Origin of the sequence: Streptomyces sp. NPDC005803 (assembly GCF_040630435.1) — a bacterium.
In the GTDB taxonomy this organism is placed as follows: Bacteria; Actinomycetota; Actinomycetes; order Streptomycetales; family Streptomycetaceae; genus Streptomyces.
Genome location: NZ_JBEXXO010000044.1, coordinates 1 through 41,214, shown reverse-complemented (window position 1 = coordinate 41,214; position 41,214 = coordinate 1). Strand labels below are relative to the sequence as shown.

At 67.9% G+C, this 41,214-nt stretch carries 31 protein-coding genes and 12 pseudogenes; 23 read left to right on the top strand and 20 right to left on the bottom strand.

Going from position 1 to position 41,214, the window contains the following annotated elements; all coding sequences use genetic code 11:
* Positions 1-99: 99 nt before the first annotated feature.
* From ABZ454_RS36880 to ABZ454_RS36870, 3 genes are all read left to right on the top strand, one after another.
* Entirely contained in the window at positions 100-1,194 is a 1,095-nt protein-coding gene (locus ABZ454_RS36880; RefSeq protein WP_359543859.1) for a hypothetical protein, read from the top strand.
* A 618-nt stretch (positions 1,195-1,812) separates the two neighbouring features.
* Positions 1,813-3,249: a glycosyltransferase gene (locus tag ABZ454_RS36875; RefSeq protein ID WP_359543862.1), complete on the top strand. Its 1,437-nt coding sequence runs from the start codon at positions 1,813-1,815 to the stop codon at positions 3,247-3,249.
* Between the two features lie 66 nt (positions 3,250-3,315).
* Entirely contained in the window at positions 3,316-3,762 is a 447-nt protein-coding gene (locus ABZ454_RS36870; RefSeq protein ID WP_359543858.1) for a hypothetical protein, read from the top strand.
* Here ABZ454_RS36870 and ABZ454_RS36865 read toward each other — a convergent pair.
* Positions 3,727-5,112 carry a ricin-type beta-trefoil lectin domain protein gene (locus tag ABZ454_RS36865; protein WP_359543857.1) on the bottom strand — a complete coding sequence of 462 codons (1,386 nt, stop codon included), beginning with the start codon at positions 5,110-5,112 and terminating at the stop codon, positions 3,727-3,729. The genes ABZ454_RS36870 and ABZ454_RS36865 overlap by 36 nt on opposite strands.
* A 279-nt stretch (positions 5,113-5,391) precedes the next feature.
* Between ABZ454_RS36865 and ABZ454_RS36860 the strand changes: the two genes are divergently transcribed.
* The gene (locus ABZ454_RS36860) at positions 5,392-6,846 is read left to right on the top strand and encodes a DUF6056 family protein (protein ID WP_359543856.1); all 1,455 of its coding nucleotides are present in this window, start codon (positions 5,392-5,394) and stop codon (positions 6,844-6,846) included.
* Positions 6,847-7,040: 194 nt separating this feature from the next.
* Here ABZ454_RS36860 and ABZ454_RS36855 read toward each other — a convergent pair whose 3' ends face one another.
* The 5 genes from ABZ454_RS36855 to ABZ454_RS36835 all read right to left on the bottom strand — a co-directional run bounded on the left by ABZ454_RS36855 (position 7,041) and on the right by ABZ454_RS36835 (position 12,582).
* Positions 7,041-7,796 carry a response regulator transcription factor gene (locus ABZ454_RS36855; protein ID WP_359543855.1) on the bottom strand — a complete coding sequence of 252 codons (756 nt, stop codon included), beginning with the start codon at positions 7,794-7,796 and terminating at the stop codon, positions 7,041-7,043.
* 124 nt (positions 7,797-7,920) lie between these two features.
* Positions 7,921-10,578, bottom strand: coding sequence for an FtsX-like permease family protein (locus ABZ454_RS36850; RefSeq protein ID WP_359543854.1), 2,658 nt, complete (start codon positions 10,576-10,578; stop codon positions 7,921-7,923).
* Complete coding sequence (locus tag ABZ454_RS36845; RefSeq protein ID WP_359543853.1) at positions 10,575-11,288, bottom strand: ATP-binding cassette domain-containing protein; 714 nt, start codon at positions 11,286-11,288, stop codon at positions 10,575-10,577. The genes ABZ454_RS36850 and ABZ454_RS36845 overlap by 4 nt, the downstream gene beginning before the upstream one ends.
* The gene (locus ABZ454_RS36840; RefSeq protein WP_359543852.1) at positions 11,285-11,983 is read right to left on the bottom strand and encodes an ABC transporter ATP-binding protein; all 699 of its coding nucleotides are present in this window, start codon (positions 11,981-11,983) and stop codon (positions 11,285-11,287) included. Before ABZ454_RS36840 ends, ABZ454_RS36845 begins: the two co-directional genes overlap by 4 nt.
* Positions 11,983-12,582 carry a hypothetical protein gene (locus ABZ454_RS36835; RefSeq protein WP_359543851.1) on the bottom strand — a complete coding sequence of 200 codons (600 nt, stop codon included), beginning with the start codon at positions 12,580-12,582 and terminating at the stop codon, positions 11,983-11,985. The genes ABZ454_RS36840 and ABZ454_RS36835 overlap by 1 nt, the downstream gene beginning before the upstream one ends.
* 159 nt (positions 12,583-12,741) lie before the next feature.
* Between ABZ454_RS36835 and ABZ454_RS36830 the strand changes: the two genes are divergently transcribed.
* Positions 12,742-13,449 (top strand): HAMP domain-containing protein, encoded by a 708-nt coding sequence (locus ABZ454_RS36830; protein ID WP_359543850.1) that lies wholly within the window; start codon positions 12,742-12,744, stop codon positions 13,447-13,449.
* On the opposite strand, the gene ABZ454_RS36825 is transcribed toward ABZ454_RS36830, so the two are convergent.
* Complete coding sequence (locus ABZ454_RS36825) at positions 13,431-13,778, bottom strand: hypothetical protein (RefSeq protein ID WP_359543849.1); 348 nt, start codon at positions 13,776-13,778, stop codon at positions 13,431-13,433. The two genes, ABZ454_RS36830 and ABZ454_RS36825, sit on opposite strands and share 19 nt — an antisense overlap.
* 24 nt (positions 13,779-13,802) lie before the next feature.
* Here ABZ454_RS36825 and ABZ454_RS36820 point away from each other — a divergent pair, with 24 nt between their 5' ends.
* Entirely contained in the window at positions 13,803-14,033 is a 231-nt protein-coding gene (locus ABZ454_RS36820) for a hypothetical protein (protein WP_359543848.1), read from the top strand.
* Here ABZ454_RS36820 and ABZ454_RS36815 read toward each other — a convergent pair.
* Positions 13,999-15,059: pseudogene (locus tag ABZ454_RS36815) on the bottom strand (sodium-dependent transporter). The gene ABZ454_RS36820 and the pseudogene ABZ454_RS36815 overlap by 35 nt on opposite strands.
* A 105-nt stretch (positions 15,060-15,164) precedes the next feature.
* Between ABZ454_RS36815 and ABZ454_RS36810 the strand changes: the two are divergent.
* On the top strand, positions 15,165-15,983 hold the full coding sequence (locus ABZ454_RS36810; protein ID WP_359543847.1) for a hypothetical protein: 819 nt from the start codon (positions 15,165-15,167) through the stop codon (positions 15,981-15,983).
* Here ABZ454_RS36810 and ABZ454_RS36805 read toward each other — a convergent pair.
* Both ABZ454_RS36805 and ABZ454_RS36800 read right to left on the bottom strand, forming a co-directional pair.
* Positions 15,964-16,596 carry a HAMP domain-containing sensor histidine kinase gene (locus tag ABZ454_RS36805; protein WP_359543861.1) on the bottom strand — a complete coding sequence of 211 codons (633 nt, stop codon included), beginning with the start codon at positions 16,594-16,596 and terminating at the stop codon, positions 15,964-15,966. The genes ABZ454_RS36810 and ABZ454_RS36805 overlap by 20 nt on opposite strands.
* Positions 16,597-16,640: 44 nt before the next feature.
* A pseudogene (locus tag ABZ454_RS36800) lies at positions 16,641-17,155 on the bottom strand (IS5 family transposase); the annotation flags it as partial.
* Between the two features lie 7 nt (positions 17,156-17,162).
* Between ABZ454_RS36800 and ABZ454_RS36795 the strand changes: the two are divergent.
* Positions 17,163-17,579 (top strand): hypothetical protein, encoded by a 417-nt coding sequence (locus tag ABZ454_RS36795; protein WP_359543846.1) that lies wholly within the window; start codon positions 17,163-17,165, stop codon positions 17,577-17,579.
* Here ABZ454_RS36795 and ABZ454_RS36790 read toward each other — a convergent pair.
* Together ABZ454_RS36790 and ABZ454_RS36785 are read right to left on the bottom strand one after the other, a co-directional pair.
* Positions 17,545-17,712: pseudogene (locus ABZ454_RS36790) on the bottom strand (IS5/IS1182 family transposase); the annotation flags it as partial. The gene ABZ454_RS36795 and the pseudogene ABZ454_RS36790 overlap by 35 nt on opposite strands.
* Before the next feature lie 401 nt (positions 17,713-18,113).
* Entirely contained in the window at positions 18,114-18,749 is a 636-nt protein-coding gene (locus tag ABZ454_RS36785; protein WP_359543845.1) for a ScbR family autoregulator-binding transcription factor, read from the bottom strand.
* A gap of 569 nt (positions 18,750-19,318) precedes the next feature.
* On the opposite strand from ABZ454_RS36785, the pseudogene ABZ454_RS36780 reads away from it, so the two are divergent.
* Positions 19,319-19,979 (top strand): annotated as a pseudogene (locus tag ABZ454_RS36780) (HAD family phosphatase).
* 45 nt (positions 19,980-20,024) lie between these two features.
* Here ABZ454_RS36780 and dhaL read toward each other — a convergent pair.
* Positions 20,025-20,679, bottom strand: a pseudogene (gene dhaL / locus ABZ454_RS36775) (dihydroxyacetone kinase subunit DhaL); the annotation flags it as partial.
* A 32-nt stretch (positions 20,680-20,711) separates the two neighbouring features.
* Positions 20,712-21,708: pseudogene (locus ABZ454_RS36770) on the bottom strand (dihydroxyacetone kinase subunit DhaK).
* 317 nt (positions 21,709-22,025) lie between these two features.
* Here ABZ454_RS36770 and ABZ454_RS36765 point away from each other — a divergent pair.
* A pseudogene (locus ABZ454_RS36765) lies at positions 22,026-22,234 on the top strand (FAD-dependent oxidoreductase); the annotation flags it as partial.
* On the opposite strand, the pseudogene ABZ454_RS36760 reads toward ABZ454_RS36765, so the two are convergent.
* A pseudogene (locus ABZ454_RS36760) lies at positions 22,204-23,408 on the bottom strand (APC family permease). The pseudogenes ABZ454_RS36765 and ABZ454_RS36760 sit on opposite strands and share 31 nt — an antisense overlap.
* 375 nt (positions 23,409-23,783) lie before the next feature.
* On the opposite strand from ABZ454_RS36760, the gene ABZ454_RS36755 reads away from it, so the two are divergent.
* Positions 23,784-24,218: an NfeD family protein gene (locus tag ABZ454_RS36755; protein ID WP_359543844.1), complete on the top strand. Its 435-nt coding sequence runs from the start codon at positions 23,784-23,786 to the stop codon at positions 24,216-24,218.
* A 3-nt stretch (positions 24,219-24,221) separates the two neighbouring features.
* A pseudogene (locus tag ABZ454_RS36750) lies at positions 24,222-25,284 on the top strand (SPFH domain-containing protein).
* 172 nt (positions 25,285-25,456) lie between these two features.
* Here the strand turns inward: ABZ454_RS36750 and ABZ454_RS36745 are convergent.
* A pseudogene (locus ABZ454_RS36745) lies at positions 25,457-25,732 on the bottom strand (sensor histidine kinase); the annotation flags it as partial.
* On the opposite strand from ABZ454_RS36745, the gene ABZ454_RS36740 reads away from it, so the two are divergent.
* From ABZ454_RS36740 to ABZ454_RS36730, 3 genes and pseudogenes are all read left to right on the top strand, one after another.
* The gene (locus tag ABZ454_RS36740) at positions 25,699-26,160 is read left to right on the top strand and encodes an SDR family oxidoreductase (RefSeq protein ID WP_359543843.1); all 462 of its coding nucleotides are present in this window, start codon (positions 25,699-25,701) and stop codon (positions 26,158-26,160) included. The pseudogene ABZ454_RS36745 and the gene ABZ454_RS36740 overlap by 34 nt on opposite strands.
* On the top strand, positions 26,145-26,246 hold the full coding sequence (locus ABZ454_RS36735) for an SDR family oxidoreductase (RefSeq protein ID WP_359543860.1): 102 nt from the start codon (positions 26,145-26,147) through the stop codon (positions 26,244-26,246). The genes ABZ454_RS36740 and ABZ454_RS36735 overlap by 16 nt, the downstream gene beginning before the upstream one ends.
* A 40-nt stretch (positions 26,247-26,286) precedes the next feature.
* Positions 26,287-26,562 (top strand): annotated as a pseudogene (locus tag ABZ454_RS36730) (hypothetical protein); the annotation flags it as partial.
* Between the two features lie 43 nt (positions 26,563-26,605).
* Here ABZ454_RS36730 and ABZ454_RS36725 read toward each other — a convergent pair.
* Positions 26,606-28,162: a N,N-dimethylformamidase beta subunit family domain-containing protein gene (locus ABZ454_RS36725; protein ID WP_359543842.1), complete on the bottom strand. Its 1,557-nt coding sequence runs from the start codon at positions 28,160-28,162 to the stop codon at positions 26,606-26,608.
* Between the two features lie 813 nt (positions 28,163-28,975).
* Here ABZ454_RS36725 and ABZ454_RS36720 point away from each other — a divergent pair.
* From ABZ454_RS36720 to ABZ454_RS36685, 8 genes and pseudogenes are all read left to right on the top strand, one after another.
* A pseudogene (locus tag ABZ454_RS36720) lies at positions 28,976-29,969 on the top strand (IS30 family transposase); the annotation flags it as partial.
* Between the two features lie 811 nt (positions 29,970-30,780).
* Entirely contained in the window at positions 30,781-32,148 is a 1,368-nt protein-coding gene (locus ABZ454_RS36715; RefSeq protein ID WP_359543841.1) for a PASTA domain-containing protein, read from the top strand.
* The gene (locus ABZ454_RS36710; RefSeq protein WP_359543840.1) at positions 32,145-33,578 is read left to right on the top strand and encodes a hypothetical protein; all 1,434 of its coding nucleotides are present in this window, start codon (positions 32,145-32,147) and stop codon (positions 33,576-33,578) included. The genes ABZ454_RS36715 and ABZ454_RS36710 overlap by 4 nt, the downstream gene beginning before the upstream one ends.
* A 495-nt stretch (positions 33,579-34,073) precedes the next feature.
* The gene (locus tag ABZ454_RS36705) at positions 34,074-34,808 is read left to right on the top strand and encodes a hypothetical protein (RefSeq protein WP_359543839.1); all 735 of its coding nucleotides are present in this window, start codon (positions 34,074-34,076) and stop codon (positions 34,806-34,808) included.
* 112 nt (positions 34,809-34,920) lie between these two features.
* The gene (locus ABZ454_RS36700; RefSeq protein WP_359543838.1) at positions 34,921-35,274 is read left to right on the top strand and encodes a phage holin family protein; all 354 of its coding nucleotides are present in this window, start codon (positions 34,921-34,923) and stop codon (positions 35,272-35,274) included.
* Positions 35,250-35,936 (top strand): DUF3618 domain-containing protein, encoded by a 687-nt coding sequence (locus ABZ454_RS36695; RefSeq protein WP_359543837.1) that lies wholly within the window; start codon positions 35,250-35,252, stop codon positions 35,934-35,936. The genes ABZ454_RS36700 and ABZ454_RS36695 overlap by 25 nt, the downstream gene beginning before the upstream one ends.
* A gap of 85 nt (positions 35,937-36,021) precedes the next feature.
* Positions 36,022-37,038 (top strand): YihY/virulence factor BrkB family protein, encoded by a 1,017-nt coding sequence (locus tag ABZ454_RS36690; RefSeq protein ID WP_359543836.1) that lies wholly within the window; start codon positions 36,022-36,024, stop codon positions 37,036-37,038.
* A 115-nt stretch (positions 37,039-37,153) separates the two neighbouring features.
* Positions 37,154-37,429 (top strand): hypothetical protein, encoded by a 276-nt coding sequence (locus tag ABZ454_RS36685; RefSeq protein WP_359543835.1) that lies wholly within the window; start codon positions 37,154-37,156, stop codon positions 37,427-37,429.
* 1,273 nt (positions 37,430-38,702) lie between these two features.
* On the opposite strand, the gene ABZ454_RS36680 is transcribed toward ABZ454_RS36685, so the two are convergent.
* The 3 genes from ABZ454_RS36680 to ABZ454_RS36670 form a co-directional block, all read right to left on the bottom strand.
* Positions 38,703-39,560, bottom strand: coding sequence for a hypothetical protein (locus tag ABZ454_RS36680; protein ID WP_359543834.1), 858 nt, complete (start codon positions 39,558-39,560; stop codon positions 38,703-38,705).
* Positions 39,547-39,903 carry a hypothetical protein gene (locus ABZ454_RS36675; protein ID WP_359543833.1) on the bottom strand — a complete coding sequence of 119 codons (357 nt, stop codon included), beginning with the start codon at positions 39,901-39,903 and terminating at the stop codon, positions 39,547-39,549. Before ABZ454_RS36675 ends, ABZ454_RS36680 begins: the two co-directional genes overlap by 14 nt.
* A 68-nt stretch (positions 39,904-39,971) precedes the next feature.
* The gene (locus ABZ454_RS36670; protein ID WP_359543832.1) at positions 39,972-40,982 is read right to left on the bottom strand and encodes an NAD(P)H-dependent glycerol-3-phosphate dehydrogenase; all 1,011 of its coding nucleotides are present in this window, start codon (positions 40,980-40,982) and stop codon (positions 39,972-39,974) included.
* Positions 40,983-41,214: the final 232 nt, after the last annotated feature.

The following is a 41,214-nucleotide window of genomic DNA, read 5'->3' as shown; positions in this document are numbered from 1 at the left end:
GCTGGAACAACTCCCACAACTCGTCCGGCACCAGACGCTCAACGATCCCCACCATGACTCACAGAATACCGAGTCACCCAAATGAGATGACCTCTAAGCATGCTCGCGAGTCCGGTCGCCGGAGCCTTCCTCGTGGTTGCCGGCGCCGCGTATCTGCTGGATCGGCAGTGGATGAAGGCAGCCTCACTGATCGTTCCGCCTTTCCTGCTGGCCGGTGCGGTCATGTTGCTCTTCCCCTTCCGTGGCGAACAGCCCATGCCCCTGTACAAGGTGTGGATGCCGCTGGCCCTCTGCGCGGTACTGTGGTGGGCTGCCCCGCGGGGCTGGCAGCTGGTGCGGTACGCAGCGGCCGCCTACGCCGTGGGCGTTGTTGTGGCCTTTTCGGTCGCTTCGCCGATAGGGGCCAACGTCGACCGGCTGGCAGGCTTCGCGGGACCTCCGATCCTGCTTGCCGCACTACTGACTCGCCAGCCGATCCGCGCGCCGCGCCAGGCGTTGCCCCACTTGCTGCTCGCGGCCGCCCTGGCCTCATGCACCGGTTGGGTGGTCAGCAACACCCACGACGACTTGGTGACCTCGACCTCCGTGCAGTCCTGGGCCTGCCACACCGACGGTGTGTTCACCGCGCTCGACCGGCTGCGCGCGGACCGAACCCGCGTCGAAGTCGTTCCCGCCCGCGACCACCGCGAGGCGCACCTCCTCGCCCCGCACATCAACATGGCACGCGGCTGGAACCGTCAGCTAGACGTCGAGCGCGGCCGCCTCTTCTACGACGGAACCTTCTCCGCCGAGAAGTACCGTGCCTGGCTTAATCGTTGGGCGGTGGGCCTCGTTGTCCTGCCCGCCGGCCGACCCGACGGACCCGCAACCGCCGAGGCCGCCCTCGTCAGGAACCCGCCCGCCTGGCTCAAGCCCGTATGGCGGGACAACGGGTGGGCCATCTACCGGGTCCAGGACGCCATACCACTGGTATCCGCCCCCGCAACCGACCTGGGCGGCAACGACGCCGAGCTGATCGTGCGGATGCCCTCGGCCGGCACCGCCACCGTGCGGATCGCATACTCTCCCTGGCTCAGCGCACCGGGCGCATGCATCGAGCGCGCCGGTGACTGGACCCAGCTCACCGTCCACAAACGCGGCGACTACCGCCTCGGCTCGGACTACCACTTCCCGCGAACGAGTGGCTGTGCCTGAAGACACGCCACGCATCCGGACTGGATGAACCCGTACGTACGTAGCCGGGCAGGGCGGCCAGGAACATCGACTCCGGCTCGGTTCAGTCCCTCCACTGTGCCCTTCAGGTGCGGGGGTGTATGGGGGCAGGGCCTCGACTCGCGACGACGGGAGGGCTGCCACGTCAGGTAGGTCCGATTCTGGTGGCGCGCAATCAGGCTGACGCGGACCGGCAGTTCGGACGGCCAGGGGAGTGAGACACGCAGGATCGGCGAACCGATGCCTCCTGTGCCCATCCAGGCGAGGCAGAGTAGGCGTAGATGTCGCGGGCTCGTCCCCCAGTGCTGGCATCCGCCGTGGTCCCCGGGCTGGTGCCGTCACAGGACGCCTGGGGACCACGACCCGTAGACGAGGCCCCGGCCTGTACCCGACATCGGCGCAAGTAGCCGGTAAGGGCTCAGTGATGACGAAACCGACAGGTATTTTCCACTACCTACGTGGCCGCCACAAAGCGCCGACTCGACCGGAATGAACTCCGAACCGAGATTCGCCGCCATCTCCTGTAGGTCGGCTGCTTTGCGAGGCTGCAGGAATAGGGTTGCGTGGATTGCGCTCATGCTCGCTCCTGATGGGAAACGGATGAGAAACTGTCAACTATCGATCGTCGTGCCGTGTTATAACGAGGAGCAGGTCGTCGGGAGGTTTCACCGGACGCTGGTCGATGTCATCGAGCCGACGGGGGAGAGTTTCGAGGTCTGCTATGTGGATGATGGTAGCGATGACCTCACCAGAACCCAGCTGACCTACCTGGCGTCCACCGACGAACGGGTTCGCTACACGGCGTTCAGCCGCAACTTCGGAAAAGAAGCCGCCATGCTTGCCGGGCTGCGGATGTGCCGCGGCGATTGCGTGGTCCTCATGGACGCCGACCTCCAGCACCCACCCGAACTCGTGCCCCGCATACTGGAGCTGCACCGGCACGGCTACGACCAAGTCATCGCTCGCCGGGACCGCGAGGGTGAAGGGCTGCTGAGGTCATTCGTCAGCCGCTCCTATTACCGCACCATGGGCCACTTCATGGAGGTGTCCGTGGTCGACGGCGAAGGGGACTTCCGGCTGCTGTCACGGCGCGCGGTGGACAGCGTGCTCTCCCTCCCAGAGTCGAACCGCTTCTCCAAGGGCATCTTCTCCTGGATCGGCTTCGATACCGTCAGCTTCACTTATCACAACGCCGAGCGCGTGGCGGGGCGCTCCAAGTGGGGCGGCAGACGGCTACTCAACTACGGCATCGACGGGCTGATCTCCTTCAACAACCGCCCCCTGCGCCTCGCCATCTACGCTGGCCTGCTGCTTGCTCTGGCCGCGATGGGATACGCCCTGTGGATCATCGTGGGCGTGGCACGCCACGGGGTCGGGATTCCGGGATACACCAGTCTGCTGACGGCTGTAGTGGCACTCGGCGGGATTCAGCTGGTAACGCTCGGGATCGTCGGTGAGTACGTCGGGCGCATCTACTGCGAGACCAAGAACCGGCCGCACTACCTGGTCCGGGAATCGAGTGACCACCCGGGACCGCCCGCCCCGGAACCGCCGATACGTGCCGGTGGAGGCGCTTCGACCGCCTCCGGCTCCACGAGATCCCGCACCCTGCGCCAGTTTATCGTCTTCGCGATGATCGGTGTCGTCAATACCGCTGTCTATCTGGCGGTATACGCGACACTCAACAACTGGATCCCGTACCTGGCCTCGCACGTAATCGGATACTGCGTCAGCATTGTCGGATCATTCCTGCTCAACTCCTTCATCACCCTGCGGATCAGGCCGACATGGCGGTCCCTTCTCCGCTATCCACTGTCGAGCCTCGTCAACCTCGTACTCTCCGGCGCCCTTCTCTACATTGGGGTGAGCCATCTCGGCATCGAAAAGAACATTGCTGCACTGGCTGCGGGGATTCTCGCCACACCGTTCTCGTTCCTGGTCGCCCGGTGGGCGATCACCTCGGGTGCAGCCGCCTCCCTGCCACCGGAGCCCGAGCAGGTGCCAGCCGGCACCCGATCCGGACGGACCGGCGACTGAACTACCTCTTCGTGTACGCACTGCTGCTCGCAGGATCGGCGCCCTTGCTGGGCGGAGCTCTGCCCGATGCCCCCGCCCGGTTGCGCCGCTGCACTGACGGCTGCCGCGGCGCTGCTGTGCGCGGTGACCTGCGTGGGGCTCGCCCTTCCCCTGGCCGACCTCGAGCAGGGCAGGACCGACCGGGCGGCCCACGGGGACTGCCAGGACCGACTCCTGCGCGAGCAGGTACGGCAGGGGGACGAAGTCCTGTCGTACGTACCGGCGTCAGTGGGGCATATGCGCGACCCCTTCGGCAATCACGGCCGCACGCTGTGGCCCGCCGGCTGCGTGGCCGACTACTACCACCTGAAACGGGTCACCTACGTACGTGACGGGCTGACCCGGCTCGGCGCCCCGGCCCGTGTGGGACTCGAATTCCGCCGGCCCGTGAGCGCGACGTATAGCCGACAGACGAACGGGCTCGCACTGCCCACAGAGCTATCCCGCGGTGTGCCAGGTCAGCTCAGGTCGTAGAGGAGCACACGGGCGCAGGACCAATCGCGCATTTCTGGCTGCCAAGTCGTCCTGGAACAGACAGCGCCCGCCGGATTCGATCCGCCCGTACCTGTCCATCCGCCACTTCTGCTGAGGGCTGTGGGTGCACGTGGACATGGTGGCCCGTCGCACGGCAGCGGTCAGGCAGAGCCGACCGGACGTTGATTCGATGGTTCCGGCGTGCATACTCCAATACTGGTCGGATTTGCCGTCGCAGTCGGAGGTGCTCACCTCCACTCCTTTGGGGGAGCCCGGCGAACTCCCCGCCGAACTCAGGCAGCGTCCGTGGCGCCCCGCATGATTCGCCGGCCCCATCGCCGACACGATCTCGCCGGGCTGCGCCACCGGCGGCTTGAGAGAGTACTCGCGGCGCACCCATTGCTGGTACTTCCCGCTCATGTAGTGCCCGGCCGGGCACGGTCTGGATTCGCAGCCCGCGCCCCTGCGATAGGACTGGAAGATCGCGTCCTTCTGCCGGCCCCGGATCGGGCTGAGGTTTTCGGGAAGACGGGACATGTCGTAACCGAGGTAACCCCGGGCCTCCGTCGTGATATTGCCCGGCAAGCGAAACGCGACGCGTCGGAAGTACCGGCCGGCCACTCCATGGTCACTGTGGTCGGCGCCCTGCGTATACGTGTGTCCGAAGACCGCGTTGTCGTAGTCCAGGGTGAGGATCCGCTTGATGCCGTCCTGTTCGGCGAGAGCAGTGAGTGTGTCGATGAGTTGCTGCTCCGTGTAGCCCCGCGTGCCGTCCACGGGCTGCATGGAGCGGATTTTGCCGCGGAAGAGCTTCAGCAGGCTCTGGTGGGAGTACGTCGCGGTCCCACTGCCGTCCGGGGTGCCGTCGGGGAGCCGGAGGAAGGAGAGCCGTACGCCGGTCTTCCCTTTCAGTGTGTAGGAGGCGATGGTGCGGCCGCTCACATGGAGGTCACTCCTCGTCCAACGGTCCGGGACACCTGCCATTTCTGCGTACGCGGCTCGTACGCCTTCTTCCCTGCTCTGGACGTAATCGCCCCCGTCATACCGGCGGCCGGCATCCCCGGCGGTCAAGTAAACCGTGCTGAACGCGCACCGGGGGCCAACAGCTTGCTGGATCTCCGGATTGATGAACAGCAGATCGTCGTCTTCATGTGCCACGCCAACCATCGTGCCCTCACAGACGCGGGCGCTGCCCCGGCGCTCCGGGCCGTCGAGCAACGCTGAGGCGCGGTCATGGGACACCCCGGCCGGGCGGTAGAGCAGCGGAAGGAGCAGAAGGCTCGCCGCCAGGGATGGTGCGCCCCAGCGCAACAGACCCGAACCGCTCCAGACGCTCTTCGCACGTGGCACGCGCATTCCGGTCCTCCGCCGCTTTGCCCACCGGCAGTCCACAGCGAGCATACGCACCGCCACGTGTTCGATGATCCATACCGGTTCGCCTATCGATCAAGCGCCGGGCCGGGCCGTCACCCGCCTGCGTGGTAAGTGTGCCGTTCGCGTTGCTGCGCACACTGAGCTGAGCGTGTGCGAAGTACTCGATCCGAACTTTTGAGGTAGAGCGGACGCGAAGGCATCACGTGCTGCCGAGGACATCGGAACGCCGGTGACCGACCGAGGATGGATGGGGTAGTGAGAGAAGCAGAGCAACCGGCCCGCTCAAAGGCCCCCGGCTCCCGGACCGCGGCGTGGGCATACGTACTGTGTATCCTCCCGCTTGGCCTCCTGGGACTGGCCGCGTCATACGCTCGCTGGGTGCGGCCGAGCGGCGATGAATGGTGCTTCCTGCCAGTCATCCGCGAACACGGGCTTCCCGGCATGGCCAGCAGGTTCTACGTTCACGACAACGGCCGGGTCATGAACGGTGTGCTGGTCTGGCTCTACGGGAGATTCGGCGTAGCGGGGCACCAATGGTTCGCTCCCCTCAGCACCGTGTTCGTAGGGGGAATTCTGTGGGTTGTCATGGCGTTGGCCCTGCGCAGGGCAGCCATGACCGTTCCGCGCGGGGTCCCTCTTCTTGTGGCGTCCATGGTGACGGTGCTTTTCCTGCTGGGATCGCCCAACACGTACAAGACCCTCTACTGGCCCGCCGCGTCCGTCTCGCACACCCTGCCCCCGGTCCTCGCCTGCGGTGCGGTGATTCCATTCCTTCTCGCCCGGTCACGACGGGGCAGGGTTTTCGCCCTGACCGTCGGCCTGGTGATCGGACTCTGCATCGGCACGATGTCGGAGCAGACCACGGTCGTCGTGCTGGTGGTCCTGCTCGCCTGTCTCGCCCTGACCATCCGGACTCCCGACGATCCGGTGCGCCGCCGACTGCGCGTGTGGTTCGCCGTGGGCCTGGCCGGAACACTCGCCGGCGCGCTGATCCTGTTCACGTCGCCAGGCTCGCGACAGCGACGAGCTCGCTTCGGCGCCGGTGAGGGCACCTCGCTGATCTCCTCGGATTCGCTGTCCGGGGCCGCGCGCGCCTTCGCGCACATCATGATCGACACACTCTCCACATGGCAGTACCTGGGCGCGATCGCAGCCGGAATCCTGCTCGGCCTCGTGATGAGGGGCCCCGCCGGCGCCCCTCCGAACCCACCGCGGCACCCGGTCCTGCTGGTGTGCGCCGGCGTCGTCACATTCCTCATCAGCGGCTATCTCGCCACGCTAGTTGCCTACCCGGTCTTCCATGCAGGCGTGGTCGCCTCCACCCGGCTGTGGAACGACTTCCTGTTCCTGTACATCGTCCTGCTGACCGGCCTCGGGATGCTTCTTGGACAGTCCCTCCAAGGCATTTCTGCTCACCGTGCCGTCATGGGCTGGGCCGCCGTCGTGATGTGCGCCGTCACATGTATCGGCCTGACACCCTCCCTGGTCCACCTGGGGAACCAGATGCGCGTGCGGGCGCACGACTGGGAGCGGCAGGACGCGTGGATCCACGCCCAGGTGGCGCAGGGGGCGAGGGTCGTCCTTTACACGCCGACTCCGATCGCGGTGATGACCGAGCCGTTCGGTAACGGGAAGCGAAGCTGGGTGACGACGTGCGTGGCCCGTTACTACGACGTGAAGCGCGTGGACTACTCACCCGTGCTTCCCTGACCGGACGGTCTCTGGGGCCGTGAGGCGGCGTCTCTGGCGCGACGCGGTCGGTGGGCCGCCCGTTGTGGCTCCCATTGGGTCGGGAGCTCCAGGGGTGTTGCCGCAGGTTCCCGAGCTCGGTGTCGTGCGGTTTCGCTGCACTTCGAGATCTTTGCGTTGTGGAGTGACCAGCTGAACTGCGCCCCGAACGTCCGTCACCTGTCCGGGGCTGCCTGCCCGGGCGTGACCGTCTCGAGCCGGTATCCGTGGCCACGCAACGTGGTGATCGCCGGCAGGTTCAGGGGCCGGGGCGCGGCGTCGGCGGCCTCGCCCAGTCTGCGGCGCAGCGAGGCCAGGGTGACGTCGAGGGTTTTGGTGGGCCCGAACCAGTTCTCGTCCCAGACTTGTGCCATCAGGTCTTCGCGGGAGACGGCGGCGCCCGCGTGGCGGGCGAGTACGGCGAGAAGCTCGAATTCCTTGGGTCGCAGCGCGACCTCGTCGGCGGCCAGCGTGCAGCGACGCGCTGAGGTGTCAACGGTCAGGTCGCCTACGTGAATTGCCCCATCCTCGCGCGTTGCGTTGGGTGGGCGGCGGCGTAGGTGGGCACGGAGCCGGGCCAGCAGCACGGTCAGGGTGAACGGCTTGACGAGATAGTCATCGGCTCCGGCGTCGAGGCCCGCGATGACGTCGATCTCGTCGCTGCGGGCGGTGAGGATGACGATGAGCAGGTCGGGAAATTCAGCGCGCAGGGTGCGTGCGATGTCGATGCCGTCGACATCGGGGAGGCCGAGGTCGAGCAGCACAACATTCTGGGCGGTGGCACGGGCTTCGGCCAGTGCGTTCATGCCCGTACGGCACCAGGTCGTGTGGTAGCCGTGGCCGCGCAGTCCGGCATCCAGGTGCCGTCCGATGGTGTCGTCGTCCTCGACGATCAGGATGTGGGTTCCCTCTAAGGTTGCGGGCACTCGCATGTTCCGAAGCGTAGGGGCTGCTGCCGGCGGTGGGGGCGGGCGGCACGCCTGGTTGGGGACGGGAGAGACCGGGTCGGGCGTCTCCGGCGGACAGCCACGCCCGACCCGGCCGCTGCACTGGCTTTCACAGTTCGCGCAATTCCTCGACGGGTGGTCGGGAGGAGCCGCGGGCGGCATTCATAGCCGCAGCGGCGATCGCGACGATAGCGGCCCCGAGGGTGAGGGCGAGGTAGGCCCAGGGAACGGCGATTACTGAGGGAGGGGGGTCGAACACGCCGGTGAGCACCTTGATCAGCATCTGGGACAGGGCCCAGCCGATGAGAGCGCCGCCGAGTAGGCCGCCTGCTGTCATGACTGCCGCCTCGCTGAGGACCAGTCCGCGCAGCTGACGCCGGGTGGCTCCCAGGACAGTGGCGATGGCGAAGGTACGTCGGCGTTCGGCCAGGCCCAGGGCCAGGACGATGCCGCCGGAGGCGGCGGCCAGCAGAACGGCGAAGCCTAGCTCGATGCGGGTGAGTCCGGCCAGGTCGACCGAGGTGAGGCTGGAGCCGACCGTGGAGCGGGTCTGGGTGACATCGGTGACGGTCGCTGAGGTTCCCACCTGTTGGCGCAGTTGGTTGGCGACGCTCTTTTGATGGGTGCCGCCGGTGTCGACGAGGAACGCCCCCACCGCGTTGCTGCCGGTTGTCTTGGCGATGTAGCTGGCGTTGGCGACGAAGAAGCTGTCCTTGGGCGCCGTGGGGAATTCCTTGACGATGCCCGCGTAGTGGAAGGGCACGGTGCGCAATGCCTGGGTCCGGGTGTCCTGCAGGCGCAGGTTCACCGTGTCGCCCAGGGTGAGCTGGAAGTCCTTGACGGTCTCTTCGCTGACGAGGAGGGACTCGGGTCGGACTGCGAGCTTGTTCATGAGGCTCTTGGCGGTGCCGCCGGCGAAGTAGGCGTCCTGCAGCGAGGTGGCGGAGGTGATGGTGGACGGCTGGACCCCGTACAGGTCCTGCAGGTCGGCGCCGACGTAGGCGAAGCGGTGCTGGAGGGGTTCGACATGTCGCACGCCGGCCACCTTCAGGGCCGTCCCGGCGCCGGGGCCGACGCTGACGCCCGGGGACTGGGTGACGGTGACGTCGGCACCGTTGCTCAGCTTCGCGTCGACCTCGGCCTGCTGCCTGTAGGTGGCGTTGAAGGTGGCGGTGGAGGCGGCGAAGGAGAGGGCAAGCGCAAGGAGCACGATCGCGCGGGCCAGCGGACGGCGCTGGCGGGACATGCTCGCTGCCGTTGTGCCGGCGAGTGTCCCGGTCAGAGGGCGGGCAAGACGGGCCAGTGGCCTGCGTCCGTGGGCCAGGACCACGATGGCCAGGCGCCACAGCAGCAGGGCGGCCCCGATCCAGAGCAGGGCCGGGCCGAGGAAGGCCCAGTACGACACCGAGATACTCGCCACGCCCTCCGGAGCCAGCACGAGGGCGTACTGGTTGCCGCTGGAGGCCCGGAATACCAGGAGGGATGCGGCCAGCAGGATGAAGTCCAAGCCGAAGCGCATCCACCAGGGGGAGCGGGCGCGGCCGACGACCTTGCGGGCAGCAGAGACGGTGCCGGTGCGCAGGTCACGCAGCGCGGGTACCAGTACTGCTGCGGCGGCCACGGCCAGTCCCAGGATCAGGGCGAGGGCGAACCAGACCGCTGCTGAGCTGGTGCTCGCGCCGAACGAGGCTGTGCCGAACGCGGCTCGCCCGGCGAGGGCGGCGATGCCTACTCCGAGCAGGCCGCCGGCTACACCGACCACGCCCGCTTCCGCGCTGGCCGTGGTGGCGACCTGGCGGGGCCGCAGCCCGCGGGTGCGCAACAGGGCCTGCTCACGGCGCCGCCGGTCGGCGCCCGCGCCGGCCACAGCTGCGGTGAGCAGGGCGGCGAGGACTGCGCCGGGTACGCCCAGGAACAGGAACAGGATCTGCGCGTACAGGGCGTCCTTGCGGGCGGCGTCCAGTGCGGCGCCGAGGTTGTCGCCGACGACCGCCCCGCCGGAGGTGCGGGCCTCCAGGTTGCGTGCCTCGGCGGTGACGGAGGTGTAGGCGGCCGCAGGGTCGGCGGGCAGGGGGGCGTTGCGGGCGATGTGGATCTGGGTGGTGACGGCGGCCGGGTCGAGTTTCTTGACCGGCGCGGTCAGCGTGTTGAACATGGCCGCAGGCAGCAGGATGACGTTGTCCGGCGGTGCTGCCGGCTGGGACTGGGGCGGGGCGCCGACTTTTTGGAACAGCGAGTCGGCCTGCGGCAGGTCGACCACTCCGGCCACCTTTACCTTCGCCGGCTTCGTGCCTGGCAGAGAGACAGTGACTTTGTCACCGGCGGCGACGTGCAGGTTCGCCGCGGTCTGCTGGGCGAGCAGGACTCCTGAGGTGGCACCGGTCAGCTGACGGATCTCTCTAGGGAAGGTCGTCCGGTAGGTGTCGGGCAGGCCCAGGATGACACCGGGGCCGGTGCTCTGGGTGCTGCCCGCGCTGGTGGCCTGGAAGCCGGTGCTGCGGGCGAACCCGACGCTCTGGGCGCTCTGGACACCGGGCGCGGCTTCTACCGTGTTCTGGACCGTACCGGCGTCGGCGCCGGGCTGAATCTGGACCTGCCAGTCCACCGACACAGAGCTTACGGCGCGGGCGGTCATGGTGGCCTTCGACGCGGTCAGAAACGAGCCCAGGGACGCGACGAGGGCGACAGCGAGGGAGATGCCGAACGCGGTGGCGATCAGCCGCCCGGTGCGCCGGCGGAGCAGTCCGTTAATCCAGGTGATGATCACGACGGGTCTCCCTGGGATGCTGCTTCCGCCGGCGGCCCGGGTGGCTCGGTCGCGGGGTGCAGACGGCCCTCGTGCATAGCCCAGCGTTCCTTCAGGCGCTGGGCGACGGTGGGGTCGTGGGTGGTGACCACCAAGGCGGCGCCGATCTCGTCGGCGGTTGCCAGGAGCACGTCGATGATGTGCTGGCCCGTGGCGCGGTCCAGTTGCCCGGTGGGTTCGTCCGCCAGGACCAGGCGCGGCCGCAGGGCCAGCACGCGGGCGATAGCCACGCGCTGGGCCTGGCCCCCGGACAGTTCCTCGGGCAGCTTCCTGGATAGACCGTCAGCTGCGACCAGGGTCAGGGATTCCAGAGCCCGGCGCCGGGCTTGCTCCTGCGGGATGCCGGCCAAAACCAGGGGCAGTGCGGCGTTTTCCGCCACATCCAGCGCCGGGATCAGGCTGGGCCCCTGGAAGACGACACCTACCTGCCCCGCCACGGGACCTTCCGTCAGACCGGGCCAGGTCACCTCGCCGGCGGTGGGCTTTTCGAGAGCTGCCATCAGATGCAGCAGGGTGGACTTGCCCGAGCCGGAGGGCCCGGTGATCGCAATCCGGTCACCCACGCCGACCTGGCAGGTCGCACCGTGCACCGCGACGACCGCGGCAAGCCCCCGGCCGTAGGTGCGGGCGGCACCCTGACAGCGGACGAGCACCTCCGGGGGCGCGGTCATGACCCGATCCGTCCGTCACGCAAAGTAATGACCCGGTCGGCGATCCTGACGGCTTCGGGGCTGTGGGTGACGAGCAGCACCCCGCCGCCTGCCTGTGCACGATCGCGGAGCATGGCCAGGATGCGCTGCTCGGTCGTGCCGTCCAGTTCCCCGGTCGGCTCATCCGCGAGGAGGATGTCCGGGTCGTTCGCCAGCGCGACGGCCAACCCCGCGCGGGCGAGTTCCCCACCGGCCAGCTCCTGGGGCAGGGCGCGGGCCCGGTGCCCGAGCCCGACCTGCTCCAGCAGCTGTGCGACGGACTGCGTGCTTGCGCGGGGCGCAGCGGTGCGCGCGAGGCGGATGTTGGCGGCGATGTCGAGGTGGGCGATGAGGTTCCCGGTCTGCAGCAAGACGCCGATCCGGTGAGCTCGGATCCGGGCCCGCTCTGCCTCCGGCCGGTGGCTGATCCGCTCCCCGGCGACGTGGACGGTGCCGCCGTCGGGTTCGTCCAGCCCGGCCAGGCAGGCCAGCAAGGTGGATTTACCCGACCCGGACGGTCCGATGACCGCGACGCTCTCCCCACGCCGCACCTCAAGGGCGACGCCGCGCAGCGCCAGAGTTTCCTCCTCGCCCGCCCGGTAGAACCGGTACAGGTCCCGCGCCGTCAGCGCCTCCGCGTCCGTGGGGCGCTGGGTGTGTGTGCCGGAGGCGGTCATTACTGCCACTGGAAAGAGTCGGTGACGATGCGCCAGGGGTCCACGTTGTCGGCGCCCACCGGCCCGGACAGCGTCAGGTCGACCTGCCGGCCGGCCTTGAAGAAGGAATACCGCTCGAAGGCGTCGTGCGCGGCCTTGCCGGTCACCGGATCCGGGGTGCTGTCCCCCTGGTAAGTGAGCAGGACGGCCTGCCCGGCGGGACGAGAGACGACGGTGATCTTCCCCATCTGGAACTTGGGGACCTGCCGCTGCAGAACCGGCACCACGTCGGACTTGACCGACTGGGGCGTGGGCTTGGTGGCGGCTTTCCCGGAGGTGATCTCAATCCGGTTCAGCTTGTCCGTGAAAATGACCGTGCTGCCCTTGATAGTGCGGGCCCAGCCCTCCGGCACCTTGACAGTAAATCCGCCCCCGGCGGGTTGGTAGGCGACATACGCCTGATTATCGGGGATATCCCCGGCAGGATTGGACTCCGTCGGGGCCGCCTTGATGGTCGTGCTTACGCTGGACGGCGCGGAGCTGCTGTCGCTGCCGCATCCCGTCACCAACCCGCCGGTCAGGATAAGGGCGGCAAGGGAAAGAACGAGTGTGCGTCGCATGAGCGTGGTGCCCTTCACGTGTGAGCCGGACGGCCATACCGGCGACCCTAGGCAAGAACCGGTTAACGCCGGGTCCGAGCAGGGTTAGACGACGGCAAAAGCACACTTCCGAGATCCTCCGGACGCCTCCACAAGGCCCAACGCCCTCATGATGAGCGCATGAGACAGCGCGTGGTCCGTGTAGCCCTGGTGGCCGCCTCGGTGGCCCTTGTCCTGCTGGCCATTCCGCTCGCCGTAGTGATCCGGACCTCCTTCTTCGCCGACGAACGCGGTGAACTGGAGCGTGACGCCATGGCGACCGCGATCCGCGTGAGCCCCGACTTCACCGCCGGCGACCCCGTCGAACTGCCCCCGGGGCGATCTGAGGGACAGATCGGCCTCTACGACACGACGCTTCGCCTGCGTGCCGGAACCGGCCCGGGCACGGCCGATCCCGCAACCCGCCGTGCGCTTGCCGGCACCGTGGTACAGCAGAGCGCCGACAACGAACTCGTCTCTGCCGTTCCTGTCTCTCAAGACGAGCGCGTCATCGGCGTGGTCCGTGCAGCCGTCACCACGCGCAGCGTGTGGAACCGGACCCTGGCGGCCTGGGCTGCCCTACTGGCCACGGCCCTGATCGCACTAGGCGTCGCCATCCTCGTCGCCCGACGGCAGGCCCGCGCCCTCACCGCCCCTCTGGAAGCCCTCTCCCACACCTCCCAGGCCATCGCCGCCGGCGACCTGAGCGCCCGAGCAGCGTCCTGCGCCATCCCCGAGATCGACCAAGTAGCCACCGCACACAATCTGATGGTCCACCAGCTGACCCAGCTCCTTCAGCACGAGCGCGACTTCACCGCCAACGCCTCCCATCAGCTACGCACCCCCTGACCGGGCTGCAACTGGGACTGGACGCAGCCCTGACCACTCCCGGTACAGACCTGCGAGCCGCCGTCGAAGAAGCCCTCGATCACACGCGGCACCTGGACAACACCATCGACGAGGTACTCCAGCTCGCCCAAGCCGAACCGGTCAACGGCGCAGGTGCCTCCTTCCGGCCTGCCGGTGAAGTCCTGCAGCGCGCCGAGCGGCGCTGGCATGGACCACTCGCCAACGACGGCCGCCGCCTCACCCTCGTCTTCGACCCGGCGGCGGCCGCCCTGCCCGTCCCCGGACGCACAACCGACCAGATTCTTGACATCCTGCTCGACAACGCCCACCGGCACGGCAGCGGAACCGTCACGGTGAGCCTGCGCGACCTTGGTTCTGCGCTTGCCCTGGACGTCGCCGACGAGGGCAACCCCCCGCTCGAGGCTGCCGCAGTCTTCGCTCGCGGCGCGACCACGGGCCCCGGCTCGGGCATCGGCCTCGCCCTGGCACGGGAGCTGGCCGGGGTCGCCGGGGCCCGTATCGCCCTGAGCGGGACCGCGCCAACCCGGTTCACGCTGCTGCTCCCGCAGTCCGGGCACGCGTGAAACGGTTGGCCAAGAGCTTCTGCAGAAGGCTGTAGGCGAGAACGGGGAGCAGGATCTGCGGCCGGTCGGGCATCGCGGTGCTGATGAGGACGGCGCCGGCGCTGCTGTTGCTCATACCGCAGGCCAGGGTCACGGACGTACCGGCGCGGGCCTCCAGCCGCAGGATGCGGACCGCGAGGCGGCCCCAGGCGAAGGACAGACCACAGACCGCCGAAGCGGTGCCCGCACCCGCCACGAGCAGCAGAGGGCGGGGGTGGGTGAGGAACTGGCCGATGGCACCGCTGGCGTTGACATAGGTGAGGGCGAGGGAGGCGAGCAACACGCCGAGGGCAGCGGTGGGGAGCACGGCCCGCGACACGGGGCCCGGCAGGAGGAGGCGGCAGACGATGCCGGCGGCGCAGGGCAGCAGTACCCCGGTCAGGGCGAAGCCGTTTCCCACGTTCTGTACGGCAACGGCCAGGGTGTGTGCGTAGTCCGCGCTGAGCAGAGGGGCCAGGGTGCCGACGGTGGCGGGGACGGTAAGCGGGCTGATGAGGGTGGAGACGAGGACAAGGCCCAGCATCGTCGCCTCGTCCCCCGTCCCCCGTCGCTCCACACGGTGGCTCCGGCGGCCACCGGCATTGCTACGGTCAGGATCATTGCGGCAGTCATGCCGCTGCCGCCGTCGGAGTCGGGTGAACAGCGCAGCGCGAGCGAAAGGCCCGGGATGATCAGCAGCGGGGCTGTCAGGTGGAGCGCGAGACCGGCCAGCAGAATGCCCGGGCGGCGCAGTATCCGGGTCAGGTCGTGCGGGCAGGAGCGCAGACCGGCGGTGAAGAGGACGGCGGCGAGCAGGATCTGAGTGGTGTTGAGGCCGACGCTCAGGCCCGTTCCCACGGGGAGGCCGTGGGTGCGGCGAAGCCACAGGCCCGGCGCGGGGAAAACCGCTGCGGCGGCGTAGGCCGTGCAGGAGGCCCAGCCGAGCCGTCTACGCAGGAATTGCAGGGGCCAGGACGCCGGATGCACAGGCTCTGTCGCTGTCAGCATGGCGGGGACGCTATCGCCGCAGACGGACCCGCCGGGATAAATGAGTGCGCCGGGGGTGCACGTGCTCAGGATGTGTTCAGGTTGGGACTGGCAACGTCTGGCTGCATGACATCTGAGACGCAGCAACCCCCTGCCTCCGACAGCGGCACGGCCCGGGTGCGCTGGAACAAGGTCCCCGAGATCACCGCCTACTTCTGGGTGATCAAGGTGCTGTGCACCACGGTGGGCGAGACAGCGGCGGACTACCTCAACGGCCAGCTGGGCATGGGACTGACCGGCACCTCGCTGGTGATGAGCGCCCTCCTGGTCATGGCCCTCATCGCACAATTGCGCACCAATGCCTACCGGCCCGGGATCTACTGGCTCGTCGTCGTGCTGGTCAGCATCGTGGGCACGCTGATCACCGACAACCTCACAGACAACCTGGGTGTGCCGCTGCAGACCACGACCGCCGTGTTCGCGGTGGCGCTGGCGGCCGCGTTCCTCATCTGGTTCACGACCGAGGGGACTCTGTCCATCCGCCGCGTCGACTCGGTGCGCCGCGAGGCTTGCTACTGGGTGGCCGTGCTGCTCACCTTCGCTCTGGGCACAGCCGTCGGTGACTTGTTGGCGGAGCAACTGTCCCTGGGCTACTGGATCGCGGCGCTGCTCTTCGGCCTGGTGATCGCGGCAGTCGCCCTGGCGCGCTATGCCATGGGGCTGGGCGCGGTGCTGAGCTTCTGGACGGTCTACGTCCTCACCCGGCCGTTGGGCGCGTCGGTCGGCGACTACCTGTCGCAGCCGGCAGACGAAGGCGGTCTGGCTCTGGGCACGGTGATCACGAGTGTGCTGTTCCTGGCCGTGATCCTCGCGCTGGTGGTGTTCCTGGCCGTGTCGCGGCGCGACGTGACGGAGCGGGAGCAGGTCAGCCGGCCGGCAGCGTGACGACGAACCGGGCTCCGGGGCTGTGCTGTTCGTCGTGACGCACATCTCCGTCGGCGGAGCGGGCGAGGCGTTGCGCGAGCGGCAGTCCCAGGTCCGCTCCGAGGTGGCCGTCGGCGGGCTCGGCACGCCGTCCCGGACGGAAAAGATCCGGGGTGAAGGACTGGGGTACGCCCGGAACGTCCGCGGTCACTTCGATGAGAACGCTCCCCTCCTCTCCATGGGCCATGACCCGCACTCTGGAGTGGGCGTAGCGCAGCGCGTTGTCCAGCAGCGGGCCCACCGTACGTTCGAGCAAGGCGGCCGGCACGCCGGCCGTCAGGCCCTGGACCGCAACCGCAACCACGACCTCGATCTTCTGAGGAGCGGAGCAACGGTCGACGAGGCGGAGCAGGGCGGGCCGTATCTCGGCGGTGCCGGGCAGGGCAGTGGCGGCGCCACGGGCGTCGTCGAGCAGGGTGTCGCAGATCGTCCGCATCGCCTGTGCGGCGTCGGCGATCGCCGCGCAGGCGAGTTCCGTCTCGCCGGCGGAGCGGGGCCAGCTGCGCCACCAGTCGAGTTCGGCGATGATGCGGGCGAGCGGGTTGCGCAGTTCGTGGGACAGCTCCCTGAACAGCTGCTGTTCGTGACACAGCCCCGCCCGGATACGGTCCAGCAGTGGCGGATGGCGTCCATGACCTGCTCGAAGCGGGTGCAGTCGTTGACATTGCCGCCAGTAACGACGAATCCGAGGGGCCGGCCTTTGCCGTCGCAGGCGAGATGAACTTTCGTGGTCAGTCCATCACGGGATCGTCCGAGGGCGTGATCGTGTAATTCGTCCTCTCCGTCCGCCCCCTTTTTCGGGCGCCGGCGGCGTGCTGGTGTGCTCGCGCGATCGTGGAGTCGACCGACACCAGCCAGTCGATGTCCCCGCTCGCCTCCTTCTGTGTCTGCACTGCCCGCAGCATCCGCGTGAAGGTGCCATCCAGGGCCCACCTGCGAAAACGTGTGTACAGCGTCTGCCAGGACCCATACCGCTCAGGCACGTCCCGCCAAGCCGAACCGGTCCGGAGCTTCCAGACGATCCCGTTCAGAACCAGCCGGTCATCCTGCCGCGGCCGTCCCGTCACCGCTTTCGGCAGGAGACCGGACAGCATCTCCCACTCAGCATCCGAGAGCTCATGTCGACGCACCATGCCCGACATGATTGCTCATCAGCAACCTTTGAAGACACTCCCGGTAGGCCGGGTGCTGGGGTATCTGGGTGCGGGGTGGCTCGTCGACCGGTGCCTGTGCCGGGGCGGGTGCGGGGATGTTGTGGAGGGTCTTGCGGGTGATCTGCAGATTCTCGCTCTCGGTGTCGAATTCGTCGAGGCGGGCGGTGAGTTCGGCGATATGGTCCCGGAGCTGTCCGGTCTGCTCGGCGATGACCTTGCGGGCGGCGGCGAGCTCGGCCAGACGGGCTGCAGTCTCGGCGAGGGCGGTGGTGAGCCGCTCGATCTGCTCGCGCAGGTCGTCGGCGCGGCTGCGGACTCCTCGTGTTCGGTCTGCAGCAGCCGCAGCAGCCGCAGCAGTTCGCTGATGTTCACGCGGCCAGCTCCACGTTGTCCCGCCAGGTAGGGGTAGGGGTAGGGGTGGTGAGGCGGCGGAGCATGCCGGCGGTGGAGGCCCAGTAGACGCGAGAAGCCGCGTTGTCGGGCCGGTGGTCGTAGTCACGGGCGAGGCGCCAGTGCAGCGCGAGGGTGCCGTTGACCGGAACACGTGAAGGAGAGCGCGCCCCAGGAAGGGCACACGGAAAAGGGAGCCCAACTCCTCCAATGGGCTGCGGGCTGTCCGTCGTGGCCACGGCGCTGTGGTGGGCCTACCGGCGGGGGCGGCCTCTTCCGCCGCGGGCGCGAATGGCCAGATTGGTGGGAGCGGAAAGCCCGGTACGCCCTTGCGGATCACGGTCGTGGAGCTCTGGTTCGTCGTCGCTACCGTAGTGGGTGTGCAGGTCTGCCGCATCGGCGACTTGGGGGCCAACGCAACCTGGAAGGCCGTCGTGCCCACCCAGCCCGTCGGCCGAAACAGTAACGCTTGAAGTCGCGCAACTGGCCGTCCCGCGCTCAGCGGCCTCGGCCAAGAGCCCGGTCCGGCCTTGCCCGGCGTCCTGTCCTACGGCTGTACGGGGATCCGTACCCGGGCACGGGCGAGCAGACCGGCCGGGTCTGGTTTCGCCTGTAGGGACTTGAGCGTCAGCAGCCACCACTGGTCGAGCTGCTCCCCTCGGGGCCGCCCGCCCGGCAGGTCGTCGGTCAGCGTGCAGAGCCCGAAGAACGCGCACACGAGCGTCACAGCCGCGGCCGACGGCTTTACGTCGGCCGCGAGCTCACCCCGGCTGCGGGCCTGGGCGAGAAGCCGGGTGACAGCCTGGGCCCAAGCACCGAACGGTGTGGGCACGGCCGCCTCGATGCCCCGGCGCTCCGCCCACAGCCGGGCGCCGGCGCGCGCCACGGTGTCCTCGCTGAGAGCGCGCGCGACACTGAGGCTGAGGACGACCAGCTTCTCCAGCGGGGGGATTCCGGGCGCGGCGTAGGGGGCGGCGAGCTGCGGCCAGGTGGCGAACTGTTCCCGGGCCACCGCCAGGGCCAGCTTCTCCTTGCTCGAGTAATGAAAGTAGATCGCGCCGCTGGTTTTTCCAGAGTGATCGCTTATGTCATTGACACTTGTGCCCGCATATCCCCGTTCGGAAAATAGGTGTGCGGCTGATTCCAGCAATGCTTTGCGGGTTTCTCGGGCCCTGTCCTGCATTTACGTTCCACCTTCGCTCGAATGTTCTATCGCCGCGCGGCGAGATAATGCCACCCCCTCCACGGGGGGCTCAGTCGCATCGCGCGAAGATCTTATTATTCTTCGGTCTGGGTAGAGGCGTGTTCCCGCAATCTGTCGCCCGGCCAGGGGAAACGTTTCGCGTGAGTGTCCCGGCTACGCCCCGCGCGACATGGCGGGCTGCCGGAAGCAGCTCTCACCAGGCCCGTCGACGGCACCGCGGGCGCGGCGGCCTCTGCCTCTGGCCTGTTCCTGTGCCCCGTGAGATGGGGGCTGGGGGCATTTCCATGCACTCGAATTGGTGATTGCGGAACGCGGAGAGAGCAAAATAACGTAATGGCTACGATGTTTTTGGCTCACGCCGAAAGTGACGATTCACGTCCGCCATGACGCGCGCAGCAAAGTGCCCGCGGTCGCCGCGGCTGTGGCGGGTTGCGCGGTTCTCTCACTGCCGCACATTTCTCATCCACACCCCCGGCATCTCTCTTGTCACCCGTGGACCGTGCACCGAAACGGTTAGCGCAGTCATCGAGTTCGAGAAGGGCAGTTACATGACAGCTCGTAACATCCTTGCCTGGTCCCCGTCAGCCATCGTCTTCGACTGCGACGGGACCCTGATGGACACGGAACGACATTGGCAGGAGGCCAGGAACGTCACCTTCGGGGTCTTCGGTCTCAAGCCGCCTGCCGGATTCGCCGACCGTGCCAAAGGCGTGCACTACACCGAGTGCGGCGCGCTCATGGCCGAGGAGACCGGGAAGCCGGACCTCGCGGAGGACCTGGCAGCCGGCGCTGGTCGACGAGGATCCGGTCACCATGCCGGGCGCTGCCGCACTGGTCCGGCTGGCCGCTCGGCACCTCCCCCTCGCGGTGGCGAGCAACTGTCCTCGGGAGACAGTGGAAACGTGTCTTGAACGGGCCGGACTCCTTGCCTCCTTCAGCCACGTCGTTGTCGCCTGCGAGGGAGTCCGGCCGAAGCCGGAGCCCGATCTGTACAGCGTGGCCGTCCGTCTGTGCGGCGTACCGCCCGAGAAGGCTCTGGCCGTGGAGGACTCTCTCACGGGCATGGAATCCGCCCGCCGGGCGGGCCTCCGCGTCATCGGCCTCGGGCCCTGCCCGCCGGGTCCCGAGGCGGAGCGGGCCGACCTGTGGATCGAGAGCCTCGCCGACCGAGAGCTGGTGGGCTGGGCCCGCAGCCGAATCGGGGAGTAGAGCGTCCTGGTGTCCCTCGAAGCGGCCGCGGTCAGCCGGTGGGGGCAGATGAGGCCCCAGGGCGGGTACGACGCCGGTCGCGGAGGCGAAGAGCAGGGCGATGCCCACCGCTCCGGGATCGGGTATGCCCGTCGCCCGTTCACCGAGATAGCTGGCCCGGCCCCGTGCGCGCCGACAGGGACGCGGTGTCCCGTACCCCTCGCCAGGCGCCGTCCGCCGCCGTGACCAGGGCGGTCGCAGGCGGCGCAGTCCCTGTCGCCTGCAGTGCGGCCGCAGCCGGATCCAGTGCGTCGATCAGCGTCTTGTCGCCGGGAGCCGCATCGCCCACACGGCGGATGGCAGCGAGGCCTTGAACGGTGCCCTCGGCGAGTGCAGCCGTCGTCAGATGCGGACCGGAGTCCGCGGCTGTCCTGCTCAGTGCCTGGAAAAGCAGACCGAACAGGGGGCCGCTGGTCCCGCCGATCTCATCGAGGAAGGCGGTGCCCATGGCGCTGAAGATCCCCGCGGGGCCGGCCGACTCGTCCGTACGGTCGAGCCGTAGCCCGGCGGTCCGGACCCCGGTCGCGAGGTTGGTCCCGAAGTCGCCGTCCCCCGCCCGCTGGTCGAGCGCGGTCAGCTCGGCCTCGGTGGCGTACACCGAGTCGGCGAAGCGACGCATCCATTCACGAGTCTGTGTCGCGACGAAAGCGGCAGTCGTCATGGGGTTGTCCTCCTGCTCCTGTCACGGGCCGCCTACCAGCGCAACGCCGAGGTGCGGACCGGCGCATCGTAGAAGCCCAGGGTGTCGCGGTCGGCGGCCATGAGGGTCAGGGAGAAGCCCCGCATGTCGAGCGCGGTCACGTAGTCGCCGACGAGGTGCCGGACACCCCGCACGTGCCGGCGTCGAGGACTCGGCCCAGTTCACCGAAGATGCCGTACAACTCGAGCGAGGTGACCGACCCCAGACCGTTGACCAGGGCCACGACCGGTTCGTCGGGGCCGGGGCGCAGAGCGTCCAGCAGGACGTCGGTCATGTCTTCCACCAGTGGACCCATGTTGCCCTGTCTCCTGGTGCGGTCGGCGCGCTCACCGTGGATCCCAACGCCGTACTCCAGTTCCCCGGGCAGAAGCCCGAACGCCGGTTCGCCGGTGGTCGGTGAGTGGTGGGCGGCGGAGGCGGCGGCGAGCGTCCGGCAACGGCCCGCGAGGGCGGTGCCGAGTTCCGTCAGCCCTTCGAGCCTCATCCCGGTGTCCGCGGCGCCGCCCAGGACCTTCTCGACCAGCATCGTGGCACCCGTGCCACGGCGCCCTGCGGAGATTTTTCGGAGTCGGAGGCCAGGTCGTCGTCGACGAGGACCCGTGCGCACATGATGCCCTCGTCGGCGAGCCGTTCGGCCGCGATACCGAAGTTGATCCGGTCGCCGGTGTAGTTCTTGACGATGTGCAGCACGCCCTCCGGCCCCGCCACGGCGCGGGACGCCCGGAAGATCTGCCGGTTGTGTGGAGAGGCGAAGACGCTGCCGGGGCAGGCGCCGTCAAGCATGCCCGTGACGACGTATCCGACGTGCAGGGGTTCGTGCCCCGAGCCGCCACCCGACAAGAGCCCCACCCGGCGGGCGGGTGAGAGGGGCCGGGCGGTAAAGAACCCGTCGCGGGGGTCGTATGCCACGAGGTCCGCGTGTGCGCGGGCGAAGCCGGACAGCGCATCGGGGACGAGTTCGCTGGTTTCGTTCTCGAAGTACCTGGCCATATGCCGAACCCTTCTGCCCGCGGCCGGCCAGACGGACTGGCACCCGGACGAGATCTCCATGGTGAGGGTCACCGAGCGCGTGCGGCAACTCGCGGAACGTATCGGCGTCTGTCACGTGATTGGAGGTTGCCGGTCAAGCACATCTGGATCCGGAGGATCCGCGGGCAGGGCTGTTGCAGAATTCGACGCGATCTGCGGGGGTGCTGAGCGGGAGGAGATCGCGATAGTGGAGCGACGGACCGACAGCCTGGTGGTCGGCCGGTCGACATCAAGCCCTGCGAACAAGCTACTTCCAGGCCCTGGGCCTCGGTCCTGGGATGTCACGGCGTCTTGTCCTCGCTCATGACCTCTGCCGCCTCGCATCCGCTCCGGACCTCAGCCGTGCGGGTCGGCGTGTGCTTCTGTGGGAGGCGTCGGATTCCGTCGGCGGTCGCATGCGCACGGACCGGCGCGGGGATTCCTGCTGGACCGTGGCTTCCAGGTGTTCAATACGTCCTACCCGCAGGTAGTGCGGCGTCTCGCCATGGCTTTCCGCAGGCCGTAGACGGCAACGCCGAGCACGAGGACGGCGGTGCCGGAGATCACGGTGGCCACAGGCAGCGCGAACGCGAGAGCCGCGCAGCCCGCCAGGCCGAACACGGGCACAAGGCGGGGTGGTCGTCCTTCGAAAGGGGCCAGAGTCCATACCGCAGCGTTGGCGATGGCGTAGTAGGCCAGCACACCGAAGGAGGAGAAACCGATCGCCCCCGCACATCGACAGACGCAGCCAAGACGGTGACCACCGCACCGACGACCAGTTCGGCACGGTGGGGAATCCGGAAGCTGGACGGCGGCCAGGACGTGCGGCAGGTGACGGTCCCTTGCCCTGGCGAAGGTGGTACGCGAGACGCCGGGGGTCAGTGCGAGAAGCGACCCGAGCGCCGCAACGGCCGTGCCGACACACACGACGGGAGCCAGACCCGGGACACCGGCGGCGCGCACTGCGTCAGCGAGAGGCGCTGCACTCTGAGCAAGGCCGTCCGGCCCCAGCGTAGCGAGCACGCCCACGGCAACAGCCACATGCACTTACACATACACAACGAGGGTGGTGCACAGCGCGAGAGCAATCGCGCGGGGAACGGTGCGGCCGGGATCTCGAACCTCTTCACCAAGCGTCGCGGTGCGGGCGTAACCGGCGAAGGCGAAGAACAGCAACCTGGAGCGTCCCGCCGACGGTCATGGCGGTGCCCGTGTCCAGGCGCCCTATATCAGCGGTGCCGCTGTCAGGCAGGTAGTCATCACTGCGGCAAGAACCGCGATCACCACAGCGGCGACCGCAACAGCGTGGGCCTGACCCGGCCACGCGTAGAAGCCGACGGGCAGAGCCATCGCAGCGCAGGACGCGGTCCTGCCGACGGCGAACGCCCAGCGGGCCAGATATCCTCAGAAGTCACCCAGGCACTCACGGCCGCACACATAGGCCCCCCGGACTCGGGATAGCGAACGGCCAGCCGGGCCGACGACATCGCGTTGCAGAACGCCACGACCGCAGCCAGCACCAGGGTGACCGGGAGCCTGGAACCGGCGGCACCGGCCGCTGGGCCGAACGCGGCAAAGACCCCGGCCGCGATCATCGAGCCCAGGCCGACCGTTACCGTGCCGGACACTCCCAAGCGGCGCTTCAGGTCCCCCGGGCCCGCAGAGGCCCCCACCGTGGTCATCCCTGCTCCTCCAGCCCTTGATTCGGCGCACGAGAGCCAACGAAGGTGTCCAGCAGGGCGCCCCGGCCGACAGCAAGCGGAGCGGCCAACGCCATCCAGTGCCGCCTCTGCACAACCGACTCCGGGGCCCGCCTTGGGCCACTGACATTCCGGGGGCGACTGCTCACCGCCCGCGCCCGAAGGGGGCGCCTGATAGCGAGGACTTCACGCACGGGGACCAGGCTCACCCCAGCGCGCACTGGAAAGACAAATCGGTTTTCATGTTGCAAATAGGGGAATAGCATCAAACGGGATGCTTCTCTTAAACATGCGGCTCTGAACGAACGGGAGGCGTGGGCCACTTCCCGGTAACGGTGCGCAGCGAGAGGAGGCTCCGTGGATCCTTGGCTGTATTGGCTAGTCACCGCAGGCGTTCTGGGGGTCGTGGAGATCTTCACTCTGACCGCCGCGCTGGGAATCCTCGGGGTGGCTGCACTGGTCACCGCGGGGACTGCGGCGCTCGGGTTGTCGGTCCCCCTGCAATTCGTGGTGTTCACCGCCACTGCGACCGCCAGCCTGCTGTTCGTGCGCCCTTTCGTGGTGCGCCATGTGCTGGCCCCTCCCTCTGCCGCACGGTTCGGCGTCGAGGCGCTGGTGGGCCAAACCGCTCGCACCGTCTCGGAAGTGACAGCACTGGACGGCAGAGTGCGCATCGGCGGCGAGGAGTGGACCGCCCGCTCCTACGACGAGACGCAGACCATTCCACCCGGTACAGCCGTCGACGTCATGAAGATCAGTGGCGCCACCGCGTTCGTCTACCCCCGGGAGTGAGCCATGGAAGTCTCGGCGCTGCTCATAGCCGGCGTGATCGTCGCTCTGATAGCCGTCTTCACGGTGGTGCGGGCTGTTCGCATCGTGCCGCAGGCCCGCGCTCGCAATGTCGAGCGACTGGGCCGCTACCGCCGCACGCTGAAGCCCGGCCTCAACCTCGTCATCCCGTACGTCGACCGGGTCTATCCGCTGATCGACCTGCGCGAACAAGTCGTTTCGTTCAAACCACAGCCCGTCATCACCGAGGACAACCTGGTCGTCGAGATCGATACCGTTCTGTACTTCCAGGTCACCGATCCACGAGCGGCCGCTTACGAAATCGATGACTTCCTCCACGGCGTCGAGCAACTCACAGTGACCACGCTGCGCAACGTGGTGGGCTCCATGGACCTGGAAAAGACGCTCACCTCGCGCGACACCATCAACAACCAGCTCCGCGGTGTTCTGGACGAAGCCACCGGGAAATGGGGACTGAGGGTCAACCGGGTCGAGATCAAAGCCATCGACCCCCCGCAGTCCATCAAGGACGCGATGGAGAAGCAGATGCGGGCCGAGCGGGACAAGCGGGCCGCCATCCTCGGGGCCGAAGGGCAACGCCAGTCGCAGATCCTCACGGCCGAAGGCGACAAGCAGTCCGCCGTCCTGCGCGCAGAGGGCAACCGCACCGCCGAAATCCTCAAGGCAGAGGGCCAGGCCCGGGCCGTCGACGAGGTCTTCCAGGCCGTGCACCGCAACGATCCCGACCCCAAGCTGCTGGCCTATCAGTACATGCAAATGCTGCCCCAGCTCGCCCAGGGGGCGGGCAGCACGTTCTGGGTCATCCCCAGTGAGGTCACCTCGGCACTCGAAGGCGTGTCCCGGGCCTTCGACGAGAAGCTGCCCCCGTCACCGGCCACCCGCGAGAAGTCCTCGGACCACAGGGCAGGGGGGGGCCGCCGACGACGCTGCGCAGGCGGCCGAGGCTGCTGCACAGGCTCTTGCCGACGCGGCCGAGGCCGACACCGCCCCCCCAGGCCTCCCGTTCGGCTCACCCACCGACGGCAGTCACGAATCCGAGGGCCAGTGATCTCAACGAGATGACACGCCTCGTCGTTGTCACCGGCGTCGGCGAACCGCGCAGTGACAGCAGCAGAACCGGTCTGGTGAAAGTCCTGCGAGGGCTCGAGGAGGTCGTTGGCCTTGTCCCCCGGAGTCTCTGTACCGCCTGTGGCACGGCCGGACGGTGTCAGCCGGAGGGTGGTCTGCCCGGGCCTGCTGGTTACAGTGGCGCTGCCATCGTGGGCGGTGATGACCGCATGGACGATGGCCAGGCCGAGACCCGTGCTCCCGGTGCTGCGGGAGCGTGCCTGATCAGCTCGGACGAAGCGTCCGAACACCTCCGGTTGCAACTTTGCTGGGATACCTGGCCCGTTGTCACGCACACTCACGCAGACGCCGGTGGTGGCGGTGGTGGCGGCAGCTGTTACTTCAGTGCCGGGGGGTGTGTGGGTGCGCGCCTTGGCGAGGAGGTTACCCATCAGAACGGGCGGCTGCTCCAGGACTGCTTTTCCTCAACGCGGGCATCTCCCGCCCCGGCTCGATCGAATCAACCGACGAAGGCGCCTTCGACGCTCTGTTCGACATCAACGTCAAGGGCAACTTCTTCACCCTGCAAAAAGCGCTGCCACTCCTTAACGACGGCGCCTCGGTCGTGTTCACCGTGGGCGCCGCCGATGGGCTCGGAGCTGCCATGACAGCGGCCAAGGGCGCTCTGCTGCCCCTCATGCGATCCCTCGCGCTCGAACTCGCCCCGCGCCGCATCCGCGTCAACGCCGTCAGCCCAGGACTGATAAACACCCCCGCCTACCGCAAAATGGGTGTCTCCCAGGAAATGATCGACTCCCGGGCGGGACGTTCCCGCTCGGCCGCGTCGGCGCTCCCGCCGACATCGCCGAAGCCGTAGCCTTCCTCGCCTCGGACGCCGCCGGCTACATCACCGGCGACAACCTCACCGTCTCCGGCGGTATCGGTGTTCACTCCCACGCCTGACGAGTAATCCGGCTCTGCCCTGGAAGGTTCACCGGGTCCGATGCTCAGGCTGTGGCCCTGGCGAGCCAACGCCCCGTGTGGGAAGTCGGGCCTCGCCACTTCGTTCTCCGCCACGGATGGATGGGCCGCCCTCCCTCCATGCCTGTGTGCTCCGCCGTGCCCTTGGATCTGGCCGCTGCCGAGGGCTACCGGCTCGAGAAGATGGCCTACGGCCACAAGACCCCGCACCAGGCGTGCCAGCGGGGCGACGATCGCGCTCCTGTCAGCACGAGGTCGCAGCAACGCTCAGATTGCCGCCGAGACTCACCTGCACGTGGACACCGTGCGCCGCTGGCGCGGTCGATTCGCGGCTGGACGCCTCATGGCAGGCCGTAGACCTCCCGCACGTTGTCCTTGGGCGCAGGACTCGTCTTCGCAGCCGGCCTCTCTGCGAAAGCACGGAGCAGGTTTTCCGTTGTCCGGGTCACAAAGGCCCCGGTACGAGCGTCCATGCCGTGATTCCTCCCGTTGTCCCCGGTGCCGGCCATCAGCGCCTCGACCCATCGCATCGTCCCCGACGCGAAGACACCGGCACCACTGGGCACGGTGTAATACGCCGAGTCGGAGTGGCTGTTTTGGCCTTTGCACACGAGAGGCGAGTGGGCGACGATCTCGATCGGCGCTCGCGGGAGCGCTCCGGGAACGACTCGGTCATACTCCACGCCGACCAGGTGAGGGAAGGAGTCGCCCCGTTTCACGCCGGTACCCGCGAAGAGCCAGTGTTCTGCGCTGTGGACGACGTAGGGGGCATCCGTGGGATAGCCCTCGTAGAGGACCCCGGTCAGAAGGGATTCAGGCGTGGCGGCGGGGGCGCTGCGGAAATCGGTGGTCACCTGGGCGGGTTGATCCGGGTAGAGCGGATCGGACCGGTAGTCGGACTTGTAACAGACCACGGTGCGCCCCTCCCCTCCGGGCCCGCCCTCCAGTCTGATGCGGCGGAAGCAGGTGTTGGCACCGAGGAAGGCCAGGTTTGTCCCGGCGTCGCGGGCTCGGAACAGGTGCTGCCGCTGCTCCGGCGTCCAGTACTCGTCGTGGCCGAGAGACACGGCCGCCGTAGCACCCTCCATCACCGAGGGCGCGAAGTGGATGTCGACGCCGGTCGTGTATGCCAGGGGGATGCCCAACCGTTCAGCCAGGACCACTGCGGCTCGTTCGTACACCAGGAACTTCTCGGCGCCGTCACCGTCGTAGGGCCGGTCGAAGGAGACAGCGAGCGCACGCGTCCGGTACTGGCCGTCGGCACCCTCGTAGAGGTTGTAACCGCCCCAGAGGTTGTACGCCTGCCAGGTGGCGGGCGCATGGATTAGCAAGGTTTTGCCCGCGGCGCTCCGGGATCGGACGATCAGGGGAACATACCGCTGGGGTCCGCTCGAAGCATCCAGCCGCAGCAGGTAGGCGCCCTCCGGCCAGCCATCGGTACGCACCTCGGCCGTCCGCTCCCATCCGGCCCGCACCGTACGCGTGGCGGAGATCAGATGCGGCGCACTCTGAATCCTGCCGTCCATCATTTCGGAGCGCCAGACCAGCCTGGCCTGTGCGCCGCCGTACCAGCCGACCCGATACGCCGAAACACGGAAACCGGGGGAGGTCGTCGAGACGTACAGCCCGAACCCTTCGCCGGGCAGAACACTCGACTTGTCGGTGTAGCCGACGACATCCTCGGGCCGCCCCCTCGTGCGAAGACGCCAGTGGGGGTCGCCTTGCCGGGAATGCTCGGGCGGCCCGGTCGAAGCCCCGGCACCCCCGCTCGCCGGTGCGTCGCAGCCGCTCAGCGCCGTACCGGCGGCGCAGACACCTGCCACGGTAACGGCCCCCAAAAAGTGTCTGCGACTCAGCGCGGTTCCGGGACTGCCAGCTACGCCTTCGAAATGCTCCATGTTTCCGTCCATCCCATCGATCGCGTCCGTTGAACCGTCCAAAGAGACGTGCACGGACCCGGCCTACGCGCGTGGGGGGTGTGCTCTCGCCGCCATCGTGGACGAATTCACGGTCTCCGGCATTTCCACGGCCCGAAGCCGGTCCAACCGTCTTGCCTCCAGGCGCCCGCTGGTTCCCCGGCCGGGCTGCGTTCCCTGCCCCCGGCGCACCAGTGATGGCCGCCGGATTCGGGCGTTAGATCTGTGTGACCACGACGACGCCGCGGCCCGAGCGGCCACCGCGCCGCGCCGGCCGCCCCGCCAGATGAGCCGATCTTCTCGGCGCTTTCCGCGCACTGGGTAGCGGCGGGGCGTATCGGGTCTGGAAAGGGCGACCGGACTGGGCCATGCTGGCAGGCAGCTGCCCGTGGCCCCGGCGATGAAGACCAGCGTGGTGAGGTGGTCACCCCCACGGCACCCACCCATATGAACCGGCCGGCTGCCTCGAAGCCTGCCCGGCCACCGCGGCTGGCGGACCCGCCGGTCTGGTCGGGCCCCCTTCCCGCCTGGCAGTCTCTATCGCTTGTGAAATCGCCGGAACCCTCCTCACCGTGGTGTCGTTGACCGTGCGTGGGTGGGTACACCTGTGCGCTCCCCGACGATGAACGGGTGGACCGGCGGCCCAGCTCGTGACGGAAGCCGGGCCGGCGGCCCAGCGCCGCATCGTCGGGGCCGTGCCCAGGAGGAACGGAACGGTGTTGCTTTCAGCGGTTTGACAGGGCATCGGCGGATTCAATCGGTCGTCGCGACACCTTCGTGAGCTGGGGGTTTGTGATGGGTGTGGGGGATCGGCAGCGGGCTGTGCGGGAGTGTCGCGGGCAGATGCCCTCGCCAGGGCGGCCGAGCGTTGCCTGGCGTGAGGACCGGGTGAGGTTCTGGAAGGCGATCGCGCGGGGGCTGAGTTCGGTGGACGCCGCAGCCGTCGTCGAGGTCTCGCCTGCGGTGGGGTCGCGGTGGTTTCGTCATGCTGGCGGGGTGAATCCGTGTCTCGCCCCGACTGTCTCCGGCCGTTACCTCTCGTTCGCCGAGCGGGAGGAGATCGCTCTGCTGCGTGCGCGGGACTTCGGGGTCCGTGCGATCGCGCGGTGTCTGGGGCGTTCGCCGTCCACGATCTCGCGGGAGCTGCGGCGCAACGCCTCTACGCGGAGTTACCACCTGGAGTACCGGGCCTCGCTGGCGCAATGGCATGCCGAGCGGCGGGCTCAGCGGCGGAAGCCGGCGAAGCTGGTGGCCGATGAGCGACTGCGCGAGTACGTGCAGGACCGGCTGGCCGGGAACGTCGTCCACGCCCTGGACGGCCGGGTCGTCGAGGGTCCCCAGGTGCCGCCTTGGCAGGGAAGGAACAAGCCCCGCCGTCAGGACCGCCGCTGGGCGACCTCCTGGAGCCCGGAACAGATATCACAGCGGCTCACGGTGGACTTCCCCGGAGATGAGTCCATGCGCATCTCCCCGGAAGCGATCTACCAGGCCCTTTACGTCCAGGGACGCGGGGCCCTCAAGCGTGAGCTCGTCGCCTGCCTGCGCACCGGACGGTCACTGCGTGTCCCGCGGGCGCGCACCAGGCAGAGCGTCCGCGGCCACGTGACCGCTGACGTGCTGATCAGCGAGCGGCCGGCCGAGGCCGAGGACCGTGCCGTTGCAGGCCACTGGGAAGGTGACCTCATCATCGGCACCGGCCGGTCCGCGATCGGCACGCTGGTCGAGCGCAGTACACGATTTCACCATGCTGCTGCACCTGCCCCGGATGGAAGGCTTCGGCACCGAACCACGCACTGAGGGATTCAGCGACCTGGACGTGCAGTGCACGCTCGGAGGAATACTCCGAACGATGCTCTGTCACCAGCCGTACGGCCTGGCTACGAAGGGCTGCGTCAATCTTCTTGGGCACGAGACCCATCCTCTCTGATGGCTCACGACGGAGCGGCAGAGAAGTCGGAACGGTTCAGTTCACCCTGACAGTGCGGTGCGATCTGGGGCTGGCACCTAGCACGCAGGGCATGGTGAGACCCCGGCCCAACTCGCCCGACTCGTCCGCGACCACTGGACGATCGAGGCCCTCCACCACGTCCGCGACACTACCTTCGCCGAGGACGCCTCCCAGCTGCGGACCGGCAACGGCCCCCGCGCGATGGCCACCTGGCGCAACCTCGCCGTCGGATCCCTCCGGACAGCCGGAGTGAAGAACATCGCTGCCGGCCTCCGCAACAACGCCCGCGACCCCGGTCGCCCCCTCGCACTCCTCGGCCTCGGATGAGCACAAACCCGGCGTCACGCAACTACGCCGAAGCCCTGCCCCTACGAGCCCTCGGTTTCACATGGCGAACCCGGGCAAAACTCGGAGTGCAATGGCCCTGATCGCGGTTGCCAAGTGGCGAAATATTCTCGCCAGGTGTGCAATGGAAGTACGGATGTCATGAACCGATCCAACATCTTTCCATGAGCTGGGCACTTTCGCCTCAGGCGCCACGAGCCCTTGTTGATCAGCAGAAACGTGTTTGCAGCGCCAGCCAGCGCGCCCGCTATAGGTGAGCGGCCACGGACACTGATCAGCGCTCGCGCCTTCAAGCTGTAGGACAGAAATGGGACAGCAGCTGAAGATTCCATTCGTGAGCGGGATGAAGGTTGGCCTAGGCTTCGATCTGCTGACCGGCAGCCCATCGAGCGACCGGGTCATCCAGAACCCGCAGACCAGTCCGCCACAAACTGGCGGCGGGCAGACCGTCACGACGACCTTCCGCCTGGTGCAGGAAACCAACTCGCTCCAGGAAGCCTTGGGGCTGTCCGCCGCAGTGTCCGGCAGCTACGCGGGTTTCTCCGCGACGGCGAAGATGCAGTTCGCGAAGCAGTGCGCGGTAACGCAGTACTGCCTGTATGCGGTGCTGGCGGTGGAGGTAATCAACTCCTGTGCGACGGTGGACGCGCCGGCTCTCGTTCCGGACGCGACCGACCTGCTGACCATCGGGAAGACGGATCATTTTCGTGAGCGCTTCGGCAACCGATACATCTCCGGTCTGAAATCCGGTGGTGAGTACTACGCGGTATACCGCGTGCAGAGTTTCGACGAGCAGGAGCGCACCGACGTTGCGGCGCAAATCTCAGCGAGCTTCCATAACCCAGCCTTGCGGGCCAATCTAAACGCTGCCGTCGAGAGCCTGAAGTCCACCTCGCGCAACGAGCTGAACGTGAACGTCTTCGTGTACTCGGCTGGCGGGATTAGTGAGACGGAAACGGCGTTGTCAGAGATGATCGAGAAGGCTCACAAGTTCCCGACCCTGGTCTCGGGCGGCCAAGCTATTCCCTACCAGGTCCTCCTCGACGAGTACAATGGGTTGAAACTCCCGGGTGACAATCTGAATTTCTTCGATAAGGAGCACCAGACCGAGTGCCTCCTCTTCAATTCCCGACTGCTGAACGACTTCACGACGCTGGTCAACGATATCGACTTTATCCGCAAGCATCTCGATCGATTCCACAATCCGGACGGGTCATCGCCGGACGACACGGCCCTGCAGCAGGCCCGTCAGCAGTGCCTGGCCATCATCGACCAGTTGACCAGGGCCATCTCCGACTGCACCCGGGATGCCTCCACCTGTCTGCACTTCACCCAGTCACCCGAGGACTTCACAAGCCGGCTGCCGATCCTGCGCGAACCCCGTCCGGCTCTGCAGCGGGTTCCGCACCTGATCGGGACGAAGGCCGTAACGTACTCCGGGATCCTTGAGTGGACGAAGAACCGGGTGGTCGTGGACCTCCTGGGCGAGCAGAGGCTCTACTTCATTATCGACAACCCTGAGGAACTGGACTTCGGGACGCTGGGCACAGACCCGTTGCCCGACGCCGGCACCATCATCGGACAGACTCCCGAGGCCGGCACGTTTGTTCCGGGCGGCAACGTACTGCACGTCAGAGTGTCCCCACTGCAGGAAACTTACGGACCGGAAGTGTGAGCGAGGCGACGATGGCGGCGCAGACAGAGATCCCGTTCCTGGACGGAATGAAGGTGGGCCTGGGCTACGACGTGCTGACCGGCGTAGCGACCAAGAGCCCGGCGGTGATGGGCACGTCGCTGACGGCGCCAGCGCAGGCCGGCGGGCAGACCGTGACGAAGACCCTGCAAATCGTGCAGGAGTCGGGCGTCCTGCATCAGGCACTGGGCATCTCCGCCGACGTGAGCGCGGGGAGCATGTTTGGGGATGCCAGCGCGAAGTTCAAGTTCGCCAGCGACATCGCGGTGAACAGCTTCTCGCTCTACGTGGTGGTGGGCGTCCAGGTTTTCAACGCGACCCGGACGTTGGACAACCCGGTGCTGTCGGAGGAGGCTGCAGACCTCTTGCGCGAACACAAGACAACCCGTTTCCGCGACCGGTTCGGGGACCGTTTCATCCTCGGGATCAAAACCGGGGGCGAGTACTTCGCGATCTACAAGGTAGAGAGCCTGGACACGACGGAACGCTCGTCGATCGCGGGGGAGATTCATGCCCGCGCGGGCGCACCCGGCGTCGCGGGCGGCTCGCTCGACGCCGACATCTCCTCGAAGATCGCCGCCTCCAAGAGCAAGCTCGACGTGAGCGTCTACGTCTTCCAAGCTGGTGGCTCCAATACAGGGACCGAGACCACCCTCGACGCGATCATGCAGAAGGCTCGCGTGTTCCCGACCCTGGTCGGAGTCGACCAGGGCGTGCCGTACTCGATGCTGGTGCACGACTATAGGGAACTGGCGCTCCCCGGCGACGAGCTCACGTTCATCGACGTACAGAACCAGCAGGACGTGCTGACCTTCAATGCGAGCCTGCTGGACGGGTTCAGCACCGTCATCAACGACATCGACTTCGTCCGCAAGAACATCGACCAGTTCAAGAACGCGGATGGCAGCAACGTCGATGACGCGGTGCTGGTCAAGGCGCGTAAGGACTGCTTGCAGCAGATGGATGCGATCCGGTTGCAGATGTCGAGATGCTCCAACGATGCCACCACGTGCATGCGCGTCCAGTCCGCTCCGGAGGACTTCGCGCGCCTGCTCCCGAAGATCGGGGATTCCACCCGGGTCACGGTCCCGAATATGGTGGAGCAATTCTCGATTGCCAACCTGGGCTTCGACTTCCGCGATCACCACAATCTTATCGTATCCCATTTCCCGCTCGAGCCGGGCACCGCCGAGATCATCCCGTTTACCGGCGAGCCGATCGTACTCGCGGGCGAGTTCGGAAACCTCGCGTATGTCGCTGATCTCGCCGCTGACGAGATCCATCCACCATTCGTCGGCATTGGGGCAGTTGGGGCAGTCTTCGTTAAGGCGCAGGACCCGCCAGGCGGGTCGGTGGTGTCGAAGGGGTCCACAGTTAAGCTAGCGCTGCGAATCGGCGACACGGCGCCGTGAGGCCGTCCGTACCGGCGGTCCGAACCGCAGGCAGGTGGTTACGGTGATCGGATTCGCGCGAGTGTCCTGTGGCGTGCGGTGGTGAGTAGCTGCGGCTCGTGGTGAGTTCGGGTTGTCAGCGTGGTGATTTTCTGGTCCGGGGGCTGCAGAGACGGCCGGCCATTCCAGGCGGCTAAGGGGTGGTCAAGGGGCGAACGGGCGGACTGGTGGTCGGTGTTCGGGCGGGCAAGCCTGCCGGGGACCGGGCAAGCCAACCTGAACGTAGGGCTTGCCCAGGTTGAGCCGGGCTTGCCCAGGCCACCGTGTGGCGGGTCATCGGTCACGGTGACCGGTGAAGGCAGTAATCAACTGGGCTCGTTCAATGCGCAACTGGTGCAGATGGCGTCTCTTTGGAACATTCGGGCCAGTGGCGCATCTGGGATGGCTCGTCATGATGGAAGTAGTGATCGAGAAACTAGATGCACCTGTCAGGTACATGCTATTCGAGGAGGAGCGTTGAGTGACGTCAACGGTGCGAACAGTGCGGGCGGTGACACGGCTGCGGCGGTGAAGCAGACGGCGAAGGAGAAGGCCGGTGAGGGCGCTGGTCTGGTGAGCGAGAAGGCTGCAGACGTGGCCGGCACGGCCCAGGAGCGTGCGGGCGATGTTGCGGGTGAGGCTTCGTCGCAGGTCCAGCATGTGGCTGGTGAGCTGCGTGATCAGCTGCAGGGTCATGCGGAGACGCAGACACGGCGTCTGGCAGAGAGCGTCCGGCAGGTCGCGGATGAGCTCGGCACGATGGGGGAGAGGGGTGAGCCGGGGTCACCCGCCACGAAGGCAGTGCGGCAGGTAGCCGAGCGCGGGCACGGCATGGCAGAGAAGCTTGAGGCCCGGGGCCCGCAAGGGCTCGCCATTGACCTTCAGGACTTCGCCCGCCGGCGCCCCGGCGTCTTCCTCGCGGGCGCTGCCCTTGCTGGTTTCGCGACGGCCCGACTCGCCAAAGGCCTGAAGTCTTCAAGCAGCGGAGGAACACCCGCAAGCAGCGGAGGTACACCCGCCGGAACGGACAGCCGGCAAAGCGGCGATGGCCGATCGACCGCGATAGCGGGCGGTCAGGCAAGTGGCGTGGCGCGGCCAGCATATTCCGACGTTCAGACGCAGCCGACGCCGTCGTATGGCGGATCCGTTTCGCCCTCGGCTCCCCTGCCGGTCACGGACCCGTATCCGAACCCCGAACCGCGACAGCCGTAAGGGAGGCGACCTCGTGGCCATCTTTACTCCGCACGAAGCGAAAGCCCGGCCTGACGTTTCTGCGTCCGGGTCCCACCTGGCCCCGGCGGCAGAACCCTCCATCGGGGAACTGGTGAGCGAGATCAGTGACGACCTGACGCAGCTGGTCCGCGGGGAGATCGAGCTGGCGAAGGCAGAACTCAAGCAGGAGGCAAGCCGGGCGGGCAAGGCAGGCGGCATGCTCGCAGGCTCCGGTTACGTCGGGCACCTGGCGATGCTGATGGGCAGCCTGGCCGCGATCTTCGGCTTGGCGCACGTGGTCGACCTTGCCTGGGCGGCACTCATCGTCACCGGAATCTGGGCCTTGGCGGCCGCCGCCCTCTTCGTGATGGGCCGCAAACGCATGCGCGCGGTGCAGATGAAGCCGGAGCGGACCGCGGAAACGCTGAAGGAGGACGCCCGATGGGCACGGACCCGGACGAACTGAAAACCGAGGTAGACGACACACGGGCACGCCTGGCGCACGACGTGGACCGCCTCGCCGACAGGGTGGCCCCCAAGAAGGTGGCCCGACGCAAGGCGGGCGCCGCGCAGCACCGGCTGAACGGACTGAAGGAGCGTGTGATGGGCTCGGCCGCGCGTAGTCCGGGCGCACAGACCGGTCAGAAGGCGCAGGATCTCGCCCAGAGCGCCGGCGATGTCGCCGGTCAGGCGCAGGACACCGTTCGGCATACGGCGGATCAGGCGGCCCAGTCGGTGAAGGAAGCTCCAGGCCTGGTGACCGAGCAAACGCAGGGAAGCCCTTTGGCCGCTGGGGTCATCGCGTTCGGTGCCGGCATGCTCGCCGCTGCCCTGCTTCCGGCGACGGAGTCTGAGGAGCGGATGGGATCACAGGTCCGTGAGCATTCCGACGAACTGCTCCAGCCCGCCAAGGAGACGGCGCAGGAGGCTGCGCAGGATCTCAAGGAGGGGATGCGCCAACCGGTCACGGACGCCGTGGAATCGGTGAAAAGCACGGCGCAGGACGCCGCCGAAGCCACCAAGGAACAGGCTCAGACCTCTCAATTCGAGGCGGCGACCGGACTGCGCGATGTGGGCGAGGACGCGGCCCGCCAGGCCCGCGACCAGGCAGGCCCTGGGCAGGGCTGACGTCCATCCCAGGTCACGTGGGGGTGCGAGTCCGGGGCGGCAGGCTACGGCGCAGTACGTCCTCGACAGGTAGGGGTACACGGTCATGCATGAGTCCGGCAACGCTCCCGAGTCTCCGACGCAGGTCAGCAAGACGTCTTGGGTGCATGTACTGAAACGTACGGTCAAGGAGTTCAAGCAGGACGAGCTCACCGACCGGGCGGCGGGGCTGACGTATTACGGCATCCTGGCCCTGTTCCCGGCACTGCTGGTGCTAGTGGCTCTGCTGGGCATCGCGGGTGACTCCGCGACGAAAACAGTGCTGGAGAACATCCAGAAGCTGGCGCCGGGCTCGGCACGCGACGTGATCACCAACGCGGTCACCCAGCTGCAGGCCAGCGGGGGAACCAGCACCGCGCTGGCTATCGTCGGCCTGCTCGGCGCCCTGTGGTCAGCCTCCGGATACATCGCCGCGTTCATCCGCGCGTCCAACGTCGTCTACGACGTACCGGAGGGGCGTCCCGCCTGGAAGATCCTCCCCGTCCGCGTCGGGCTCACGCTCGTACTGATGATCCTGGCCTGCGTCAGCGCGTTGATCGTCGTGCTCTCAGGAGGCCTGGCCCGTCAGATCGGTACGGCGTTGGGCGTGGGGGATACCGCCATGACCGTCTGGTCCATCGCCAAATGGCCCGTCCTCGTGGTGCTCGTGGCCATCATGCTGGCGATCCTCTACTGGGCCGCACCGAATGCGAAGGGCCGCGGGTTTAAATTCATCTCCCTCGGCAGTTTGCTGGCCCTGCTGATCTGGATGGTCGCCTCCGCCGGCTTCGCGATCTACGTCGCCAACTTCGGCTCCTACAACAAGACCTACGGGGCCCTGGCCGGTGTCATCATCTTCCTCGTCTGGCTCTGGATCACGAACCTGGCGGCCCTCCTGGGCCTTGAGTTCGATGCGGAGATGGCACGCGAGCGAGCCATCATCAGCGGCCACCCAAGCGACAGCGAGCCCTACGCAGAGCCACGCGACACCACGAAGTGGACCGACGAAGACCGCCGCTCCGCAGGGCGCACCGACTCCACCACTGAACGTGGCGAGCGGGACGAGCGGCAGCAGCGCGACTGACTGTGCAGACGCGAGAGCGGTTCGGCGAGCGGGACGCGTGGCCCGTCGAGGCGGGGGTAGACGCTGCTGCGCGTCCGGGGGACGGAGCGCAGCTGGAATGGAGGACCACGGTTCAATGTCGGTATCCACGCACGCATCGGTTTCTGCCCCGGCCGCGGCATTGCCGGCCGCGTGCGGCACCCGGTTCACCGACGAACGGTGGAAGGCCATCGAGCCCGCCGGGTGGGACGCCCCACGCGAGACCCACCCGCACCTGTGCGACGACTGTAAGCAGCGCGCCATCACCGCCGAACGCCAAGCCAAGCAGGCCGGGCGCGAGCACCAGGAGCACGACCAGGCCGTGCCCGAACAGAACGCCGGCGGCACCTGGCTCTCCCGCCTCCGCGGCTGACGCGCGAGCGGCGAAACGGCCGGGCAGGTCCGTCCTGCCCGGCCGGGGCGGCTACTCCCAGGGCTTCGGTAGCGCGTGCCACAGGGCTCTGAGCCAGTCGGGCGGGTTGGTGAGGAACTTGTCCACCAGCCGGGCCGTGATGGACCGGGCGGCCTCTTGGGCGGCGCCCTGAGCTATCGCGGCGGTCAGGCCGGCACCGGCAGCGGGTTGCTGCGGGACGGGCGCGGGGGTGGGCGCTGTACGGGCGCGGGAACGTTGTCCCGGGTCATGATGCTGCTCCCTTGAGCAGAAAAATCGAGGACAGCGGACACCTGCTGTGGTGTCGTCCGCGTGGGGGCGGTGAGCGCCTCGCTGTCGGCGGTCCTGCGGCTCTCTGCGTGAGAGCGGCCCTGTGGGGTCGTAGCCCTGGCCCAGGGTGGCGTGTTCAGCGTAGCGGCGATCGGCGCGGGTGTTGCCCCGGGTGTCTGGCGGCTGCTCATCGGTACTGCCTCCGGCGTGAGTTCGACGTGGCGGGCGGGACAGTGACAGGGCGCAGGTGCTTACGTCTCGTCCTGGCGGGCACGGCTCTTTCACCCCGTAGGGCCGGAAGCTGGGGCCCGGACAGCAGCGGCCGGTGAGAAAGATCCCGGGGCACGACGAAGGCCCGGACGCCTGGTCCGGGCCCTGCTCTCTCGACATCCTTCTAGCGGGTCGAGTGCCAGTCCTGCTCGGTCCCGCTGGCCGCTCCCCGGCTGAGGCGGAGCGCGGCCCAACGCGAACTCGAGGTCGTCCAGCGGCCCCTGATGCGGCACTCTGTCTGAGTTTCGTGTGGGATGGGAAAATCTCGATCGGCCGGTACGTGGCCGCCTTGCCCTGCATCCTGGGACCCATGACGTCCAGTGACCCCGCCCCGGCACACCCGCAGCCATCGATCACTTCGGTGACGCGGCGCGAGATCTTCGACTACCTGCGTGGGATATCGAGCCCCTGGTGGGGGAGATTGGACGAGGTCACGTTCGAAGTCCTTGGCGACCTGGCCGACCGAGTGGTCACCCCGCCGGCACAGCCCGACGATCTCGGCCTTGAACTCCGGCGTGAACGAACGGCGAGGGCGGCGAGGCTTCTTCTTCCCCATGCTCTCCATGATGGACATCCTCCCGGGGATGAACCCCTGATCTCGAATGTCCGTCAAAGCGGGTCAGGCTCACCGAAGCGGTATAAGGCATGCCGTCCTGATGTACAACGCCGCGGCGCATCCTTGGAGGCGCCGCGTGTGTGTAAGTGGAGGGGGCGGTCAGACGGCGAAGGCGAAGTAGGTACCGGCGGTGAGGCCGGAGAAGGTGATGAGCTGGCGGGGTTTGAGGCAGCTGAAGGCCGCGTGCATCCCGATGCCCACGACGATGGCGTACGGCATCGTCTGAGGGATGAGGAGCGCGGGCGGCAGCGCGATCTCCGTTGCGATGGCGGCGGCCGCGACCGTGCGCCAGAAGCGGACGTTCTGGTCGGTGAGGTTGCCCGCGTGCCGGCGGACAAGGCCGGGGACGGCGTACTGGAACCGGCGGTGGGGGAGCTGGTCCTTGACCTGGGTGTAGGTGTGGATCCACTGGGCGAGGTAGAGGCCGCTGCGGAATTGGGGGGAGCGGAGTTTCTGCCAGGCGCTGTTCCAGTAGATGTCGGTGGTGATCAGCACGATCAGGCACTGTGCCCAGGTGTTGGCCGTGCTCGGGGCGTGCTCGATGCTCAGGCCGTGGCCGAGGTCTCCGGCGAGCAGGAGGCAGGTGCCGGTCAGCAGGGTGTAGCGCACTGCGTTGGGGCTCTTGAGGTAGAGGAGCTCCATGGCGGCGCCGGCCAGGACTACCAGCAACGTCAGGCGGGGTAGGAGCCCGGCGGCCAGGGCGAGGGCGGCGATCGTGCGGATGATCAGCGCGGGCCGGTACACGCCGGCGAGGATGCGGGCCCGGCGGGGGCCGAAGCGCTGTTCGGCGAGGTGGAGGCTGAGGGAGCCGGGGGCGAAGCGGTCCCAGCCGCCCTGTCCCAGGGAGAGGGCGAACCGGGCGGTGAGCACGGTGCCGAAGAGGATGCGGAACCACTGGAGCCGGCCAGGGTCGGTGGGGTACTGGAAGCCGGAGGCGAGCGCGTCAAAGAACCACACGGCTGTCCCTCACCTTCACGCGGTGCTCGCCGTGGGCGGACAGGATGCGGCCGGTGCCGTCGATCCGTTCGTAGCGGCCGCTGCGGTTGAGGTGGTCGAGGATCGCTTGGAGCTGGGGCGGTCCGAGGATGAAGGAGCCGGGTGAGAGGTGGTCGTAGACGTTCACCGGCTCGGTGCGGCCGTCCTTGGTGGTGCCGGTGAGCGACACGATCGTGAAGGTGGCCCGGCAGAACATCTTCCAGCGCAGCCAGCGGCCGGGCAGCTGGGTGAAACCGGTGATCATCCACGCCGCGAGGGCGCAGGCGACGGCGATCTGGACAGCGGACAGCACGGATGGGGGCATGGGTGAGACCTCCGTGTCGGGAGGATGAAGTCGAGGCGGTGGGCCCCGTTTCCGGGACTCCGCGGGGGTCAGCGCTCGGGCTTGGGAGGCCGCTGCATCAGCGCGGCCGCGGCCTGGTCGAGGGTGACCTTCTCGTGCAACAGGGCGGAAATGACTTCCGTGATCGGCATCTCGACGTCGTGGGCCTGCGCCAGGGCGAGGATCGCCTCCGCGGACTTGACGCCCTCAGTGGTTTGGCGGGTGGCGGCCGTCGCCTGCTCCATGCTCAGACCTTGGCCGAGGTGGGTGCCGAAGGTGCGGTTGCGGGAGAGCGGGGAGGAGCAGGTCGCCACGAGGTCGCCCAAGCCCGCGAGCCCGGCGAGGGTGGCCGGGTGGGCGCCCATGGCGGTCGCGAGCCGGGTGGTCTCCGCGAGCCCCCGGGTGATGAGCATCGCCTGCGCGTTATGGCCCATGCCCATTCCGGAGGCGATGCCGACCGCGAGGGCGATGACGTTCTTCACCGCACCGCCCAGCTCGCAGCCGGTCACGTCGGTGGACGTGTAGGGCCGGAAGTACGGGGTGTGACACGCGTGCTGGACGCGGTGGGCGGCAGCCTCGTCGGGGCAGGCGATGGTGGCGGCGGCGGGCTGGCCGTCCATGATCTCCCGGGCCAGGTTCGGGCCGGACAGCACGGCGACCCGGTATGCGGGGATCCCGGTCACCTCGGTGATGACCTGGCTCGCCCGCAGCCCGGAGCCGATTTCGATGCCCTTCATCAGCGACACGATCACGGTGTCCGCCCCGATGTGCGGGGCCCAGGCGGCGAGGCTCGCCCGCAGGGACTGCGCGGGGATGGACAGCACGAGGAAGTCCGCGCCGTCCAGTGCGGCGGCCGGGTCCGTGGTGGCTGTCAGGTGGTGGGGCAGTTCGACGTCCGGGAAGTACCCGAGGTTGTGGTGGGTGGCGTTGATGGCGTCGGCGATCTCACTGCGCCGGGCGTGCATGACCACACTGGTGCCGGCGTCGGCCATGATCTTGCCCACGGCGGTACCCCAGGAACCGGCCGAGAACACGGCCGCACGGACGTGGTGCTGGTTCACTGCGGGGTCCTCTCGCCGGACGCGGTCCTGTCGCCGGTCTGCAGGCCGGGAGGGGCCATCCTATCGACCGCCCCCACTCCCGCCGGTGCCTCCAAGGCGGGCAGGCGCCGCAGCGTCAGCAGGACGGCCCGCCGGCCACTTAGAAGTCATCTCATTTGGCGAGCCTGCGGTAGCAGATGAGGGTGCAGGCGATGCTGGTGAAGGCGAGAAAGTGGTCGGCTTTGCGTTCGTA

Coding starts and splice junctions, on each gene's coding strand:
- ABZ454_RS36880 (WP_359543859.1), top strand. CDS start 100: ATGCTCGCGAGTCCGGTCGCCGGAGCCTTCCTCGTGGTTGCCGGCGCC.
- ABZ454_RS36875 (WP_359543862.1), top strand. CDS start 1,813: ATGAGAAACTGTCAACTATCGATCGTCGTGCCGTGTTATAACGAGGAG.
- ABZ454_RS36870 (WP_359543858.1), top strand. CDS start 3,316: ATGCCCCCGCCCGGTTGCGCCGCTGCACTGACGGCTGCCGCGGCGCTG.
- ABZ454_RS36855 (WP_359543855.1), bottom strand. CDS start 7,796: ATGCGAGTGCCCGCAACCTTAGAGGGAACCCACATCCTGATCGTCGAG.
- ABZ454_RS36845 (WP_359543853.1), bottom strand. CDS start 11,288: ATGACCGCGCCCCCGGAGGTGCTCGTCCGCTGTCAGGGTGCCGCCCGC.
- ABZ454_RS36840 (WP_359543852.1), bottom strand. CDS start 11,983: ATGACCGCCTCCGGCACACACACCCAGCGCCCCACGGACGCGGAGGCG.
- ABZ454_RS36835 (WP_359543851.1), bottom strand. CDS start 12,582: ATGCGACGCACACTCGTTCTTTCCCTTGCCGCCCTTATCCTGACCGGC.
- ABZ454_RS36830 (WP_359543850.1), top strand. CDS start 12,742: ATGAGACAGCGCGTGGTCCGTGTAGCCCTGGTGGCCGCCTCGGTGGCC.
- ABZ454_RS36810 (WP_359543847.1), top strand. CDS start 15,165: ATGACATCTGAGACGCAGCAACCCCCTGCCTCCGACAGCGGCACGGCC.
- ABZ454_RS36795 (WP_359543846.1), top strand. CDS start 17,163: ATGATTGCTCATCAGCAACCTTTGAAGACACTCCCGGTAGGCCGGGTG.
- ABZ454_RS36785 (WP_359543845.1), bottom strand. CDS start 18,749: ATGCAGGACAGGGCCCGAGAAACCCGCAAAGCATTGCTGGAATCAGCC.
- ABZ454_RS36725 (WP_359543842.1), bottom strand. CDS start 28,162: ATGGAGCATTTCGAAGGCGTAGCTGGCAGTCCCGGAACCGCGCTGAGT.
- ABZ454_RS36715 (WP_359543841.1), top strand. CDS start 30,781: ATGGGACAGCAGCTGAAGATTCCATTCGTGAGCGGGATGAAGGTTGGC.
- ABZ454_RS36695 (WP_359543837.1), top strand. CDS start 35,250: ATGGGCACGGACCCGGACGAACTGAAAACCGAGGTAGACGACACACGG.
- ABZ454_RS36690 (WP_359543836.1), top strand. CDS start 36,022: ATGCATGAGTCCGGCAACGCTCCCGAGTCTCCGACGCAGGTCAGCAAG.
- ABZ454_RS36685 (WP_359543835.1), top strand. CDS start 37,154: ATGTCGGTATCCACGCACGCATCGGTTTCTGCCCCGGCCGCGGCATTG.
- ABZ454_RS36675 (WP_359543833.1), bottom strand. CDS start 39,903: ATGCCCCCATCCGTGCTGTCCGCTGTCCAGATCGCCGTCGCCTGCGCC.